Genomic DNA, 57671 nt, shown 5'->3' on the forward strand with positions numbered 1-57671 from the left:
TTTAGTGGGAGAGGCTGGCTGGCCGTGAGTGTGCGCCAATAAAGGAATGTCTTTCCATTCAGCAGCTAATTCCTGAAGTTTAACAATCAGCAATTGAATGTTTGGATAGTATTCTTCTTCAAGTGCCAGCTTAAATGTATAAGGGATTGCTGTATTATTGATATCCTGAGAAGTTAATCCGAAGTGGATAAATTCTTTAAAGTCTCCAAGGTCTAAATCATCAAATCTTTTTTTGATAAAATATTCAACAGCTTTAACGTCATGATTGGTAACTTTTTCTGTGTCTTTTACTTCCTGAGCATTTTCATCACTAAACTGTTCGGATATACTGCGGAGTTTGCTGTAATTTGTTTTATCAAACTGGCTTAATCCTGTTAAACCAGTTTCACATAAAGCGATGAAATATTCGATTTCAACGTATACTCTATATTTGATTAAAGCCGATTCCGAAAAATATTTAGCCAGGTTTTGTGTGGTGTTTCTATAACGACCATCAACTGGTGATATAGCTTGAAGAGGAGATAAATTCATGTATAGGGATATTTTTACAAATGCAAAGGTAGCATTTTACTCAAACCTATAGGCACAAAAAAAAGGCTTTGGAGAACCAAAGCCTTTCTGTAGATTTTATCTAGCTTATTTTTTAGCTTCAGCAGCTGGTTTAACTTCAGTAGTAGTAGTTTTAACCGCTGTATCTTTAACTGTTGAATCTTTAACAGTAGTATCAACGTCAGTAGTAACAACTGAAGAATCAGTTACTGTAGTGTCAGTTGCACCAGCTTTTTTTTCTGAGTTACATGCTGCTACTGATAAAGAGATTGCTAAAGCTAAAAAGCCGAATTTGAATAAGTTTTTCATTTGAATTCTATTTAAAATAATTAATTAATTTTACAGATTAATACCACAATGATCAAAAGGTAACCCACTATTTTAAAAAAAGATTTAAATAATTTTTTTGTCTAATATTGGGTTACCATTCACGTATAAATGTATTAATTGGTGAGTAACAAGTTAAGCGATTCAGTTCCAACAGATAGAGAGGTAGTTTTAGGGATACTAAATAACTCAGAAGATGCACTTAATAAGCTGTACGTCGGGTATTTTCCGATGATTTTGCAGTTTATTATAAATAATAATGGTGATGAGGATGATGCAAAAGATGTCTATCAGGAAGCGATTATTATTTTATATAATAAAATTAAGAGCGGAGATTTTGAGTTAAGCAGCAAACTTAAGACCTATATATATTCAGTTTGCAGACGTATTTGGTTAAAAAAGCTTGCGCAGCAAAGCAAAAAAACAAATAATGTTTCTGATTTTGAGGATGTAGTGTCAGTAGAGGTTGATTTAGAGTATCATGAGGAGAAAGATCTTCAGTTTGAAAAGATGGGTTCGGCGTTAGAGAACCTGGGGGAACCTTGTAAAACTATTATTCAGGATTTTTATATAAATAATCTCTCCATGCAGGATATCTGTGAGAAGTTTGGCTATACCAATACGGATAATGCCAAAACTCAGAAATATAAATGCCTGCAGAGATTAAAGAAATTATTTTTTCAATCTTAAGTACGGTATGAGGAACGACATAGAATTAGATGCTATCATTGAAGATTACCTCAGGGGTAAACTTACAGCTGCAGAAGCAGAAGCTTTTGATAAATTGCGCGCCAATGATCCTGTAATTGATCATAAAGTAGTTGCGCATAAGGTTTTTATGGACGCAATAAAGCAATATGGTAAAGTCCTTTCTTTGAAAGAGCAGATGGACAGGGCCCATGCCGGAATAAATGTAGCTGCACTGAGCGAGGAGCTGAGACCGCATCCTTCGTTTATTATCAATATGTGGCGCAAAAATAAGTCGGCGATGGCTATTGCTGCTTCATTCATCCTGCTTACTATATTCTCTATTTATTCTATACAGCATAATACCTTGCAAAATGGTACTTATGAGGTAATGCGCAGAGAGATTACCAATATCAAAAACAGTCAGAATAAACTGGTAAGAACTATCAATTCAAGTCCTAAGACTGACAAGGGACATGTTCGGTCAGCACAGTTTGGCGGAACGGGGTTTGCTTTAACTGCAAATGGATATTTATGTACAAATTATCATGTAGTAAGAGATGCAGATTCAGTTTATGTACAAAATAATAAAGGAGACTCTTATAAGGTTAAGGTTGTTTACCGTGATCCGCAGTATGATATTGCAATCCTGAAAATTATTGATGAGTCGTTTACACCGCTTTCAGCTATTCCTTATAAATTGAAGAAAAATAGTATTGGAATGGGTGAAAATGTATATACGTTAGGGTATCCAAAAGATGACGCTGTTTTGGGTGAAGGTTATATTAGTTCAAAAACAGGCCATGTCGGCGATACTACGCAATACCAGGTTTCTATTCCAATCAATCCTGGAAACAGTGGTGGTCCTTTACTGGATAACTATGGTAATATCATCGGTGTGATTACTGCTAAAGAGAATCAGGTTGATGGCGCAACGTTCGCCATTAAGTCTAAATATATTCTGGAAGCTTTAAACGCGATTCCTCAGGATTCATTAGGTAAGAAGGTTATCTTTGCTAAAAAGAATCCTTTACAGGGCTTAAACAGAACTAAACAAATAGATAAAATTGAAAACTATGTCTATATGATCAAAGTATATAATTAAGCGAAATGCTTTTTTAAAAAACCCCGAAACATAATGCTTGTTTCGGGGTTTTGTTTTTAAAGCCAATTTTATGGAATTTGGAAAAGTAAATTCAGATCAGGTAAAGGATATAGATTTTACGTTGCCTGAAGATGGAAGGCAGACTTCGAAAGTGTTAAATGATGCGCAAAGCGATCATAAGGCTGAAGTCTTTATAGGTTGTGCGAAGTGGGGCCGGAAGGAGTGGGTAGGATTAATCTATCCGCCTAAAACTAAGGAAGCGGATTTCCTGGATGAATATGTAAAACATTTTAATGCGATAGAATTAAATGCAGCTTACTATCAGATTCCTTCTATAGAGTCGGTGCGCAAATGGCGTAAAAAAGCTTCAGATAATGCACCTGTTGATTTTTTATTTTGCCCTAAATTTCCCAAAATTATCAGTCATGATCAAAGGTTGACAGGATCGGAGCAAGCTACTTCTGAATATTTGAAAGCAGTTGCCGAATTTGGAGATACATTAGGTGCTTGCTTTTTGCAATTAAGTGAAAGTTTTGGGGTGAAAAATTTACCGGTTCTATCAGATTATCTTAAATTTCTTCCTGCAAATCCAAAGGTATTTGTAGAACTAAGACATGCGCAGTGGTTTGCTGATCCGGTAGTGAGGCAACACGTTTTTGAACTCTTTACGGCCACAAAGAAGGGAGCTGTAATTACGGACGTAAGTGGAAGAAGAGATCTGGTACATATGGAGGTTACTATTCCTGAAGTATTTATCAGATTTATAGGCAATGGTATTGCGCATAAAAAGAGTGATTTTGCAAGGATTGAACAGTGGGGAGAAAGGCTCCGGTTATGGCAGAAGAAAGGGCTTCAAAAGATTTACTTTTTTCTGCATCAGCATGATGAACTGGACACCCCTGTTTTAGCTGCGCATACGATAAAGGTGTTTAATGAACAGCTGGGACTGAATATTCCGGCAATATCGCTCCAGCCTACATTGTTTGATTAGCATCATTAAATATGAATGTTGGATATTATTGATAATATTCTACTATATTAGTAGTGTTTGTAAACACATATAATTGTTCGATTTAAAATCAAAAAATAATAAGATTATGAGTATCAGAATAGGAGATACCGCTCCAAATTTTAAAGCTAAAACATCAATTGGTGATATCGATTTTTATGAGTTTCTTGGCGATAGCTGGGGAGTGATTTTTTCACACCCTGCTGATTATACTCCGGTATGCACAACTGAATTGGGCCGTACTGCTTCACTTAAGGGAGAATTTGAAAAAAGAGATGTGAAGGTGATTGCCTTAAGTGTAGATTCTGTAGAATCTCATAAAGGCTGGATACAGGATATTAATGAAACACAGGATACCAATGTTGAGTTTCCAATTATAGCAGATGAAGATAAGAAGGTTGCTGATCTTTATGATATGATTCACCCTAATGCTTCTGAGACTTTAACAGTGCGTTCTTTATTTGTAATTTCTCCTGATAAAAAAGTAAAGTTAATGCTGACTTATCCGGCTTCAACAGGCAGGAATTTTACGGAAGTATTGAGGGTCATTGATTCGCTGCAACTGACTGCTAAATATAGCGTGGCCACACCTGCCGACTGGAAGGATGGTGATGATGTGGTGGTGATGAATAGTATCAAAACAGAAGATATTCCTGCTAAATTTCCGAAAGGTCATCAGGTGATTAAACCTTATTTAAGAACTACTCCACAACCAAATAAATAATTTTTAAAACTTGTTGCTTTTCTTTAAGTTTGATATAATTGATAATTTAAAGAAATATTAATTTTTATACTTAAATACTATGAGTACGGGAAAAGTAAAATGGTTTAATACGCAGAAAGGCTACGGATTTTTAATTTACGAAGGAAACAAGGATATTTTTGTCCATTTCAAAGATGTTATTGGCGGTATTGAAAGTCTTCAGGAGAATGATAATGTAGAGTTTGATATCACTGAAGGAAAGAAGGGCTTACAAGCAATAAACGTGAAAAAAATATAGATTTAGTCTTGATGCTAAATTGCTGAAGCCTCCCGTAATTGGGAGGCTTTTGCACATTAATAATGCTGTATAATTGTGCTTTTGATAATAATTTTACCCTCAGTATTGCTTTGCGTAAAGATGATGAAGGCTGTGTCATCAGGTTTAATATGATATTTATCAACCAGGGTAGCCGCTTTGTCTGGATAGTTTCTGACAATTACATTTCCAACCAGGTTTTTTTCCTTCTTTATTTTTGCGGCAGACATTACCTCGTTGAGCCGAAATATTCTTCCTGGAAACTCTGGATGAATGACAGAAGAGGTATAGAGTTGAGTTTGATGATGAAATTTTTGCAACTGATATCTTTCTGCAATGAGGTTAAAAGCACCGCTTTTTAAAAGGGCTACATCTGGTTCATATAAGTATTGACCTGGAATAACCGAACCTGTAATAGTAGTGCTTCCTTCTTCACCGAGTATAAATCTGAACTGCTTTTGTGTCGCATTTAAGGTAGAACAAATGATGTTAGGGGAACCTTCAAAATCTCTTTCGATCACCCAGATCAATTCTTTGCATTCATTTTTAACACTGACAATATGTATTTCAGCTACGTGATCCAGTTCTTTTAATCCAGCGCTGAGATCTAGTAGCGGAGCAGTTTTAAGCAGTATCCGTTTTGCTTTTGACAATAACAGACTGAGATTTTCTACGATATCAGGAGTACAGTCTTTGAGCATAAAAACCTTTCCGGAAGTACTTCTTCTGGCTGGATCAATATAAACGCAATCGAATTTCTGATCGGTGTTTTTTAAGAATTCAAGACCATCTCCGGCAATGAATTGTACATTTTTCTGGTGTAATAAAACTCCGTTATAACTGGCAATTGCTGATAATTCTTCATTGATTTCACAATGTGTAACAGACTTTATTTTTTTGGAAAAGTAATAACTGTCTACACCGTAACCACCTGTCAGATCAATGATTGAACTTCCTGTGGCCAAACCAGCTTTATAAGCTGCGGTAATCTCTGAAGAACATTGTTCTACCGATAATAAGGGTGGGTAGTAAATGAAATCGGTATTAAACCATGTTGGCAATTTGCGGAATGACTTTTTTCTGGACGCGATCTGATTGGCCAGTTCTTTTCCCGTAACCTCTGGAAAAGGGCTTTTGGCCAGGGCAATTTTATGCACATCTGCGTTTAAATTGTCATGGATATAATCCTGAACAGTCTGTTCTGTAATCCGCTTATTCAAGAGTTGATTTATCTTTCATTACAATCTGGCAGGTATGACGACTTTTTACTTCCAGTAAAATATCTTTATTGATAGTCACTCTGTTAATGGTATCCTGGTTATAGTAACGGATGGTCACCAATTCCAGGCCTTCGTTGTATTTTACTTTATATAAGATTGATAAATCCTGAATCAGGTTATTTATCTTTTCTTCTTCATGGTCTACACTCACAGAAAAGCTCAATGCTGAATTCAGCATTGTATTTACTTTCACTTTGTGTTTATGAAACAGGCTGAAGATATCACTCAGGTTTTCTTCAATGATAAAGGAGAAATCCTTCGGTAATATCGAAATCAACACTTGGTTCACTTTGAAAATGAAGGAAGGTACTGGAAGTTCACTGTTAATACCATTAATTGCTGTCCCTTCACTCGTTGGATGAAGAAATGACTTCACATACAAAGGGATATTTTTATTTTGAAGGGGCTTGATCGTCTTGGGATGAATCACTGTTGCCCCGTAATAAGTAAGCTCGATAGCATCATGATAAGAAAGTTGTGGGATCCGCTCTGTTTCATCAAACCATTTGGGGTCTGCATTTAATACCCCTGGTACATCTTTCCAGATAGTCAGTGCCGTGGCATCCAGACAGGCACAGAAAATAGCAGCAGAATAATCTGAGCCTTCTCTACCTAGTGTGGTTGTAAAGTTTTCACTGGTACTGCCAATAAATCCCTGAGTGACTACAATGCTTTTCTTCAATAGTGGAACAAGGTTACGTTGGATTTCTGTTTCTGTTTTGTCCCAGTCTACTTGTCCTTCGCGGTAAGTATTGTCAGTTTTAATGAAGTTTCTGGCATCTGCCCAGACTGCAGAAATATTACTTTCATTGAGATAAGCGGCTACAATTTTAGTAGAAACTACTTCACCAATAGAAACAATCTGGTCATAAATATAATCTGGGGCATCACTTGCTTCCTCCTCTAAGAGCCATTCGATTTCTACGAAAGTATTAGCGATGTCATTAAATACAGGATGGTTATGGTTATCAAATAAATCATTTAAGATATTGAAATGATAAGCTTTGACTTCATCGAGTAAGTTGTGCGTGTTTTCTTGCCCGAGGCTATAAGCGTTAGAAAGCAATTCTAGTTTATTGGTCATTTTACCCATCGCAGAAACTACGATCAGTAAATTTTCTTTTTCAGCTTGCTGGATAATAGCAACAAGATTTTTTACTGCTTCTGCATTCACGACAGAAGCACCCCCGAATTTAAATACCTGCATTGTTTATTTGAATTTTTTTTTAAAGCTGGTCTTTATTAAAAGACGCATTTAACCATCCTGTCTCAATCTGAGCATTATATTTAGTATAGAAGTTGATGGCTGGTTCATTCCAGTCCAGCACTTGCCATGTCATTCCTTTATAATTTTTATCCCTGGCTTCTTTCATTACTCTTTCAAAAAGGATCTTTCCTAGCCCTTTTCCTCTCTGGCTTTCTGTAACAATAAAATCTTCCAGATATAAACGACAGCCTTTCCAGGTTGAGTATCGGGTGTAATAAAGTGCGAAACCCAGAATTCCTGTTGCATCTTCTGCTACAAAAGCTTTCCAGACAGATTGTGTTCCAAATCCGGCGTCTTCAAATTCTGCTAAGGTAACAGTCACTTCTTCCGGAGCTTTTTCATAGACTGCTAATTCATGGATCAGCTCCAATAAACGCGGGCAATCTTCTTTTACTGCGAACCTGAGTTGAATATCCATGCGTTTATGCTTTATAATGTTTGATTTTTCTTACACCAAAAATACTGCTTCCTATTCTTACCATTGTGCTGCCTTCTTCGATTGCTAATTTGTAATCGCCTGACATTCCCATAGATAATTCTTTAAATGAATCTTCTTTTCTGAAAAAGCTGGTTTTAATACCATCAAAAAGTACTTTTAGTTCCTGAAACTCATCTTTAGTTTGTTTTTCAGGTGCATTGTTCGTCGCAATACCCATCAGGCCGGTAATACGGATGTTTTTCATAGCAAGGTATTCTTCTGATCTTAAGAGTTCGATCGTTTCTGCATGATCCAGTCCAAATTTCGTATCCTCGTCAGCAATATAAACTTGAAGCAAACAGTCAATTATCCTGTCATTTTTTGCCGCTTGTTTGTTAATTTCTGCCAGTAGTTTTACACTGTCAACAGATTGGATCAATTTGATGAAAGGAGCGATGTATTTAACCTTATTAGTTTGGAGGTGCCCAATCAGATGCCATTCAATATCTTTTGGCAGCGCTTCTTGTTTTTCTACCAATTCCTGAACAATGTTTTCTCCAAAAATCCGCTGTCCTGCATGGTATGCTTCCAAAACTGCTGCTGCTTCATTGAATTTTGAGACGGCAATTAATTCGACATTTTCCCCTTCTAATTCCTTTTTATATTTTAATAAGTTATCTGCTATGCTCATTTATCAGTATTTTTGGTAAAATTAACAACCTTAGCTTAAATAGCTACGGAAAAAATAATGTTTTATAAACAATGAGAAATTTTTTGTGCATTTGCCTGCTGTTCATCGGTATAGGAGGATGTAAGCCGGGTATACCCTCAGATATTGTCCAGCCAGATAAAATGCAGGATGTTTTATTTGACATCCACATGGTGGACGGATATATTTCAACTATTGCCAACGCAGATTCAGCGAAAAGCACAAGTGCAGCTTATTATAAGGGTATTTATAAAAAGTTTGGGATTGATTCTGTGATGTATACTAAAAGTATGAATTACTATTATGATCATCCTGAGGTTTTGAATACCATGTATGACAAGATTACAGGAAAATTAAAGAAGGTTAAAGAGAAGGAAGATAAAATCAATGCGAAACGTTTAAAGAAAATTGCAGCTATCGAAAAGGCAAAAAAAGATAGCCTGGATAAAGCTGACCCTAAAAGGGTAATCAGAGCGGCAGCGGCTAAAAAAGATAGTCTTGCCAAGGCAGAAATACTGTTGAAAAAGACTAAAGCAGATGCTGCGAAAAAAATGAAGAAAGATAGCCTTGCCAGAGTAACTGAATTGAAGAAGGTGAAAAAGGAAGAGGCCAGGAAATTAAAAGTGCGCACAGATGAGGCAGCGGCCATGAAAAAGGAAAGTGGTGCCAGTGCGGCTAAAAAGAATAAATAGAAATGATATATCCCGATAATTGTTTAGATAGACTTGGCTTCAGTGAAGTCAGACAACTCATCCTAAAGCATTGCCTGAGTCCGATGGGACAATATATGGTCAGCAAAATGCAGGTGATGAATAAATTTGATCAGATTAATAAGTTTTTAAGACAGACTAAAGAATTTAAAAATATCCTGGAAAACCAGGAGCCGTTACAAATCAGTACTTTTTTTGATATTAAATCACTGGCCGAAAAGGTAAGGGTAGAGGGTAGTTACCTGATGGAGGAAGAATTATTCCAGATTTACCTCTCTTTACAGACTGTTTTTTCAGTATTGCGTTTTTTTGAGGAGAGAAAAGATGTTTATCCTAATCTGGAAGCGCTGTTTGAGCATTTGCCAGTGGAAAAAAACATCCTTCGGAAAATAGAAGCTGTGCTTGATCCTAAAGGTAAAATCAAACCTAACGCTTCTTCTAAATTGCAGGAAATCATTGGGGATATTGCTAAAGGCGAACAGGAAGTCCGTAAAAGGATGGATGTAATTTATAAGCAGGCAGTAGCCAGCAACTGGGTAGCAGACGGAAGTTTAACGATCCGTGACGGAAGAATGTGTATCCCTATCCTGGCGGAGAATAAGCGTAAGATGAAAGGTTTCATTCATGATGAATCTGCCAGCGGGCAGACAGTGTATATGGAGCCGGAAGTAGTATTTACGCTGAACAATAAAATAAGAGACCTCGAATTTGATAAGAGACGTGAGATTATCAGGATTTTAATTGCACTGACCGATGATTTAAGGCCGTTTACGCCATTACTGCTTTCTTACCATGGTTTCCTGACTAAACTGGATTTTGTAAGAGCTAAAGCTTTATTTGCTATTGAGGTAGAGGCCGATATGCCTGTGCTGGTGGCTGAACCAAGAATTAAACTGATCAATGCAAAGCATCCTCTGTTATACTTGTCATTTAAAGAAGACAAGAAAACAGTTGTGCCCCTTAATATTCATATGAATGAAAATTTAAGGATCGTATTGGTTTCAGGGCCAAATGCAGGAGGTAAATCTGTTTGCATGAAAACTGTGGGGCTTTTACAGCTGATGTTGCAATCGGGATTGCTGATTCCTGCACATGAATCAAGTGAGGTGGGTATATTTGATAATATCTTCGCCGATATTGGTGATGATCAGAGTATCGAAAGTGATTTAAGTACCTATAGTGCACATTTAACAAAAATGCGTTATTTCGTTGCACATGCTACACCTAAGTCATTGGTGATGATTGATGAGTTTGGTACCGGGACAGATCCTCAGTTTGGCGGGCCAATGGCCGAAGCTGTATTGGAAGTGCTGAATAATAAAAAGGTGAGAGGCGTAATGACCACCCACTATTCAAATCTTAAATTATTTGCTGGTAATACCCCGGGACTGGAAAATGCTTCTATGTTGTTTGATAACGATAAGATGAAGCCTTTGTATGTACTGGAAATAGGTAAGCCTGGAAGTTCTTATGCTTTTGAAATTGCGCAGAATATTGGCTTGCAAAAAGAAGTACTGGCTTTGGCCCGGGAAAAAACAGGAACCAATCAAAATAGAATTGACAGCTTACTGGTCGATCTGGAAAGAGAGAAAAAACAGATTTATGATACTAAAATCCAGTTGTCTCTGCAACAGAATAAAGTAAAGAACCTGGTCAAAGAAAACGAAGAATTACAGCAATTTTTAGAAGAAAACAGAAAAACGCTGATTAAAGAAGCTAAGCTTGAAGCGCAGACGATTATAAAAAATGCAAATAAGCTGGTAGAAAATACAATTGCTGGTATTAAGGAGAATCAGGCTGATAAAGTAGCAACTAAACAGCTAAGACAAGACTTACAGAAGAGTTTGGTTCAGCACCAGGTTAAAGAAGAAAAGAAGCCTGAGAAGGTAGTGATTTCAACGACTGCTATTGAAGTTGGTGATTGGGTACAGCTGAATAATACGGAAACAATGGGACAGGTAATGGAAATTAACCGTGGTAATTTAGTGCTGGCACTAGGTGATCTCCGTTCTGTTGTGAAGAAAGACAGGGTACAGAAAATCAGTAATAAGCAGGCAAAAAAGGTTGTACAAAGCAATTCTTTTTCTGGAAGAATGTCTGAGGCCATCGGTAATTTTACTGCTGAACTGGATCTTCGCGGCATGCGTGGGGAAAATGCGATCCAGGAAGTTGAAAAGTATCTGGATAAGTCAATTATGCTGGGCTTTCCTTTTATTAAGCTGATTCATGGTAAGGGGGATGGCATCCTTCGGAAATTAATCAGGGAATATCTGCGTAAGTATAGCCAGGTCAACAGGGTTGAAGATGAACATGCTGATAGGGGCGGGGATGGTATAACATATGTGTATTTCAATTAATTAAACATAATTCATCCTGGATTGTTTAATCAATAAAAACCATCCTGTTATGAAAACAATTTTTACTTCAATCTTTATCTTGTTTTTGCTATCAGCTTGTGAAAAAAGCAAAAACAATGATAGTCCGGAAACTTTACCGGATGCCGATATAAAAACAGAAGTACTCACTCAATCTTTAAGGTTCCCGTGGGAAATGATATATGGACCAGATAATTTTATCTGGTTCACCGAAAGGGCTGGAAAAATCAGCCGGTTAAATCCACTGAATGGTGTGATTACTTTAGTACACACCATTACTGAAGTAACGAGCGTTGGTGAAGGTGGGCTGCTGGGGATGGCATTGCATCCACAGTTCAGTACTAATCCCTACGTATATGTGGTTTATGACTATGGTTCTGGAAATAAAGGAAAAGTGGTCCGGTTTACTTTTAACAATGGCGTTTTGAGTGCTCCATTAGTTTTATTGGATCAGATCCCGGCTTCCTCCATTCATAATGGCTCAAGATTACTGATTACTCCGGATCTTAAATTATTGGTGACCACAGGCGATGCCAGTGCTGCTGCTCAGGCACAAAATACCAATAGCCTGTCCGGAAAAATTTTAAGGTTAAATCTGGATGGTTCTATTCCTTCAGATAATCCTTTACCAAATAATCCGGTATGGTCTTACGGGCACAGAAATCCGCAAGGATTGGTAATGGCAAACAACAGGCTATATTCTTCTGAGCATGGGCCTGATAATGATGATGAAATTAACTTGATTCAGAAAGGCAGAAATTATGGCTGGCCAAACGTGGAAGGATTATGTGATCAAGCAGAAGAAAAAACATTTTGTGCGCTTAATAACGTGGTAGAGCCGATGATGACCTGGACGCCTACCATTGCACCATCGGGTTTAACCTACTATAATTCGGACTATATTCCGCAATGGAAAAACTCTTTATTGGTTGTCGCGCTTAAAGGCTCAAGGCTGTTACAGCTAAAACTGGATGAAAGCGGGACAAAAATTACTTCTGCAAAGGATTTTCTGCAAAATCAGTTCGGCAGATTAAGAGCAATCTGTCAGTCGCCGGATGGCAAAGTTTATATCGGAACCAGCAATGGAACAAATGATCAGATTATAGAAATCTCTGCCCGTTAATTATTTGGTTACTTTACTAATCAGTCCATGAGATGCTAACTTTTGGGCAAATGTGTAGAGCCCAAACAGACAAATTGATGTAAACAGCAGTAGATTAAGAGATTTCATTCAGCATATTTTGTTGCTAAACAATTGTACGAAATTGTTTGGAAACAGATCCATGTAATAAAAAATATTAATATTTTGCCGGGGTGGTTTTTATCTATAATTTAGCAACCAAACCAAATATATGATCAATAAGAGAGTAGCGGATGCTGATGAAGCGATCCGCGATATTATAGACGGACAAACGATTATGCTTGGAGGTTTCGGACTGTGTGGTATTCCTGAGAAGTGTATCGCCGCATTGGTAAAGAAAGGCGTGAAAGAGCTTACTTGTATTTCTAACAATGCAGGTGTAGATGATTTCGGAATTGGCCTGTTACTGAAAACCCGCCAGGTAAAGAAAATGGTTTCTTCTTATGTAGGAGAAAACGCCGAATTTGAGCGACAATTGTTGAGTGGGGAATTAGAAGTTGAACTGATCCCTCAGGGAACTTTAGCGACCCGCTGTATGGCAGCTGGTTATGGCATGCCTGTAATTTATACCCCTGCTGGTGTAGGTACGGAGGTAGCCGAAGGGAAAGAAACCAGGAATTTTAATGGAAAGGATTATCTGATGGAATATGCATTCGAAGCTGATTTTGCAATTGTAAAAGCATGGAAAGGTGATACTGCAGGCAACCTTGTATTTCGCTCTACAAGCCGCAATTTTAATCCGGTTATGGCTATGGCAGGTAAAATCACAATTGCTGAAGTAGAAGAGCTGGTAGAGCCTGGTGAACTTGATCCGGACCATATCCATACTCCGGGTGTTTATGTACACCGTATTTTCCAGGGTTCAGCTTACGAGAAAAGAATAGAGCAGCGCACAGTAAGACCGCGTAATTAACCAATCAAATATTTATGTTAGATAAGAACGGAATTGCGAGACGTATCGCCAAAGAATTAAAAGACGGTTACTATGTGAATTTAGGAATTGGTATCCCTACACTGGTAGCAAATTATATCCCTGATGGAATCAATGTTGTACTGCAATCCGAAAATGGTTTGCTGGGTATGGGCCCTTTTCCTTTTGAAGGTGAGGAAGATGCTGATATGATCAATGCAGGAAAACAAACAATTACTACCTTACCTGGTTCTTCAATTTTCGATTCAGCGATGAGCTTCGGTATGATCAGAAGTCAGAAAATTGACCTGACCATATTAGGTGCAATGGAAGTTTCTGAAAACGGAGATATTGCCAACTGGAAAATTCCTGGAAAAATGGTGAAGGGAATGGGTGGGGCAATGGACTTAGTGGCTTCTGCAAAAAATATCATTGTAGCTATGCAGCATATCAATAAAGCAGGGGAAAGTAAATTATTGCCAAAATGCACTTTGCCATTAACTGGTATAAATTGTATCAGGAAAGTAGTTACAGAATTAGCGGTACTTGATATTTTACCGGAAGGTGGCTTCAGGTTAATTGAAAGAGCACCAGGTGTGAGTGTTGATTTTATTAAACAATCTACCTCAGGAAAGTTATTCGCTGAGGCAGATGTGAAAGAAATGGAGCTAAACTGATCGCTGTGAACTCAGTACAGTTTCTTTTAATTCGTCTGATATCTCTTTAGAAGTGGCGATAATATCTTCCGCCACATGTTTATTGTTAATAATAATTTTCTGACAAGATTCCTTATAAGGAAGCAGAAATTGTTTGTAAGCAGGCATAACGTGGTTAACCCATTGGTACATAATCATATCACGGGTATAACCACGTTCTATCTCATCTCTGGAGATTCTGCGGTTAAGTGTGATTTCTTCATCTGCATCCATGAAAATTTTCAGGTCGAATAACTGAGACAATTCAGGGTAATGAAATACAAATAAGCCCTCTACAATAATGATTGGTGCACTTGTTATATTCATTAAACGTGCGCTTTCCTCATTAATATTGAAAGTGTATTCTTTTCTTGAAATTGACTGACCGTCAATCAGCAATTTTAAGTCCTCCAATAATTTGGAGTCATCAATTCCCTCTGGCAAGTCAAAGTTAACCCATCCGTTATCATCTACCTTTTGTTCACCGATTGGTTTGTAATAATCATCTTGTGAGATTAAACATACTTCCTCTGTACTGAAATGGTGGAGAAAACACTTTAAAAAAAATGTTTTTCCTGAACCACTACCTCCAGCAACACCTATTATATAGGGTTTGTTATTGTTCATTCGCTTGTCCACTGTACGTTAAATTGCACAAAAACCTTTTATCCAATGCGCCCAATGCATCGGCTACCGCTTTTGTGACTACAATAATAACATCTTTTGTGGACTCATTCTCAGTAAATTTACCAACAACCTTCGCAAACGTAGATCTGTTGCTCATCGGATTAGTGATTTTCATGATAGTTCCGATAGGTGCAGTACGATGAAGTACCAGCATTTTTGAAGAGTCTAAATCTTTATCCATGATCCATACTCCAGCACCTTTTTCATCCATTTGACTCAGTCCATAACGGCTGGCTGGTAATCTTAATGAAGGGTTTTTAACAGAATCTATAGTGTCGGCATCTTTTGGGTCTGAGTCACTAGTACGCTCACTTTTAACCGGATACTGTCCGTTTATTAGTAATTTCTGACCAACATAAAGAGAGTTGGTTGTTAAATTGTTTTTAGCTTTTAATTGATCAAGTGTTAAATTGTATCTGGTGGCTATAGAGTACATGGTTTCATTAGAAGCCACTGTATGTTCTAAGAATTGGTTCTTGTCCGGAGTGCCTTGACGTACTGGCGTAACTGGTTCAGATTTAACAACAGGTGCTTCTGATTTTTTTACAATTTCAGGTTTTTTCTCCTGAACCGTAACTGGTGTTGGCTGAGGTGTTGGATGTGCAGGTGTAACCGGAGTAGTCACTACTGGTTTGGTCTGAACAGTTTGTGCCGGTGCTGTTTGTACCGGCGTTAAAGAAGTTGTTTCTGCACCGGCTTTCACAGGCATTTTTAAAATCTGACCAATTTTAAGATTAATGGTCTTCAGTTCATTGATTCTTTTAATGTCTGCTACTGTTGTACCATATTGTCTGGCCAGCATCATTAAATTTTCTTTAGGCTGGACCGCATGTTCGGTAAATTCTGAATTTCCAGTATCCTGAGTCGTTTCTGCTGGTTTATTTACTATTGCATTCTGTTTGGCAGGTTCAACATGTTTGGTCGTTACTGTTTTGGCCGCGGGAACTTGAGCAGGCCCTGAGAAAGGGACATTTGTTGGTACTTTGACTAAAACTCCAATAGAGAGGAATTTATTCTCATTATAAGCGATGATTTCCTTCGGGCTTACATTATATCTTCTCCCAAGGGAGTAATAAGTGTCTTTAGCGGCAACCTGGTGTAAAATAAGCTTTTTGCCATTCAGATTCTCAACACCTACGGAATCTCTTAGATTATTAGCCTTAACTGCTGATACGTTCAGGATAAGACCAAATAATAACGGTATATATAATTTTTGCATTAACGTTCTTGTGAATGATTAATTAGGCAATTATACGAATAATATATAAGAGCCTCAATTCTGAGTATTAAACGACAATTATATGTCTCTATTGTATCATATAGTTTTTTTTCAAAACCATTTAATGCCTGTAAATGTTATTCTATCATAGATTAACAATCCACAAATTAAATAAAAATACATTATGGACGCAAAAGAAATTAGTTTGAGTGAAAAACAAGTTAAGCCAGTAGTAGATCTACTGAATGATTATCTTGCAAACTATCATATTCATTATCAAAAGCTAAGAGGATGTCACTGGAATATCAAGGGTCAGAATTTTTTCACACTGCACCTTAAATTTGAAGAATTATATACGAATGCACAATTGACTATCGATGAAATTGCTGAACGTGTTTTAACTTTAGGAAAACCACCACACAGCCGTTTTGAAGATTATATTAAAGAATCGGAAATTAAAGAAATCAATACAATCGGCTTACAGGATTTAGCTATGGTTGATGCTGTATTGGAAGACATGGCACATTTAATTCAATTAGAACGTGATCTGTTAGAGGCTACTTCGGCAGCAGGTGATGATGGTACTAATGATATGGTTAACCGTTTCATGCAGTTCAAAGAGAAAAATACATGGATGTTACGTTCATTTGCTGGTAAAAAATAATAGGGCATATGCTCTTCGTTTAATAATTGAAAAACCATGCCCTGAGCATGGTTTTTCTCTTTTAATGACCTTTACAAACCAGAAATCTTAATACCTTTGATCCAGATGGGATATAAAAGCTTAGCCGAATGTGTGGCTGATTTAGAAAAACATGGTCATTTACTCCGTATCAAAGAAGAGGTAGATCCTTACTTGGAAATGGCAGCTATACACTTAAGAGTGTATGAACAAAAAGGCCCTGCATTATTTTTTGAGAATATTAAAGGAAGCCCATTTCCGGCAGTCTCTAATTTATTCGGAACCTTAGAGAGATCCAAGTTCATGTTTCGTGATAGCTTACCTCGTGTAAGCCAACTGGTAGACTTACGTTCTGATCCTATAAAGGCGCTTAAGAATCCTTTTAAATTTGCTGGTGCTGGTCTTACTGCTTTTTCAGCCCTGCCATTACAGCAGCGTTTATTTAAGACTGCATTTAAAAAAACAACAATTAGTCAGTTACCACAAATTGTGAACTGGCCGATGGATGGAGGGCCTTTTGTCACGATGCCGCAGGTTTACACGGAAGATGTAAATAAACCCGGGATATTCAATGCTAATCTGGGTATGTACCGGATTCAGCTTGCTGGGAATGATTATATAAAAGATAAAGAGATTGGGGTACATTATCAGATCCACAGAGGCATAGGAGTACATCAGTCGAAGGCTAATGCGAAAGGCGTACCGTTGAAAGTAAGTATTTTTGTAGGTGGGCCACCATCACACCCGCTTGCAGCAGTGATGCCATTACCGGAAGGTTTGTCGGAAATGACATTTGCAGGTGCATTGGGTAACCGTCGTTTCCGTTATTTTTATGACGAGGAAGGATTTTGCTTATCGGCCGATGCTGATTTTATCATCACCGGAACAGTTTATCCACAAGAAAATAAACCGGAAGGCCCGTTTGGTGACCATTTAGGTTATTATAGCCTCACTCATCCCTTCCCTTTAATGAAAGTACATAACGTATATCATAAGGAAGATGCGATCTGGTCATTTACAGTTGTTGGCCGCCCACCTCAGGAAGATACCAGTTTTGGTGCATTAATTCATGAAATCACAGGATCTGCCTTACCACAAGAAATACACGGGTTAAAAGAAGTCAATGCAGTAGATGCTGCAGGAGTACATCCGTTGCTATTTGCAATAGGCAGTGAAAGATATACTCCATTTCTTAAGGAGCGCAGACCGCAGGAAATATTAACAATTGCAAACCATATTCTGGGTAAAAATCAGCTGAGTTTAGCAAAGTATGTTTTTATAGCAGCGCGGGAAGATAATGAAGCTCTGGATACCCACGATATTGAAGTTTTCTTAACGCATATCTTATCACGTATAGATTTAAAGCGAGATCTTCATTTCCATACCGAAACAACAATTGATACGTTGGATTATAGTGGTGAAGGTTTGAATAGTGGTTCTAAAGTTGTATTAGCAGCTGCGGGGGATATCAAAAGAACATTGTCTAAAGAGCTGCCCAAGGGTTTTACATTACCAGTATCATTTGGTGCTTATCATTTTGTAATGCCTGGGATATTGGCTATTACCACTGAGCAATATACTACAGCAGAAGAGGCGGCTATTTTGATGGCCTCACTGAATCTTCAGTTAAAAGATCAGAACCTTGATGGGATTGCTTTAATTGTATTGTGTGATGATGCTGCGTTTACAGCGGAAACTATTAATAACTTTGTCTGGGTTACTTTTACCAGAAGCAATCCTGCTGTAGATATCCATGGAGTAGGAGAGTTTATCACTAACAAGCATTGGGGGTGTACAGGGCCTTTAATTATTGATGCAAGGAAAAAGCCACACCATGCGCCTGAACTGATTAAAGATGCTGAGATAGAAAAAAATATAGACAGGTTCAAAATCTGATTTACTATTGCATAAAAAAGCGCTTGCTGAATCTCAGCAAGCGCTTTTTTATGTTCGATACTTAAAATCTTACACCAACGGTCATGAAGATATTATTTCTTGCCACTTTAGTAGATGCCAAAGGTTGAGAGTTATCATCCAGATAGTAAGGATTAAAGAAGTTATTAGTTTCGATACGCTGATAAGCTAAATCAACATAATACTGATTGATGCGGTAACCGATACCACCAGAATAAGATTTAATAGCAGATAAATTACCTGGATCTTCTTTATAAGGTGTACCACTGTAACCATAACCAGCTCTTAAGCTGAACAGATCAATTTTATATTCTCCACCTACTCTGAAATTAACAGCACTTGTATAGTTGTTTTTGATGAAATTGTTATTGCTGATAATATCAGCAGGATAACCATCGCTTTCTGAAAGTTTAGTAGACTTATAATCTACATAATCAACATCTGCAGTTAACAATGCATTTTGACCAATAATAAAACTTGCACCAAATGAACCTTTATATGGAGTTCTTACATTATAGTTGAAGTTAGTATTCATATAATCACCCAATGGTAATTGAGTACCGCCAGAAAAACGGGTATCTAACGTCTCACTTGAATTTACTTCCATATGCATCCATGTCGGTGCCTGGAAAGTAGCTCCTAATCTTACAGCTTCAACAGGTTTGTAAATTAAACCTAATCTTCCTGTAATACCTGCTCCGCTTGTATTGCTGTTCACCATGTTAAGCAGGTTATACGTAGTTCCTGCATATGGATTTGGTTGGTTAAACTTGTCAGTAGCATCAGATGGATTATTAACAATAGTTCCTGTTTCTGAATATGCAGAACTTGTTTCATAACGTACGTTTACAAAACCAATGCTCGCACCCAGATAAAGATTGTTAGAGATATTCATTGCTCCGGAGAAATTCAGTTCAGACGTTGAACCACGGCGAACTTCATTCTGGCTTTGCGTATTATTAGTAGCTGATGTAGCTGGCACATACTGATTAGTAGTGCCAGGGACTTTGTCAATCAGGTAATTGTCAAATGCTGCTTTTTCAATACTTCCCTGGTTCAGGCTTCCCGGAGTATATCCGTTTGCACGCTGAGCCCAGTCTGTAGCGATAGAACTCTGTGTGTTTCTGCCTGAATAGTTATTTTCAATACTAAAATCGTTATTTCTATTGTAACCTATACCGAAAACTAAACTAACTACACCTTTGTTTAAGTTACTGCCTTTTGGTCTGACCACTGGATTGTACCATACAGCTGCTGCCTGGTTTAAATTAAACTTGTCTTTAGACGTATTTGTATTTTTACCCAGATAATTTGAATTCGCCTGTATGATATTGAATTCTGGTGTTACACTGAATTCTGAGCGGGTAAACATTCCTAAACCAGCAGGGTTACCACCAATAGAACTGATGTCTCCACCCAAACTTGTTTGCGCATTTCCTAAACCTTTGAAACGTGCTGAACTTCCGTAATCAGTTCGTGAGAACCTTAAAGCATCACCTGCATAGATGCTTTGGGCATAAGTATTACCTGTAGTGGCTACTATAGCCACTACTAAGATTTTTATGAATTTTTTCATTTAGATATTAAATACATATAAGTTTTAGTTTCTGCCACTGCGTCCGCCGCCGCCACCGCCTGATGATCTGCCGCCACCGCCGCCACCACCACCACCGTAGCTACCGCCTGATGATCTGCTTTGACTTGGCGAATAAGAAGATCTCTCACTGTTTCCTCTTTGCTGAGGAGCATAGCTTTGAGATGATCTGTCAGGTCTTGTAGAAGACTGGCCGTAAGATGATCTGTCACCGCTTCTGCTGTAACCACTGTTTCTGCCGTTTCCATAACCATCAGCTCTGCTATTTCCATAGTTTCTGTTTCCGTCAGGATTTGATCGGCTTACGCCAGAACCGTTGTAGTTGCCTCTGCTGCCATAGCTGGTCGCTCTTCCTGAATAGTTACCATTGCCGTTGCTTCTGGTATCTCTGCTGTAAGCTGGTCTGTAAATGCTGTTGGACCGGTAGTAACCACCGCCCCAGCCGCCACCCCAGCCTCCGCCGTAGTAACCGCCACCATAATAGCCACCACCATAGAAGCCTCCGCCCCATAGTCCGCCGTAACCGCCACCCCAGCCCCATGGAGAATAGAAAGGAGAGTAAAATCCACCGCCGTAGCCAAAGCCTAAACCCCATGAACTACCGTAGTAACCGTTACCGAATCCCATTCCAAAGCCTAATCCTGAGTAATAAGGAGAGTAACCGCCGCCATAAAATCCATCATAATAAAAAGGATCATAATAGCTTCTATAAGGGCTGCCATAATAAAATCTATTGATACGTGAAGAATAATCCATGTCAGCATATAAATCACTGCTGCCATAATAATCATCATTATCATTATAGCCGTCATTTACTGATTGCGACGAATACGTGCGCTCAGGTGCGGTATACTCTACCGCTTTCGCTGTTGAACCATAAACATCGTCACTATGACGAGTTTGCTGGGCCATTTGAGGAGCAGAGCAGGAGGACACGGCGAGAGCCGTAACAACCAGCATGCTGTAAAATAAATGGTTAGGTTTCATAATATGTGAGTTCTTTGTGTGTGTAAACAGTTTTTTTGTAGGCATAAATTTATAAATTTGTAGCCTAGCATGCAAGTTATTTAACACAATAAACGTTCCAAACAGTTATGAGCAAAGGTATTACAAGTAAAAACGAGGATTATTCCCAGTGGTATAACGACATTGTTATGAAAGCCGATCTGGCAGAACATTCAGCTGTAAAAGGATGTATGGTTATAAAGCCCTATGGCTATTCCATTTGGGAGAAAATGCAGGCTGTTTTAGACCAGAAATTTAAAGACACAGGGCACAGTAATGCCTATTTTCCTTTATTCATTCCTAAGTCATTTTTTTCTAAGGAAGCTGCACACGTAGAAGGTTTTGCGACAGAATGTGCAGTTGTGACACATTACCGTCTTAAAAATGATGGAGAAGGCAATATTATTGTTGATCCGGAAGCGAAATTAGAAGAAGAATTGATCGTAAGGCCAACTTCAGAAACCATTATATGGAATACTTTCAAAGGATGGGTGCAGTCTTATCGTGATTTACCTTTGCTGATTAATCAATGGGCAAACGTAGTAAGATGGGAAATGCGTACACGTCTTTTCCTGCGCACTACTGAATTTTTATGGCAGGAAGGCCACACAGCACATGCAACCTCTGAGGAAGCAGTAGCAGAAACAAAGCAAATGCTTGATGTATATGCTGAGTTTGCTGAAAAATGGATGGCTTTACCAGTAGTTAAAGGAGTGAAAACAGCTAATGAGCGTTTTGCAGGCGCATTGGATACTTATTGTATCGAAGCACTGATGCAGGATGGAAAAGCATTACAAGCAGGTACCTCTCACTTTTTAGGTCAGAATTTTGCAAAAGCATTTGATGTAAAGTTCACCAATAAAGAAGGTAAAATTGAACACGTATGGGCAAGCTCATGGGGTGTTTCTACGCGTATGATTGGTGCATTGATCATGGCACACAGTGATGATTTAGGGTTGGTTTTACCTCCTATGTTAGCACCTATACAAGTTGTTATTGTACCTATTTACAGAAATGACGATGACTTTAATAATATTACTGCTTATGTCAATGAATTAACGCCTAAACTTAAAAAATTAGGTGTCTCTGTGAAATATGACAACAGAGATTCTCAACGTCCTGGATTTAAATTTGCAGAATATGAATTAAAAGGAGTACCAGTACGTCTGGCTATTGGTGGCAGAGATCTTGAAAATGGTACTGTAGAACTGGCCAGAAGAGATACTGGTGAGAAGAAAACAGTAAGTCAGCAAGGGCTGGATATTTATATTGTTCAGTTATTGGATGAAATTCAGGAGAATATCTATAAAAAAGCTTTCGATTACAGGAAAGAACATATTACGATTGCGAACACTTATGATGAATTAAAAGACCTTTTAGACAACAAAGGTGGATTTATTTCTGCACATTGGGATGGTACGCCAGAAACAGAACAAAAAATAAAAGAAGAAACAAAGGCTACAATCAGATGTATACCGTTAGATAATAAGTTAGAAGACGGAATTTGTATTTATTCAGGTAAGCCATCTGTTCAACGCGTTTTATTCGCCCGTGCTTATTAAGCATAAGGCATCAAAAATTTAAAAAAGAGCAACATGAAATTTGCAACTAAAGCCATACATGCAGGTCAGGAACCTGATCCAACAACAGGAGCAGTAATGACTCCAATCTATCAAACCTCTACTTACTGGCAAAAATCGCCGGGTGAGCACCAGGGTTTTGAATATTCGAGAGGAACAAACCCTACCCGTCAGGCATTGGAAAATTGTCTTGCTGCACTTGAAAATGCGAAATATGGTATGGCATTCTCTTCAGGAATGGGGGCTACAGATACTGTTTTACGTCTATTGCAGCCAGGTGATGAAGTGATTACAGGTAATGACCTTTACGGAGGCTCATACCGTATCTTCACTAAAGTATATGCAAAATATGGCATTAAATTTCATTTTCTGGATTTGTCAAAACCAGAAAATATGCTGCCATATATCAATGATAAAACTAAGTTGGTATGGATTGAAACACCTACTAATCCAACAATGCAGATTATTGACATTGAAGGTGTAGCTAAAATCACGAAAGAAAAAGGATTGATCCTAACTGTAGATAACACTTTTGCTTCTCCATATTTACAAAACCCGATTGACCTGGGCGCTGATATTGTGATGCATTCCGTAACTAAATACATTGGTGGCCACTCTGATGTAGTGATGGGTGCTTTATTGTTGAATGATGATCAATTGTACAAAGACCTTTGGTTCATCTACAATGCTTGTGGGGCAACTCCAGGTCCGCAAGACGCTTTCCTTGTATTAAGAGGTATTAAAACGCTGCACCTGCGTATGAAAGCACATTGTGAAAATGGTGAGAAAGTTGCCCGTTTCCTTAAGACACATCCTAAGATTGATAAAATCTACTGGCCAGGTTTTGAAGATCACCCTAACCATGACATTGCGAAAAAGCAAATGCGTGGTTTCGGAGGAATGGTTTCTATCACCCTTAAAGGTGCCGATCTGGCAGAAACATTCAGAGTAGCTTCTTCTTTTAAAGTATTCACTTTAGCAGAATCATTAGGTGGAGTTGAATCATTGATTAATCACCCTACTACAATGACTCACGGTTCAATCCCTAAAGAGGAACGTGAAAAAGTAGGTGTAACAGATAACTTGTTACGTCTGAGTGTTGGAGTAGAAGATATCGATGATCTTTTAGCTGATTTAGCGCAGGCGCTGAGTTAATGAGATAGGTCTCTATCACCAATTCATAAATTATTACAAACATATAAAGCCAGTTTAAATCTTTTAAACTGGCTTTTATAAATAAATACCATTGGAATTTTTAGAACTAAAGGATTTTCTGGACATTAAAGTTGCCCAATATAACAGGTCCAACTTCATCACAAATGATCCAATCTGTATTCCACATCGCTTTTCTAAAAAACAAGATATTGAAATTGCCGCATTCTTTGCAGCAGTTTTGGCTTGGGGACAGCGTAAAACTATTATCAATAAATGTACTGACCTCTTTGACCGGATGGATAACGACCCTTACAACTTCATGCTGCACCACGGTGATGAAGACCTTCGTCGTCTATTAAACTTCAAACACAGGACATTTAACGATACAGATCTCCTATACTTCGTCTCCTTCTTTAAACATCATTACACGCTTTCGGACAGCCTGGAAACAGCCTTCCTGCCATCAAACTTCAGCCAACTTGAAAGTTTCACCGCTGAACATGCTTTAAACCATTTTCGTACCTACTTTTTCAGTCTCCCGGATTCCCCCAGGAGAACCGTTAAACACATCTCTTCACCCGCTCAAAAATCCACCTGCAAGAGATTAAATATGTTTCTGCGCTGGATGGTACGCAAAGACCAGGCAGGAGTAGATTTCGGCGTATGGACAACCATTTCCCCTGCAGACCTCATTTGTCCATGTGATGTACACGTAGACCGTGTTGCGCGTCGCCTTGATCTGATCACCCGTAAACAAACCGACTGGAGAACTGCTGTTGAGTTGACTACAGAACTTCGCAAATTCGATCCCTTAGATCCTGTGAAATATGATTTCGCACTATTTGGCCTTGGTATAGAAGAGAAATTTTAAAGTCAAAATGCTATCTTTAAATTGGTTAAGACACTAGGTATAAATTGAATTACGAATGGTAACTTTTGAAGCAGAAATAGAACGCTTCTCCAAAATGGGTGAGAAAACCGGATGGACATTCGTGACCATCCCAAAGGATATAGCCAATCAGATCAAACCTGATTGCCGGAAAAGCTTTCGTGTTAAAGGACTTCTCGACGAACTGCCTGTAACCGGTATGTCATTCATACCAATGGGGGAGGGAGACTTTATTCTTGCCCTGAATTCCACTATACGTAAACAATTAAAAAAAGAAGAAGGCGCAAAACTGCATTTGCAGCTCGAAGAAGACAAAACTTTCAAAATAGAAATGCCAGAAGACCTGGAACTCTGTCTGCTGGAAGAAAGACATTTTTTAGAGAACTTTCTTAGCCTTCCCAAGTCCCACCAGAATTATTATATCAACTGGCTTAATACAGCTAAAACCGAACCTACACGTATTAAACGGCTCACACAAATTGTCATCGCTATGGATAAGAAACAAAATTTCTCTGAAATGATGCGAAGCTATAAAAATGAAAAATAGATATGCAATAAGGAATCCAATTAGCTATGCAACAAGGAATCTAATTAGTTATCTAATAAGTAATCCAATTAGCTATCCAACAAGGAATCCAATAAAATCTGATTAGAAGGAAATGTAACCAGCATTTCCAATGTGGAAAAACCTTTAGAAATCAAAAAGAGGGTTATGTACCCTTCTGACAATGATTCCCACTTCAGGGAATTCCGTCAGAAGGGTGCATAACCCTCTTTTTGATCTATCTTTTATAACTTCTAAACCAACTCGTAACCTTCATCTGAATAACGCCAACAAAAGCCTCTCTGAAAATCCTTGTACTCATTTTTGAAGTCCCTTCCGTTCTATCCGTAAATATGATCGGTACCTCAACCACATTAAACCCATACTTAATCGCTGTAAACTTCATTTCAATCTGAAACGCATACCCAACAAACCTGATTTTATCAAAAGGAATTGTTTCTAAAACAACCCTTTTATAACACTTAAAACCAGCAGTAGCATCCTGAATATTAATCCTTGTAATCAACCTCACATACATCGAAGCAAAATACGACATCAATACCCTGCTCATTGGCCAGTTTACCACATTGACCCCTCTCACATAACGAGAACCAATGGCAACATCAGCCCCATTAACACAAGCTTCCCGCAACGCAAATAAATCATCAGGATTATGAGAAAAATCAGCATCCATTTCAAAAATATAATTGTAAGAACGCTGTAATGCCCACTTAAAACCATGGATATAAGCCGTTCCTAAACCCAGCTTGCCAGTCCTCTGCTCCATATGTAAACCAGGAAATTCCAACTGTAATTTCTTTACAATAGCTGCCGTTCCATCAGGCGACCCATCATCAATAATTAAAACCTCAAAAGGAAAACTCAGGTTAAAAACCTTACGGATAATCTTCTCAATATTTTCTTTTTCGTTATAGGTAGGGATAATGACTAAGCTGTCTGACACGTGTGTAGAATAAATGGTAATAAATTATTTGCGAAAATATTGATTAAAATTGAAATTAACCTAATTATCAAGTGATTTAACATACCTTAACAATAAATCTGCGGATAAAAAAAGGCTGTAGTTTCAAAAACTACAGCCCTCTAATTATAAATATTTACCTGCTAAGAGGTAGCATTCATTGTTTTCTGTAACCACTTAGTGATGAAAAACAAGATCACCGAAGCAATACCTGCCATCACTACAAATAACATAAAGAAATCATATAGATTTTTAATTGTATAGCCAAGGAAAGTAGGTTTCTCAGGATTAAGATTATAAACCTCTACTACAGAAGCAGTCTTGTCACTACCCTTGATAATATAAATTTCAGTTTGAGCAGCATTTGTACCCAATAAGAATTTACCCTCTTTTTCACCAGCAACAGCTAATTTTGCAATTTCTGTTTCATCCAATTTTCTAGGAGAGATCCTGTTGATTTTATTGGTATCAATAGTAACAGCTTGTTGCGCTGGAGTAATTGAAAGTGCCACTAATGAATCAGGGCTAAGCGAATGAGCGTTCTTTTTCACTGTACTTAGATCCCACTGCTGAATATTCTTTTTGCTGTTAGCAACTTGTTGCCAGTCAATAGCACTATTTGTCAATACCAAAGGACTAACCTTATACTCTGCTACTTTGGCTTCCTCTTCAGGATACTTAGAGCTTAATTTTCCTGCCAATACGTTTGCACCTGCATTTGCAAGGAACCATACCGCCATTAAAAGAGAAGATAGTTTTAAAGGAGAAAGCTTATTTACCAATGATAATCCGATGGGAGAAAGACATAGCTCACCCCAGGTGTGGAAAGCATACATACCAATCAGGTAAATCATACTCACTTTTATTCCTGCACCAACATCTTTAACACCAGTTGCAATAACCAGGTATCCCAATGCAAGCAGCATTAAACCTATAGCCATTTTAGTAGGGGCAGAAGGTTCTTTTCTACCCAGCTTAATCCATAACCACGCAAATACCGGAGCAAATACGACTACAAAAATAGAGTTTAAAGATTGGAACCAGCTGGAAGGAACTGTGAAGAAACCTAAATTTCTTTGTGTTTGCTCCTCCGCAAAAAACGTTAATGAAGCTCCTGCTTGTTCGAAAGCACTCCAGAAAAACAAGACAAAGAAAGCAACTATAAAAATTACTGATATTTTTTTCTTCTCAATCTTCGAAAGTGTTTTATCTGTAAAGATCATGACTGCAATACCAACTACTGCAATAATCAGCAGGTAGCTTAAATAACTTACAATTTTAGCATCAATATATAACATGCCTACACATAACGCAGAAAAAGCAAATAAACCAAGATAAACCAAAACCGGTGAAACTTTTTTGTCACCAGGATTAGCTGGCTTTAAGCCTAAAAGATCTCCATTTGGATCACGAACATACTTATCTCTGAAGTTGATAAAAACAATAACCCCAATAGCCATCGCGATTGCCGCAGCAAGGAAAGCCCATTTAAAATCTGCAGGATTACCAGTGTCACCAAAATATCCACAGATAAAGGGGCCCAGTGCACCACCAACATTGATTCCCATATAAAAGATCGTGTAAGCAGCATCAATACGGCGGTCACTCTTAGGATAAAGCTGACCTACCATTGAAGAGATGTTTGGTTTAAAGAAACCATTACCGGAAATCATAAAACCTAACCCTGTAAAGAACAAGAAGGTTGAAATATCAGGCATCGTATGGTAAAGGGAAGCACAGCCGAACATAATCAGCTCTCCCAATGCCATTAGTATACCCCCGGTTACAATAGATCGTCTGTTTCCCCAGTATCTGTCGGCGATAAAACCACCGATTAAAGGAGTCAGGTATACAAGACCTGTATAGCTTCCATATAAATTTGACGCAAATGCTTTGTCAAATAATAAGGCTTTGGTCATAAAAAGCACCAAAATAGCCCGCATACCGTAGTAATTGAAACGTTCCCACATCTCGGTAGCGAACAGTACATATAATCCTTTTGGATGGCCTTTTTGAGCGGAGTCTAATTGCTCTGGCTTAAGGATTTCAGATTGATCCATAAAAATTGTTTTATAGGTTAGTTAATTTTAAAAGTTCGCAAATTAATTCTAATTATTGGTTTTTCCCCGTAACTATTTTATTCCTTTTTCTTCCATAATACCATTCAGCCATTTCAAAAGAAAGAAAGCAATAACAGCAGAGAAAAGAAGCAGGCTAAAGTTTACCCAGAAGAAATTAGCTTTGTTTTCATAAGTATCCCAAAGCGTAGCTAGTACACCAGACAATTTATTTCCAATAGAGGTAGCCAGAAACCATCCGCCCATCATCAGCGAAGTAATCCTTACCGGACTCAACTTCGAAACCAGTGATAACCCCATTGGGCTTAAAAATAATTCACCGATAGTAATTACACCGTAACCGGCTACCAGCCATAAGACAGAAACTTTTTCTGCGCCATTACCACCAGAATAAACAGCACCGATCATTACCAGTACCGAGAGTGCTGAAATGAATAAGCCGAATGCAATTTTTGTAGCTGTACTTGGTTCTCTTTTTCTATTGCGTAGCCAGGTGAAGAGTGCGACTACTAATGGGGTCAGTAAAATGACCCAGGCCGGATTTATTGACTGGCTTAGATTGGTTGCCCAAAGCTCAACTTTTCCACCTTCTGCAGGAAGCTTATCAGCTGGAATGTTTTTAAAATAAGTTGGGTAATTGTATTCTTTTAATACGATTCCATCTTTCTTTTGAATGCGGAATGCGTTGTCATATAAAGGTATAGAGTCTTTCGAATAGGTGAAGTTTTGTGAGAAATTAAGTTTAGAGAAGGTCTTTTCGGCAACTGGGTTTTGTAAATGTCTGTCTGTATAGCGGTCAGCCCAGGTCGTTAATGCAGTACCATTCTGTTTGAACACCGCCCAAAACAGGATTACAACAGCAAATATTGTAAGTAACGCAGCAATTGGTCTTTTTTCGTCTTTATCAGCCTTGGCAAGTAAAGAGCCGTAAAAATAGATTACAGGCACACAAGCAAAGATAAATGCATCTGTAGAAGCAGAGCCAACCAGTGCGTGGCCTATTAATTTAGTTGGAAGTATCCAGCCAATTACTCCAGCAATAACAGATGGGACTAAAATTACCAATACTATTTTCAGGAAAGACATATCTCCTTCCTTTACGCCTTTTTTAACGTCAAAAGCCCTGTAATGCTTCATCCCGTAAATAAAAATAGCTACACCAATGAACATCCCAACTCCGGCTGCAATAAATGCATAACCCCAGCCCAGCATGATATATAATGCAGCACCAAAGAAATTACAGATAAAGGCACCGATATTAATACCCATATAAAAGATATTATAGCCCTCATCTTTTTTGTCTGAATATTCAGGCGTAGAGTAGATATTACCCAGCAGGGTAGATATATTTGGTTTGAAAAATCCATTTCCAATAATGACCAGCGTCATAGAAAGATATAGAATTGGTAAACTATGCACTGCCATCATACAATAACCAACACCCATTAACAGGCCGCCCAGGATGATTGATTTTGCGTAACCTAAATAACGGTCAGCAATTAATCCACCTAAAAATGGAGTAAGAAAAACAAGTGCTATAAAAGTACCATATAAGTCGGCAGATTCAGCTTCGGTCATCGAAAAACCGGCTTTAACATCTTTTAAATATAGGGTGAAGATTCCTATCATCAGGTAATATCCAAAACGTTCCCACATCTCAGACAGAAAAAGGAAAGTCAGCCCTTTCGGATGCTTTACTTTAATGGTTTCATTCATCAATTTCAAAAATTAGGTGTGTGTTAGCGAAGTGACGCATCGCGCAATATAAGGACATGACCCCGTAATCACAAATTTAAGGCCTATAGGGGGCGGTATTTTGCTTAAAAACTAGTTCTTTACAGTTGGTATTTCTTTAGGTTTAGGGTCTATATAAAAATCATCCTTCGCATCGGGATCATTTTTTAATTCAATATTTTCCATCAGTTTCAATTGATGGCCTGCCAGGCGATAACCGTCAAAACTAGAATCGGAAGCATAGTATTCAAAATTACCTTCCATATTAGGGTCAAAAGGAGCAAGGTGATCAAATACAATCATTTGTTCATTTTTGTCAAGCCTTAAGGTCATGGAATTCAGTTTATTGTATTCAAATACAATTCTGTTTTTTACTTCAGTATTTTTAGGTCCCTGAAAAATTGTCTTTCCAAATTTTAATTCATCATTTGCAAATGAAAGGACCTCAATGACCTTTTTAGAAGTTTTGCTGTTATTGCCTTTCCAGCCAAGTAACACATAAGAAGTATTTTGTCCGCTTACAATCAGCGGGACAATTTCATAATACCGTGCACCGTACCATTGTTTATTAGTTGTAATCAGATTCGTATCAGAAATATGTTCCGTATCATCAATCAGCGGATATAATTTCAGTTTTCCGTCTCTTGTAGCTAATTGAACAGTACCAAAAAAGCGGTAAGTACCTTCTACAGTAGGAACATACCAGGAGAAAATCCGGAAAGTATTATCCGGTGATTTTACAACAGAAATTGTTTGCAGAGAATCGAAACCGAAATCAAAAGAGGAAGGAGTCTTCAAAGCCGTTACCAACGTTTTGATGAATTTAGAATTCTGTTCAAAGCGGTCAGTATTAGTGGACGCTGTAAATAAGTTTCCAGTGATTTTTAACAAGGAATCCTGATACTTATTCAGCTCAGCGGTACCCGGAGTAAGCTGCGCAGAGACATTAGTCACCGCACAGCTCATCAGGAATAATATAATGAAGGGTTTGAAAACCTTAAACATCAATTTAGATTTTTTCAATAACCAATGCACTTGCGCCACCACCACCATTACAAATTCCGGCAACGCCTATTTTACCATTGTTCTGATTCAATACAGAAAGCAGGGTCACTACGATACGCGCACCTGAAGCACCCAGTGGATGTCCCATCGCAACTGCACCACCATTTACATTAACCTGAGAATCAATTAAACCCATTTCCTGGTTATTGGCTAAAGAAACTACAGAAAAAGCCTCGTTGATTTCAAAGAAATCTACATCAGTAATACTTTTTCCGGCTCTTTGCAGCGCTAGTGGAATAGCTTTTGACGGAGCAGTCGTGAACCATTCAGGTGCCTGCTGTGCATCAGCATAACTTAAAATACGGGCCATTGGTTTTAAACCAAGTTCTTTTGCTTTATCTGCACTCATTAAAACTAATGCTGCTGCACCGTCGTTCAATGCAGATGCATTTGCTGCAGTAATTGTTCCGTCTTTTTTAAATACTGGTTTTAAACCTGGTAATTTATCAAAGTTAACGGAGTAAATATCTTCATCCTTATCGACAACTGTTGTATTTCCTTTACGATCCACTACTTCAACAGGAATAATTTCCGCATTGAATTTACCATCATTGATAGAAGCCTGCGCTCTTTTATAAGAACTCACTGCATAATTATCTTGTGCCTCACGGCTAATATTATATGTTGATGCACATAATTCAGCAGCAGAACCCATATGATAGTCGTTATAAACATCCCATAAACCATCCTTAACCAGACCGTCAGTTAATTGCCCATGTCCCAATCTATAACCTGTTCTGGCTTTATCAAGATAATAAGGAACATTACTCATACTTTCCATTCCACCAGCAACAACAATATCATTTTGTCCTAAAGCAATGCTTTGCGCTGCAAGCATGATTGCTTTAGTGCCAGAAGCACATACTTTATTTATTGTGGTAGCCGGGACATCAGGTAAACCCGCAAATTTAGCCGCCTGAGTAGCAGGTGCCTGACCTACATTTGCAGATAAAACATTGCCCATGTATACTTCCTGTACATCTTCAGGTTTAATTCCAGCTTTTTCAACAGCAGCTTTAATGGCAAAACCTCCCAATTGGGTGGCTGTAAAACCTGACAGCGAACCGCCGAAACTTCCAATTGGTGTCCTTAGTGCTGATACGATAACTACTTCTCTCATTTGTCTCTATTAAATTTGGTTGTTGGCAAATCTAATAATTTTAAATTTGCTCAGGAAGCTCTTTTTTAAAACCTACAATAAAAATGACTTAAACATAGACTGTGCATATTCACCCCAATTCTTTAACGCATTGGTCATTTTAAGCTTCAAACCCTTGTTATCAGTTGCTTTACTTTGGCAGGAGTGATTAACTTATTGATGTCTACTGATCTGTATATTAAAGTTTTAGCAAACTATGTAACATTTTTATGAGGCAATGCCAATGCTAAGCTCATTGCTGGCAAACCCGTAACTGATTCAGTATCTCCGGAAACTGGAATCTAATCTGTGTTAAATAAGGTTAAAGTTTTTAAAAATTAAGCTTACCTATTTTTATGTTAACTATTTAAACGTTTAAGTTTTTAATAGGTTACTCCATGTTAAATATTTTGATATTAAAATATTGATATCAAAAAATTAATTGTAATGGAACTATTTCTAGATGAGTTCAGAAAGGTGAGCTGACTGGTTGAATATTTCCCTTTTTATTTCCGGATTGTGCTTGGCAGGTCTTCAGTAGAAAAAATTATAAGGCTTTTTTTGATCAAAAAACGTTTTTCCTAAGCTATATGTGTAGAATTACATTCAACAGTATTGTTGAATAGTAAAAAACTAATTAATATTGAATATTAATTAGTTAGCTGTATTTGATGGAGATATTAGACAATAGAGGAAAAATAATTGTAGAAAAAATGCCCTGGACTGAAGAAGAATTATTCAGTCGTGTCAAAGCAGGAAATAAAAATGCTTTTGAACAACTATATAGAGACCATAGTGTTGGCATTTATTACAATCTAAGAAGAATGACCAGGGATGACGAACTTGCTAAAGAAATTCTTCAGGATGTTTTTACAAAGGTTTGGGAAAAGAAAGCAATACTCAAGATTGATAAACCTTTTCAATATTATCTTTTCCGTATGGCCCAAAATTCGGTGACGAATTTCTACCGTAGCATCAAGCGGGATAAAAAAATGTTGGAAAACCTGCAGCATCTTGCTTCGGAAATTACGCATCAGCCAATTGAAAGTATAAAAACGGGAGTGGAGGAGGAGCTACTGCTTCAGGCAGTAGATTGTCTTTCTCCACGAAGGAAAAAGATATTTATTCTATGCAAGCTAGAGGGTAAGTCCTATGAAGAAGTCAGCAGAACTTTGGGAATAAGTGTTTCCACGGTAGGTGATCACATTGTTAAAGGAACGAAAACAATTAAACAGCGGTTAATTAAGCCAAATAGTCACTCTTCTTTTCGAACAATCCATGCTGATCGGTACTGGTCATATTTTCTGTGAAAATTATTTAAAAAAAAATGAAAATAGAGCAGATGAAAATGGATGGTTTTGCGTCTTTACTATATAAGATCACTAAAATAAAGGTATTGCTACCAACGCCCGTTGCTCTGGCAAGTTTAGGTTAATAATAGTTAATAAGCCAGTCGATGTTTGTGGATGCAACATCGACTGATTTTTTTAAGCTATCCTTGCAAATTCAATAGTATAGATCGTATGAGGTGAAGAATGCCATTTACCATCTTTATTAAATTGAATTCCTTCAGGTTCGGTAGTCCATATCATCTGGTCTCCGCTCACATTTAGCTTATAAACTTCAGTTTCCTTACCAAAAGATTGGATCAGATAAGATTCACTACCTTCTCTAAGTATCTCATACGTCGCTTTTGAAGGAAAGGTGTCATTTTCGTTAGCTTTGAAATTTACACCGTCTAAACCTATAATAATATCAAGTTCTGTATTGATCTGATCAGGGTGTATTGTATTCCCTTTCTTATCATTAAATACATATTTATCTGATATAGCTTTCCACTTTCCTATAATCTGCGTATTGATCTGTTCTTTATTGTCCATTTATAATTTATTAATCTTTTTATCATCAACCACCTGTGAATTGCAGATTGGGCGATTTTTGCTGCAAATATGCTACAAAAAAAGCAGTCGGTATCTTATTTATAAGATATCGGCTGCTTTTTAAAAATAAGTATTTGAATAAACTGGGCTATTACTGCTATTTTAATTCTACAGGATAAGTGTTTTTTCCATCATTCCAGCTGCCCGTTAAACTTCCGTCTTTCTGAATTTTCAGCTTGAAAGATTCCGGTTTCTTTGGAACATCATAATTCGGCGCTTCTTTCAATAAAAGTGAAGAATCTTGATTAATAGTACCTCTCAATTCAGTTTTTTTACCATATTTATCATAGAAATAAGAAGCTTGAAAAGAATCTTCCCCAATGTAGGTAACCAATAATGTGATTGGATAAAGCTGATTTATTTTGCCCTTAAATACACCTTTTCTTAAAACCTGACTTTGAGGAACTATGCGTTTTGATTCTGTAACAGCCAATAGATATTTACCATATTCATTTAAGTAAGGTTCCAGGAATTTATGAGTTAACAAGTTGCTATAAATATCTGTTTTACCCTCAAGCGCCTGAAAATAATGAGATCCAGAGCAAGATCTTCTGATTAAAAGCAGACCGTTCTTTTGAAATTTAAGATCATCAAGATTCAGGTTATCTTTATCTTGCTCCAAAAGGCATGAAGAGTACGTGGTAATCAAAGATTCATCTTTATTCGCTGAACTTTTTAAGCTTTTAAGATAACTGCTCAATCTTGTTTTACGACTTTTTATAATGAATTGGCGAATCGCCTCATAGCCTTCTTTTGTCACCAGATCGTTAAACTGTATAAGTCTGCCTGTTTGTGAATCAAAGTTGTTAATTGCAGAATGTGTATTGAGAGAAGCACTAGTATATTCACTATTGATTTCTACAGAAAACAGTTTAGGTGTATTCACGAGGACTTCATAGGTTAATATGGTTACACCTTGATTTGAGCCTTTCTTTGGTCTTACATTTTCAAAAATGCTGATTTTCTGTTTTCCGGGAAGAATATCCAATTCTTTACCCTGTAAAAATGTATTAATCAGGTTTTGTGCAGGAGTTTTTCCGGTTAGTACGGGGAAATCATATTCTCCAGATTGTTCGAATGTCTCTTTAATCGGACTAACTTTGAAATATTGTGCTTCTGCCTGTATTGAAAATGTTAAAAGTAATAGAGCAGTAAATGATTTAATAATGGCCATTCCGATTGATTTTTTTTTATATAATTGATCTTGCAGTTAAATATCTGTTTTTTATGCTAATGTCTTTCTCTTAAATGAATGTTTATTCCTTAATTAAGGTGTATTTTTCATTAATTAAATTATTTTTTTAATCTTTTTTGTGATGATATTATTTTTTCTTACAAATTCTGTGCTAGAATAAGACTTACTTTTTTTTCTTAATCAGGTAAATTCCTGTAGTATAATTCAGCTCAACATTTTTTTTGCTTTTATCAATAGAGAACTCGATCGTTTTTATCTCAAATGTAATTGTAAAATTTTTCGTGTTTTTAGTGAAGCTCAAGAATGCAGATGGCAAGATATACTGCGGAGGATTATCGCCATCCGGCTTTTGCAGATAAGGTTTTAGCTTTGACTCCTGTTTTATTAAATCACCTGTTAACTCATTGATGTTAAAAATAGCTATATCATCAGCTAATCTGATCTGTAATATACCGGGTTTTTTTACTGCTGTTTCAATTGAAATTTTATCAATTATATAATGACTATTTGCGTCGTTATAATTGATATTTGTCTGATCAATGATGAAGTCATATCCGTTAACTACTGTAATTCCCTGTTTAATATTATTTAAAATATAATGTTTCTGCTCATCCTGGTCCGCATGGTCAAAATAGAAGCGTTGTCCTGAAAATTTCTTCAGTCCGAAATAGCTGATTATCCATCTCATTTTTTGATCCTGTACCTCATATCTTGAAGTCCTGAGGTGGCCATAACTGTCTTTAGCTTTGCTTAAAGAATCGCTGACCGTTTTAAGATTTTGAGTTACATAGGGCTGGAGCACCTCAAAATTATTATGGCTAACAAGGTATTCTAAAGTAGCCACTGCTTTTTCACCATTTTCTTTAGAAATCTTATTGATTCTTACAAATTTTCCGTTTTCAAAGGCATGATTATCTTTGAAAATGCGGAGTAAAATAGTTTTTTGAGAATAAGTTGAAACAGAAAAAGCACTTTGGGGCCCATAGATAGACAACAAGGTAAGCAGACATAGTGAAATCGGTATTACTTTGATATTTTGCTTTTTTGATAACAAAAAGTAGAATGTAATAAATAACAGCCAACATGCTAACAACGTTAGAAAGTAACGTGGTTCTGTAAAGCCATAAAGAGATATTCTTGTGCCTAATGCTATAAATAACAAGAGCAGGAGTGGCAACATTAAAAAATAGAAAGTGCGGGCGAAAGTTTTAATCCATTTATTCTCTGCTTTTTCGCGTATAGGAAAAATGAGCAATAAAGAGAGTATTCCAAAAACAGCATAGCCTAATATTAAGTTAGAAACCAATCCTTTTGGTAATCTCCATTGTATGAGTATTTTGATTTCATAAGCTAACAGGATAACTACATATAGTGTTGCCAAGGGGATCAGGACATATTGAGTGAATATTTTTAGGCCTTTTGGATAGCTGAAATCCTGGTTTAGCTTGGAGAAATCATCAGGAACGCCAGAAAGAAAAAACACAGTATTGAATATTCCGGTAATACAAACCCAGAGGATATAAAAAGTATCATGTTTAAAGTCTACACCAAATAAGAGGTTCATCGCACCTATGGCAGCTGCGATACCTGCATATAACGCGGCGCTGTAAAGCATACTAGTTAAAAAATGCAGAAAAAGTGTTTTGTTAAATTGCCAGAAACCTTGTATTGCATCAAGTTTAGTGAAAGCAGCAAAGGCGACTAATAAATGTCCGGCAAGGGCCAGCAAGAAAAACCGGACTACATCAGCAGCATTTACAAGCGGATCAAATGCAAAAAATAACAGCGCAGTAAGCAATGCCGCAATCAGGTTATAAATAAATTTTTGCGGGGTTTTAATGGAACGGCTTTCACAAAATAGGGTAGTAGCCAGGCTGATCACCAATCCCAGCACTGCAGTCATCAATACTCTTTTGCACCAACTTTCTTTCAGATAATTCAGACTTTCCAGCTCTATATAGGCTATTGACGCTAAAGTTGCGATAAATGCAAAAAGCATTTCGAAAGGAAAACGCTTTAAAACGCGATATAGACTTTGCTGTAAGTTTTTAAGGGAAGGGAATGTCATCATTAGAAAGTTTAATCAAAGGTATAAGTCTTGATTTGATAATATCAGACAATTTACAGAATAACCCATGATTTATTTTGTAACTAAATAAGAATGTCTAAATTGGATTTATTGAATATAAAATGATCATTTATGGCTAAGACACACCAATATAAAACAAACCTCGTATGGGCAGGAAATAAAGGTTCAGGAACAATGGACTACAGATCTTATGATCGGAATTTTATTGTTTCAATTGATCAGAAGCCTGATATAAATGGATCTTCTGACTCTGCTTTTCTTGGTGATAAAACCAAGCATAATCCTGAGGATCTGCTGGTTTCATCTATCTCATCCTGTCATATGCTCTGGTATCTTCATCTGTGTTCACAAAATGATATTATTGTAATGGACTATAAAGATGAGGCGACAGGAACAATGACCGAAAATGCAGATGGGAGCGGGCAATTTTCAGAAGTTATTCTGCGGCCGGTAGTGCTCATTATTGATGAAGCAAAACATGAAAAGGCAATTAGTTTGCATGCAGAAGCACGTAAAATGTGTTTTATCGCCAATTCATGTAACTTTCCCATTAAGCATTTACCTCAATGCATTGTAGAACCTAAACGCTAATCCCTGATGAAATTAAAATTGATCCTTCTTGTGCTGTTCTCTGCAAACCAATTATATGCTCAGGACACAGTTACTATACGTAAAATCTACGATGAAGCCCTGGTGAATAGTAAATGCTATGAAAACCTCCGTTATCTCTGTAAAAATATTGGTCCGCGACTGAGCGGATCTGATAATGCTCAAAAAGCAGTTGTATGGAGTAAAAAACTAATGGAAAGTTACGGCTTTGACAAAGTATATCTACAAGAAGTTATGGTTCCGCATTGGGTAAGAGGAGCGAAGGAGACAGCTTTTATCATCGACGGTAAAAATCGCATCCCCGTGCCAATTGCTGCATTGGGTATGAGCATTGCTACGCCAAAAGACGGACTTACAGCCAATATTATTGAAGTGCAAAGCCTCAAAGAAGTTGAAGAGCTTGGTGAAAATAAGATAAAGGGTAAAATAGTTTTCTATAATCGTCCTTTTGACCCTAAATTTATCAGTACAGGTGAAGCCTATGGCAGATCAGGCGACCAACGTTTTATGGGGCCGGCAACCGCTGCTAAATATGGTGCTGTTGGTGTAATTGTTCGTTCGCTGACTGAAAGCCTTGATGATTATCCGCATACTGGTGCTACATTATATAATAAAGACGGTAAAAATATACCAGCTGCGGCTATATCAACCAAGGCGGCGAATAAATTGAGCGCTATGCTGAAAATGCGTAAGCTGCCCCTGGTTAAATTCTATTTTAAACAAGATTGTCAATTACTTCCTGATGTATTATCCTACAATGTGATTGGTGAATTGACAGGTACAGAACATCCCGGTAAGTTTATTACAGTTGGCGGGCATCTTGATTCATGGGATTTAGCCGAAGGTGCACATGATGACGGTACCGGTGTTTTACAATCAGCAGAAGTGCTGCGCATATTTAAAGCTTTGAATTACAAACCTAAAAATTCTGTACGTGCGGTCTTTTTTATGAATGAAGAAAACGGCCATAACGGAGGTACTAAATATGCTGAGCTGGCTGCCAAAAATAAAGAAGAACATATCGCAGCTATTGAAACAGATGAAGGTGGTTTTACTCCGCGTGGTTTCAGCTTTGAAGATGTATCAGCTGATTTTATCAAAAAGATTAACAAGCGATGGAAACCGATACTTGAACCTTACGAAACAGATCGTTTAACCATTGGACATTCAGGGACTGATATTGGCCCATTAAAGGAAAAAGTTCCCGGCGTTGTTCTGATTGGCTTCAGACCTGATTCTCAGCGCTATTTTGATATCCATCATTCTTCAAATGATGTTTTTGAAAATGTAAATAAACGTGAGCTTGAATTAGGTGCTGCAAGTATGGCTTCACTGATCTATTTGATAGATCAGCATGGACTGTAAAAAAGCGTTATACCTCTGGCTTGTTGTTTTTTTTACAAACCTGCCGGTAAAAACTAAAGCACAGTCATCTGCACAAAAAATGACTTTTTCACGCGCTGATACATTAAAAGGAAATCTTACTCCATTACGGAGTTGTTATGATCTTAATTTCTATCACCTGGATGTGAAGTTTAATATCGACAAGAGATTTATCAGTGGAAGCAATCTGTTTAGATTTACAGCAACACAGGATTTTACAAGGTTACAATTTGATCTTTTTGCTAATTTAAATATTGATAAAATCGTTTATCATAATCAGGTACTTCCGTATACACGTGAATTTAATGCAGTATTTATTTCTTTCCCGGAATTGATTAAAAAAGATAGTAAAGATGAGTTTACTGTATTCTATTCTGGTTATCCGAATGTAGCACTTAAAGCACCCAGAGAGAGCGGTGTTGTATTTGCTAAAGACTCACTGGGTTATCCACTGGTCGCAACGGCTTGTGAAAGCAAAGGGGCAAGTATCTGGTGGCCTAATAAAGATCATCTTTCTGATGAACCAGATAGTATGCTGATTAGTGTAAGCGTACCCAAAGATTTGAAAGAAGTATCTAACGGGCGTCTGAGAAAAGTTACTGACCTTAAGAATGGTTATAAAAGATTCGATTGGTTTGTAGGCAATTCCATTAATAACTACAATGTGGCGGTAAATATTGGGAATTACACGCATTTCAGTGATAGTTATACTGGTGAAAAGGGAAAGCTTACCCTGGATTACTGGGTATTGCCCTATAACCTGTCAAGAGCGAAAGTTGATTTTGCCAAGAATGTAAAACCCTTATTAAAAGCATATGAATATTGGTTTGGCCCTTATCCTTTTTATGAGGATGGGTATAAGCTGGTGGAAACACCCTATCCTGCTATGGAACATCAAAGTGCGATCAGTTATGGTGGTTATATGCGGGGCGGTCCGAAAAATGAATTGATAGGTGTACCGGGAGGGGAGAAATGGGATTTTGTGATTGTTCATGAAAGTGCACATGAATGGTTTGGTAATAATATTACGGCTAAAGATCTTGGCGACCTGTGGATACACGAAGCTTTTGGGAGCTATGCAGAATCTTTATTTATAGAAAAATTATATAATAAAAACGCAGGACAGAAATATCTATATGCTAACCGTGCAGGTATAGCTAACGACGGATTAATTGTTGCGCCCTATCATGTCAATCAAATGGGATCAGGAGATATGTATTCGAAAGGGGCCATGTTGTTGAATACAGTCAGGACGATTATTAATGATGATGAAAAGTGGCGGAGTATTTTGCGTGGATTAAACAAAGAATATTATCATCAGACAGTTACCTATAATCAGGTTGTTCATTACATTAGTATGAAATCCGGCCAAAACCTGGAGCCAGTATTTGATCAGTATCTCCGCTACAAAAGTTTGCCTGTTTTAGAGCTTGCAGTCAAAAATGGAAAACTTAATTGCAGATGGATTGCAGAAGCTGAAGGTTTTAACATGCCTATACGAGTTAAAATATCAGGTGGAGCGTATCACTTCATTTATCCCTCTGCTAAGTTTGCGCCAATAGATTTAGCGGGTATATCAGCAGAAAATATAGAAGTTGATACCTCCAATTATTATATAGGATTAATCAGACCTAAAATATAAGCTATTACAGCTGTTTCTTAATGGCAATAAGATCTTCATTGCCAAATTCTGCTTCTGCCTCCTGAAAAGTTTTACAAACTGTATTCCCTAGTGGAGAATCCAGACCTTCTGCCTTTGCCAGCCTCAGATCTTTAGTCAGGAGCTTTAAAGCAAAGGCAGGATTATAATTGTCATTAATGATCAGCTCGCCTTTTAACTTCATGAATATGCTACCTAGTGCTCCATTATTGATTATGGACATGATTTTTTCTGCTGAAATACCATGCTGCTCACCAAAATTAATAACCTCCGCAAGTCCTTGCGCTTCAATAGCTAAAAGTGTATTGATGCTTAGTTTAGCAAGATTTCCTGCACCAATTTCGCCAATAAGACTGGATGAGCTTCCTAAAATGCCGAACAGCGGTTTGATGTTTTCATAAACCGATTCTTCGCCACCTGCCATAACCACCAGTTTTGCTTCTTCAGCCTGCTTAACGCTGCCTGAAACAGGGGCGTCAAGATAAAATGCGCCTTTTTCTTTGCAAAGTGCAGCCATTTCACGATTGATTGCCGGAGAAACGGTACTCATATTTACAATAGTTTTACCAGTAAGTTCAGCAGACAGAATTCCTGTTTCCGATTTAAAAATATCATCAATGGCCAGGTCATCGGTCACCATTAAAAATAATACATCAACCGTATTGGTCAATGTTAATACTGATGGAGAAACCACTGCACCTTTGGTTGCCATAAGTTGTGTATCCTGCTCACTTCGGCCATAAACATAAACCTGATAACCTGCTTTTAATAACTGTCCTGACATAGGCTGCCCCATTTTTCCCAGGCCAATCCAGCCAATCTTTTTATTTTTCATTTCTCTACGTTTAAATTCTTCTTTTAATTGCTGTTAAGAAAAGCCGGTCAACCTGATCAAACTCTCGAATATTCAAAATTACATTTTCAGCACTTAAATTCAACTGTGTTCTATATGAATAAAGTATTTTCTTTAAGTCCTGACATCTATGGGAGAAATGAACAAAATGCAAAATTTTTCAGCAATGTTCGAAAAACATATAAATTATAGTTTCTTTGTCAGCAGACAAATACAACAGATTAATAATGGAAAATAAAAGAGATTATTTAATTTTTGAGGATGTTAGTTCTGATTCCTCATTAAATGAATTGTTCGATGCTTGTGTTGCCTCTATATTAGAAGGAAAGGCGCAGGTGTCCAATACCCGTGAAGAGCCTGAGTATCCATCTTATGAATGCTTTCTTGTGAACGGACGGGAAATTTTAGTAGATGCTCCATTGGAATATTATTTATTTAAACTTGATAATAGCGGTTTCGTATATGAAAAGGCAAGGGATTTTTCTGATACTATGCGGAAGCTCTGTGGATTGCAGTGGCATGTGGATAGAATCTTGTCAGACTGGGTGGATAAAAATGTCTGTGATCCATTTTTAGAACAGACTATCGATAACGATGGGTACGACCATTATAAGTTAAAACCCGGCAAATCTATTGGCCAGTTGCAGGAAGATTATTTGCGTTTTGCCTGCTATATTGGAGTGTGCTTTGTAAAATTCGGTGGAAGCGAAGGCCAGTACACAGCAAATAATATTTTTAAAATGGCCAAAGCAATTGGCAGTGACTTACCCTTGAAACTGAAGAAACAAGGCAGCGGAGACTTGCCCCTGGAGATAGCGCAATACAAAGACAGCATAGTTTCCTGCGATGCTAATGATGTTTTTGCGACTATAAAAATCACATTAAAAGAAGAGAAAGAAGAAGCCTATCTGCTGGTTTTGAATTTTCTTTGCCGTTTGTTAGCATTTGGTTTTCCCGGGTCTTACACCATAACTTTCAAAAGTCCGGAAAAGAATTGGCTTCCTATTAAGGGATTGCAGAAAAAAGGCGTTCATCAGTTGTTTGCGAATGCAGCAAGATGGCCAGCCCTGTATGGGAAAATTGAAGATTACGCAAGGCTGGCCATGAAGGAATTTGAATGGTACAATGATTTCGAAGCAGAGCACTGTGCTATGCCTGGTAGCTTTGCTGTATTTACATTAGGGCTTATGGACGAAAAATATCAAACACTTATCTGTGATTATTTGAATATATGCGATGAAGAACATCAAAGTATACAGGGCGAATTTGTATTAGCATATATTGAAAAATATGGTTTTACCGAAAAAGGTCTGGAGCTTTACGATTTATGTGAAAAGAATATACAACAACTGCCCAAAAAACTATCGGTTCAACACGCGAAGTTGAATTAGATGTGATGCTATCACCACATTAAACTTAATCTGAAAAGTATATATTAAATGGATAAGAACGAAACCACTGCGTTTAACAATGAAATCGGCCAGGATTCCCTTTGAAAATTTACAATTGAAAATTACCATAAATAGTTTCTTTTCCATAAATGTAAATCATTAACGTTAAAGCGCATCATCAGGAGTAGAGAATGTCCGTAATTGTCCGCAGCTGTCTGCAATTGTCCGTAGTTGTCCATGCCTTAGTCAAAGGAGAAATCCTAAGGTTTATGAATCTTCAGTTAGTTGTGCTTTTTGACACGCTAAACAGAAAGTCTTTGCTGTCACGGATGCTCTTATGCCTGTGGGATTTGCGCTGAAAGCTTTCAATTTGCATGGGAATGACTCGGCCGAAAGAAGGCCGGGCTGTTCGTAAATAAATTCAAAACAGCTAAATAATAAAGCTATATCGGCCGGGTACTGCCTGAGTACTGGTCGGGTACTCGTTAGGGTAAGAGCAGTGCTAAAGTAGCGCGAGAGCATGGCAAGTCCAAGTCAAAACAACTAGTTGAAATGACTTGGACTTGCCATAGTTAAAGCCTGTTCTCAACCTAGTGTCATCCCGACCACCACTCAGGCACAACCAAACCATAACTAGTTGAAGATTAATGAAATTATAATTTTCCCTTGGGCTAACCCATGGACAACTGCGGACAATTGCAGACAGCTGCGGACAATTACGGACATTTTTTACGCATCAGGATAATCTTTAACGCGAATAGCTTACATTGGTGGAAAGCAATTATTTATTATGGGAAGTTTAACGGGTAAATTTTCAAGGGGAATCCTGGACGATTTCATTTTTAAAGCAGCAGTTTGGCGTACAGGTTGTTTCAAAAGTTCTGTACCGGGCAAAAGGAAACAAACAATGGAAACCCAAAAGCATCAGAGAACTTTCGTAAAAGTAGCAAGCCTGGAAAAATCATGATCTTTCCTCTCCCTAAGAATTCCGCTGAAGCGTTGGCCGATTTCTTATCAAAGTAATCAGGAGCGTTTAATACTGATAGATTGAACTATAAAATCAGGGAGTAATTAGCTTATTAAAGAATCGTAACCATCTGCTTTGAACTCAAAAAATATCAAACCCAAAACTTGAAATTTAATCCCTAATCCACAAGTTTATGACTTGATCCATTTAAACTCGCGCGGCTTTAGAAAGTTTATGTATAAAAAAAGAGGCCAGAAGCCTCTTTTTTTGAATTTAAGTCGGGGTGGCAGGATTCGAACCTACGACCTCCTGCTCCCAAAGCAGGCGCGATACCGGGCTACGCTACACCCCGAACTTGATCAACATTCCAGTTATTAATAACCTTCGTTGTTGTTGGGATTGCAAAAGTACAATAATATATTTAGTAAGCAAACTTATTCTTGTTTTTTATCATTAAATAATTAATAAATATAAGCTATAGTCCTGTAATCAGTTGATTAATTGTTTTTTATAACTCATCAAAGAGAATTTCTTAAAGTTACTTTAAAAGGAATTTGAATGTGTTCAGAGGAATTACTAAGCAGTAATTCGGCAGCTTTTTCTCCCATCATCTTAAAATCCGTTGAGATTGTAGTGATTCCATCCAGGATAATTTTTTTAATAGGAGTTTCATTGTAAGATATTACGCCGATGTCTTTTCCTATCTTGTAATTCCCCTCAATGATCTTTTCAATCAAGATAACCAGATCATCCTCAATCAGATTGATATATACCGATCCATACTCCATTTCATGATTATCAAGATTATTCAGTATCTCATTGTCATAGTTATAGTGCTGACAGAAACGCAGAAAGCCAATTAATATTTTTTTTGAATAATAAGAATTCTGCGGAAAGATTATTTTTAGCTTATTATACTTTGATAATCTATCAATCAGCTTTTCCAGCGCAGAAAAGATATCTTCTTCAAAATTCTCATATACTGCTCCGAAATTGCCCGTTACACCTTCAGCAAGTTTATCCATCAGTATGAGTTTCTCTTTGGCAATCGTATCAATCAGTTTATAGCCCATTTCTCTGTTTTCATAAAAATGAGGGATAATCACACACTTGGCATAATGATCTGTCTTATCCAGCAATAACTTCTTAAACACATTAAAATCATTGTTATAGATATAGAAATCAATAGCAGCCTCATTTCCCAACGTTTCGGAAAAAGCATCATAAATGAGCTTTTTATGGATGCTCAGCTTATTGAAAAGCAATAATACTTTTACTGGTCTCTGGAACTGAGTATGGACAATAAAAAAGCCTTTTCCGGCGACAGACTGGACTAAACCCATTCTTTTGAGTTCATTATAAGCGCGCTCTACCGTACTTCTGGCAGTTTCCAGCGCATAGCTAAACTCATTGATGGAGGGGAGTACATCATTTTTTTTGATCTGCCCGGACTGAATCCCCTGCAGGATTGAATTGATCAGTTGCAGATACTTTGGGGTAATAGAATACGCATCAATCCTTGCAATTTTCAGGATGTTGTTCATGTTTAATGACAATTCTTTAGACTAATAAATTTACAGAATTAGCGTCCCGGCAAGAAATTTAGAAAAGAATTTTGCTTTCCAGAGATAGTTGGTTTTACTTGGTTACAAAACTTATTGTTGTCTAATCAAAATTATCAAATGATTATAATGTACTGATATACAGTATTTAGCCTGCTGCTGAAAGCCCTGTTGAAATCCAGTCCAGATTAATCCTTTAAGCAATCCCCACGTCTATAGTACAGGTTATGAAATTAATAGGTTAAAAACTAAAACACACAAAAATGAAAACATTTAGAAATCTAATGCTATTGGCAGTAGTAGCATCCTTATTAAGTTCCTGCATCGTTCAGGATCGTGGATACAGACATCACAGAGGTGGTTACGGTGGAGGTTACTGGCATCGCGGCTATTAATCTATAATTAGCAAAACATAAGGGTGATCAGCATCAAGACTAACATTTCAAACAGGAACTGGAAGTTGGATACTGGTCACCCTTTTTTAATAAATTTTTAATACTGCTGTAACCTTTTATCTGCTTAGTCATCTTAAAGACATAACCTTTAAAAGATGAGAAGACTAACCATTGGTATTTTGGCCTGCACAATCAGCCTCTTTACACTTTCCTCAGCAAACGCCCAAACTAACCCAGGTACCGGTAAACTTAGCGGTAAAGTTTTGGATGAAAAACATAGCAATCAATCCTACGTTTCAGTAAGTTTATTAGCAGCCAAAGACTCAACTCTGATTAAAGGCTCTATTACAGATGATAACGGAAGCTATCTTTTCGAGCGTTTACCAGAAGGACAATATCTTGTCGCTTTCAATATGATAGGTTATAACAGAGTTTTTAAAGGCCCGTATGCTATCAATACGGCACATAAAACTTACAACATTGATAATGTAGAGCTGGTTCCGGCTTCTAAACAGCTGAATAATGTTAATATCATTGCCCGCAAACCTCTTATAGAAAGGCAGATTGATAAAACAGTATTAAATGTAGAAAACAGTGTTTTGGCAGCAGGGAATACTGCGCTTGAAATCCTGGAAAAAGCACCAGGAGTAAGCGTTGACAAAGACGGCAACGTAAGTCTCAGAGGAAAAACAGGAGTAACAGTTATGCTCGATGGCAAACCAACTTATCTTTCCAGCGAACAATTGGCTAATCTTTTGCGCTCTACAGAAGGAAATGCAATACAATCTATAGAATTGATCACCAATCCATCAGCAAAATACGATGCTGCCGGAAACTCTGGAATTATTAATATCAAACTAAAAAAGAACAAAAATTATGGTACTAACGGCTCACTAACAGCAGGAGCAGGTTATGGTAGATATTATAAAGTAAACAGTGGATTATCGCTCAACCACAGAGAGAAAAAATTTAACGCATTTGGTGAATTTAATTATGGGAAGAATAAAAGATTCCATGACCTGGATATTGATCGTGTAAACAATACCGAAGCAGATCAAACCTTTTTCAGACAAAAAAGTACACAGATAGGGGAAAGACAGAATTATAACTATAAGGCTGGGCTGGATTATTTTATTAATGATAAAAATACTATTGGTGTAGTCGTAAACGGCTACAACGCTACCGGAAATAATAAGGATACGAGGGTAGTGACGCTGATTGGAAGTCAGCCCTTGAAAACAGATTCATCAGTTATCGCCCTTAATCCAAATCAGTATAAATATACAGGTATCACTTACAATTTGAACTATAAAGGTACGATTGATACTGCAGGGCAGGAAATTTCGGCCGATGCTGATTATTCCAGATATAACGGATTACAGAACTCCAATTACAATAATACTTATTTAAATGCTGACGGTCAGCCTTCTAAAGTACCATACATTTTTAGAAACAGGACACCATCATTGGTCAAAATATTAGTTGGAAAGGTAGATTATACCTTACCTATTAATAAAAAGATGAAACTGGAGACAGGGCTGAAAAGTAGTAAAGTCAGTACCGATAACGTCTCTTCTTTTGAAAACTTCCTGAATAATAGCTGGCAGAATGATCTTGCCCGAAGCGATCATTTCATCTATGATGAAAATATAAATGCAGGTTATGTAAACCTGAACCGTGAATTCAAAGGATTAACTGTACAATTAGGGTTGAGAGCGGAACAAACGAATTCTAAAGGTAATTCTGTTCCTAAACAACAAATTTCTGACCGCCATTATTTTGACTTGTTTCCTAGTGTTTTTGTAAACCGTGTACTTTCTAAAAATCATGAAGCTGGCTTTTCTTACAGCAGAAGAATTGACCGCCCTAATTACGAAGATTTAAATCCTTTTGTGTATTTCGTAGATTTATATACTTACAGCATGGGGAATCCATTTTTAAACCCTCAGTACACAAATTCGTTTGAGATTTCTTATTCTTATAAAAAAACGATAAATGCTACACTTGGCTACAGCCATACCAACAATGCAATTTCAAGAGTACTGGTTTCTGATACAGCGAAGAAAACATTGTTTATTTCTTCTCAGAATCTTGCGCAAAAGAAATCTTACAGCCTGAACATCAATTCACCTCTAACCTTGTTTAAGTGGTGGACAACAAACAATAACCTGACTATTTTTTATAACGAATTCAGTACACCTAATCTTTTGGGCGTGCCTTATAAAGGAGGCAAAACAGCTTTTAACTTTAACAGTAATCAGACTATCACTTTGAACAGTACCACGAATTTTGAACTATCAGGTTTTTACCGTTCAGCACAGATTGATGGAACATTGGCGGTGAAACCTATATATGGTATTGATTTAGGGATCAGTAAATCATTCATGGAGAAAAAACTAAGTCTGAAATTAGCTGCAAATGATGTCTTCAACTTACAGAAATTCAGAATTACCAGTGCGATCCCATCACAAAATTATAGCGTTAATGAAAAAAGTGAAACCAGGGTTTTCCGGCTAACTTGTAGCTATAGATTTGGCAGCACGTCCATTAAAGGAGCCCGTCAACGTTCTAAAGGATCATCTGAAGAAGAAGGCCGTGTTAAATCAGGAGGATAAGCCCAGCATTTTAATTGCAGGCTATAAAGGTAAACCGATTTCTGACTTAGCCTGCGAGATCACCAATGAACTATGTACATTACCAACATTTTCAAGTGGGGCAATCTTTTGACGAAGAAAAGCATTATAAGCATGCATATCAGGAATGATAATCTTGAGCATAAAATCATACTTGCCAGTGATATGATAACATTCCAGCACCTCAGGATAAGAAATGACAGTTTTCTGAAATGATGCCAAAGCATCCTCACTATGGCTGGTCAGTGCAATCTGAGGAAAAGCAACCAGAGAAGTTGTTATTTTTTCTCTGTCCAATATGGCGACATACTTCTTAATATAGCCCATTTCTTCCAGTCTTTTTCTCCGGTCAAAAATCGGAGAAATTGTTCTGTTCAGCTGATGTGCAAGCTCTTTATTGGTCAATCTTCCATTTTCCTGCAGAAGATTTAATATTCCCAAATCAGTAGGGTCTAAATGCGAATTCATAACTAGAATTATTGGCTTGGTGTAAACTTATTTGCAGGCGGATGATGACTCAAATATAGCGTATTTCATAATTGAGTAGGCGCTAACTCGTATAAAAAATGGGTTTATAAGGGATACGATGCTAAAAATTATCTATTACTAATAAATGATAAAACGATTTTATACTAGCGCACGACCCAAATATTAGCTGAATCGTGCGCAGTAATTTTATTTTATTAATTAAGGCTGGTTCCACCAAAGCGGTGTTAATAACCGGGTCTTTTCAGAGTTATCAGCTACATTCTTCGGATTTCTTGTCGCTTCATTAGTCTCATAAACCATAGCCTGTATCCATGGATCAGCATCATTTGATGAAAAAATAGTTGTATTGATATTTAGCGGTTTTTTAAGCCCGGGACCATAAATCTCTTTGCTATAATCCATTCTGCGCATGTCTACCCAAGTCTCATTATTTAAGCACTGCGTAATATATTTCTGGCGGAAAATGTGACTTAATCCTTGCGTCAGACTGGAAAAATGTGAAACAAGACCATCACCAAGCTGTGCCGTCCAGTAAGCATTTATTTCAGCAGCATTCACCCCTAATTTTCTCATATTGGCTTTTACCCCTAATTCATAGTCTGCTAAAGCACCCGCTGTATTACCAGAACGTAATTTGGCTTCAGCTTCGATTAATTTCACTTCCGAATAAGTAATGAAAGGGAACGGAGAAGTCTTATTGGTATAATATCCACTTTTGCTAAACGGACCATAATCAGCAATAGCTGTTTTGGTAGCATCACCATTAGACCCATCTGCTAATATGCCTTGCCCACCAGCAAGGGCGCCTCCAGACCTCAATCCTCTATACTTTCCATCAGCTGCTGCGGGAAGCATAATCTTTGTAATCCGCGGGTCCTGGTAAATGTTATTGGTTACAGGAAAGCTCGTTAACATATTGACGAAGAACTGGCTCCACGTAAAATACCTTGGATCAGTAGTACTGGTAAAACCACCCCAGCTTGACCATGGACTTTCATCAGTTTGCAGTCCGCCTTCTATATAGTCAAATTGTGCATCCATACCATCTGTATTAAAAGCATTTTCGCAGGCCTCTATAACCTTTGCCGGATTATAAAGTGCTGTCTTTTTTGTTAAATGATTCAGGTAACGTGCTTTCAACGCATAAGCAAAACGTTTCCATTTACTGACATCACCCTGATATAGGATATCCCCATTTTTAGAATTCAGTGCTGCCGTTTTATTTGTTCCATCAAAGGCGACAATTGCTTCATCCAATAAAGTCTGGATGCGTTGATAGGCAGTTTGTTGGTCATCAAAAGAAGGAACAAGATTGATACCTGAAACTCCATTGTAAAAATCATTCACTACAATGGAACCATATTGATCCGTCAACATGCCAATATTTAAAGCCAGCAATGTCTTACCTGCTCCTGTGAAGTGCGGATTTCCTTCAGTTTCACCCAGATTAATTAAATCGACACAGTTTGGCATCGTATAGACATAAGCATTCTGCCAGAAAAAATAGGAAGCTGTATAACGCCACTGCTCTGCGTTTCTGTTAGTTCCAGTATTTAATTGTGTGGTTCCATATTGCACTAACCCAGCAATTTCTCTGGAACCACGCCACATCGAAGCGCCATTGGTTGTTGTAATTGCACCAACTAAACGGTTTGCAGCCGAAACAGAAGTTGGATTGTTTGGGTCTGTATTCACATCCAGATATTTTTTGCAGGAGGTGGTAGTCATTGCTAAAGCACCAAGGCTTAAAACTGAAATAACTTTTATAGATAATGCTTTCATGATTGATAATATTAAAATGATAATCTTAAACCCAAATCAAATCCTCTGGTTGCCGGGATACCCAGGTTGTCAAAGCCAAATGACCCAGAGCCATTCACTCCGGCACCACTGCCAGACACTTCGGGATCCACACCAGAATATTTAGTGATCAGGATCAGATTCCGGCCAGTTAATGAAATCTGTAAATTAGATAGTCCAACACCCTTAATCCTTGTTTTCGGAAAACTATAACTTACAGTAGCATAGCGCAGGCGGTACCAGCTACCATCTTCCACAAAATCGTATCCTTGTTTGGCATATAACGTTTGATAATAATTCTGATCTAGTTTGATACTCTTAGTATTGGCTAATCCTGTAGACTCTATAATCCCATCAAAAACTTTAGTGGTTCTGTCCAGTGTTTTTTTACTGGTACCCGAGTAAACCATGGCATTTTCTGTGTTATTGAAAATATCACCACCACGTCTGATATCAATCATAAACGACAAAGACAGGCTTTTATAAGTGAAAGTATTGGTAATTCCAACTGTGAAATCTGGATTTCTATCACCAATCAGGCTCAGCGCAGGCGCTACCTGCGGAGCTCCATTGTTATCTAACAGCAGTTTCCCATCACTATTGGTTTTCCAGGTCGTACCATTGATCCCAAATAAAGAACCATCTAGAAACGCGGCGGCCTGTGCTACATTAGTGCCCCCGGCAGCTACCCACGCATCTGATAATTCTATTCTGTCTAATTCTCCTGGTAATGATTTTACTGTTGATTTATTCTTTGCAAAGTTCAGATCTACAGACCATCTGAAATTTTGATGGACAATAGGCTGGATATTTAATATAGCCTCAACACCCCGGCTATTGATAGAACCTCCATTCAGATAGGCCAGAAATGCACCAGACGAAGGAGTTGTACGCGTACCAAGAATCTGATTATCTGAAGTAGAATTATAGTAAGTAACATCCAAACCCAATCTGCTTTTGAAAAACCTGATGTCTGCTCCAATTTCAAACGAATTCGTGAATTCAGGTTGAAGCAGCGGATTTCCATAATAGCCACCTGAATTTATAATGAATCCCCTTGGATTAATCGTAGAGCTATTAGTGGTAGTACCTAATGTGGTAGCCAATACATATGGGGGGGCATCCTTACCAACCCTTGCCCACGAAGCTCTGAACTTTCCAAACGAAAAGACCTTATCATCCGATTTAAGACCCATTTCCTTTAATACTTCAGAAAATACAACAGAAGTACTTACTGCAGGATAAAAGAAGGAGCGTGCATCTTTTCTAACCGTAGATGACCAATCATTACGCCCGCGTAAATTCAGATAAACCAGATTTTTATAATCCAGGTTCAAATCTGCAAAAACGCCCATTATCCTTCTTCTGGTAACATTATTAATACTTGTCCTGGTATTTGGTAAAGTATTATTCAGCGAAGTGAATGTAGGGTCAATGAAGCCCAGACCCGTTGTCGTTACCCCTTCGTATGCCGTTGATTCAAGATTGTGGCCAAGCGTAAGGCTGGTGTTAAAATCATTCCAAAAAGTTTTTTTTCCAGTAACCAGCAAGGTAGAAGTCGTGATCTGATTGGTAGAAGCAACTTCAGAAATAGCTCCTTTTTCTTCACCAACAACTGTTGTTCCGGAGCCCCTGATACTCTTAAACTTTTCATTGTAGAAATCCGTTCCTAAACGGTAAGTTACATTCAGGAAAGAAAAAGGATCATATACGATGTTTCCATTGGCGATTATCCTGTTCACCTTGTCGGTAATGGGCTTATAATTGCGGCTCCAATACGGATTATCCAGACCAGTAAGTGTACGCTGGCTGCCATCTGGATTTAAATAAATACGCATGTTATCACTTGTTGGCCATAGGGCTGCACCCATTACACCGCTGCCACTGCCCTGCAAAACATATTTACGGTCAGATTCTACATAATTCAGCGTTCCGCCAACTTTTAGCTTATCCGAAATTTTGCTGTCTCCGCTTAACCGGAATGATTTACGCTTATAACTGGTGTTTTCTACAATTCCTTTCTGATCCAATAAACCCGCAGAAGCAAAAAAAGTAGTTTTTTCATTGCCGCCACTTGCTGAAACATCATGTGTTTGTGAAAATCCGGTTTTAAAGAAATCATCAAGATTATTATATACAGGTTCCCCCGGATTTAACAGTGAACCCCATGAACCAGTCGCTACTGCATTAGAAACACCCTGTTCCCCTTGTTTGTAAGTAGATTGAAGTTCTGGCAGCTTATTGACCCGGTCAAAAGAGAAATTATTTGAATACGTAATTTTACCGGCACCCAAAGCCCCTTTTTTAGTGGTAATTACAATTGCACCCGAAGCCGCACGTAAACCATATAATCCAGCAGCAGCAGGTCCTTTTAATACGGTGATGCTTTCTATGTCCTCGGGATTGATGTCAATAGCCCGGTTTGAGGCCGGGGCCGCACTTGCAACTAATCCACCCTGAGAAACAGGTGTACTATTGTCAATTGGGATACCATCTACTACAAAAAGCGGCTGGTTATTCCCACTTAACGAAGACCCACCACGAATATTAATGCTCGCCGAAGAACCTGGAGCACCACTTGAATTGTTGATTTGTACCCCAGCCACCTTTCCCTGCAATGCATTCACAATATTAGGCTGATTAGATTCTACGATCTCTTTTGCCTTTACATTTTGTGTGGCATAACCTAGTCCGCGTACCTGTTGCTTCACACCGAAAGCGGTTACAGCAACTTCAATCAAGCCTTTGGAATCTTGCTTCAGTATAATGTTGATCCTGGCTGTCGCTCCAACAACTTGTTCCTGGCTTATTGAACTAATAAAGGAGAATACCAGAATTTGTCCTGGCGTTGCCTTAATTGAATAATTTCCGTCTGTGTTTGTCATCACGCCCAAAGTCGTTCCTTTAATTTTGACGGTCACGCCAGGCAGTGGTAATCCATCTTCTGCTGAAGTTACTTTTCCTGACACTATTTTTTCCTGCCCCATTACCTGCATGGAAAAAAATAAGACAGTCACCAGGAATAAGGGTATAATTTTCTTCATTTCTTAATGATTTAGGTTAATTGTTAGGTTAATATATAATGGAAATAAGATAATAAATCCTGCTGATACTGCGTGATTTTATCTTTATATAAACCAGAAGACAAAATCATGATGCCAAAAAAAGCCGATTCAAAATGCGGCGATTATTTTTCAGGAAGAAATAAGAGAGTGATAACCTCTGAACCCCATAAGTTCGGGAGAATTGGCTGAGGACGTAAACGAAATAAAAGTGGGGAAGCAGAACGGACAATAATGACCATTCTGCAGGTCATTAATATTCTACAAATACCTCGTCTGGATAACACCACAACCAGCGTTCTCCAGGTTCAGCAGATGAAATTACCGGATGTTTACTTTCATGATAATGTTTGGTCATATGTTTTTGTGGGGAATCATCACAGCAAAGCGTTTGCCCGCAAGTTTGACAGACACGTAAATGCATCCACTCAGTATGATGCTTGATACACTCTTCACAAACATAATCTTTACTTAATTTGACGTCTTTAACCGCAGTAATATGGCTGCAAACTTCTTGTTCATCCATTTCCTTATTATTTATGTAATATAAAGTTAAAAAATATATCTGATCAGTTTGTTTGGATCCCTTTTGTCAAACCCTTATTTATAATACAATCTGACACTTTTAAATTGGCGGCCATTATCGTTTGAAAAATTGGTTCTGCTGTGTATAATTCTGTGATTATTGAGGACTAAAAAGTCTCCTTCATTCAGATAATACTGCTCTCCGATTTCATTAATTATATCTTCAAGCTTTTTGAGCACATCTTTAGCAATATGTAATAAGGTTGTTGTATTAATCGTTTCCCCATTATAGCGCAGCTGATACTCGTTGTCTTTTTTAGTTAACACCGCAGCTTTACCGGAGCTGAATTCGAATATTGGTGTACTTAAAATGTCTATATCAATTTCGGTTAATTTGGCCAGAATATTATCGACATTGCATAAAATTGCTGGCTTATTATCCTTATACGCTGAATTCAGACATAAATGTGCTATAACATCATGAAAATAATCCTCCTCACTGGATACCTCAAAATATTGCTCTGTAATTGGTGAACCGACTTCATTGCAAATTGATTTAAAAAGATCAAGGGGATTGGCAGAAGTATTTTTAACAATACATCCAAATTTGTCTTTGTGTAAATTTTCGGCTACTGATGTGGAAATGGAGGCGACGTAGTCATGTCGCAGTTCCTTATTCTGGAGATCAATGATATGCATAATTGTTAAATTTAATTGTTTAAATAGGTAGGTAGTTTTAGATTTTTTTCTGGTTTACATTTCTCTTTATTTGCTATTTATATTCTTAAAAGTTATTTGTTAATCATTAAATGCAAGATTAAATACTATTTCTTGATATTCCAAAGAATATTTCACCTATTAGTGAATAGTGCAACTTGCTTATACTGATACTTATCGAATGCTAAATTCTTAAATTTATTTGCACGAAAATCAAAATAATTCAGAATAGAGCAAATAGGAGTAAGAATCTATCAACAGCGGTGAGAATAGCCTATGAAAGATGCTGATGTTAAATGGAAAAGGAAATTTACTGAAGAATGGAGCGGGGGAGATTTTATAGCCTATTTTTTAGCCTTGGTATAGCTCCATTCAACAAGCTGGTGAAGGCTTTTGATAATTCTTTTTTGATCGGGCAGTTCATTAATGTCCAGGCCGCAAAATGTACTGCCATTTGACTTTGCGTGTAAAACCAGGTAATAAATCCCCCCAATTAAAAGGGCCTGGATAGCTCTTATATCTACATCGGTCCCTCCGAAATGCGGATCGGTAAGTTTAAAAAGTTCGTTGCCTAAAATCTCTCTGGCATCAGCTATTTCCCGCATCAGTGCGTTCTTCTCACTGATTTCCCAAAGAATAACTTTCTGCATTTCTTCAGCATCAAGGAAAAAGTTAAACTGGTCAACTAAGATCTGACTGGCAAGCTCCTGACCAAAATTGCCTTGATTGGCTTCAATTAACCCTTGTATACCTTCCGAAAAAGCACTCCAATAATCTTTCTGCCGTACATAGGTTTCTACAAGCTTGTCAACATTCTCGAAATACAGATAGATAAGTTTCTTGTCAGCTTTGGCTTTAGCGGCAATATTATTCACCCCCAAACCCTTATAACCTTCAGTCTTTATAATTTCACCAACGGCATTCAGTAATTTCAGTCTGGTTTTTTCTTTATTTCTTATCGGTCCTTCGGTAACTTTTCTGACCATCTTATACGCTTTGTCCTACAATATCAAGTTTTTGATTTACAAATTCAAACGCATTCAGGGCTTTATCTAATTGTTCCCTCGTATGGGTTGCCATTAAACTCATCCGTATCCGGGCATCTTTTTTTGCTACAGCAGGATACAATATTGGATTTGTATAGATACCAGCCTTCAGTAATAACTTGCCAGCATCACCGGTTTTATGAGGATCACCGATTTTAACAGGGACTATAGCAGATGCAGTTGTCCCCGTATCTATTCCTATATCCTGAAGCCCTTTCTTGAAATAATTGATATTTTCCCAGAGCTTTAATTGCCAATGCGGTTCTTCATCAATTAATTCAATCGCTTTAATGATACCTGCTGCTGCAGGTGTGCTCGTGGCTGAGAAAATCTGCTGCCTGGACTGAAATTTAAGAAAATTGATCAGGTCAGGATTTGCAATCACATAACCGCCGATATTTGCGAATGTCTTGCTGAAAGTTCCGGAAATAATATCGACCTCCTGTAATAAATCATGTTGCTCCAGGGCCCCCCTTCCGGTCGCACCCAGCACTCCGATCCCATGGGCATCGTCTACCATTACATAAGCACCATACTGCCTGGCCAATCCGATAATTTCCCTTAAAGGTGCAAGATCGCCATCCTGAGAATAAACACCATCAACAATTACCAATTTAGTTCTGTACTGAGATCTGGCAGCTTTTAAAATTCGTTCCAGAGACTCCATATGGTTATGAAGAAATGTTTTTGTATTCGTTAATATGCAACCCTCATAGATACTGGAATGCACAGCCATATCCACTATTGCCAAATCTTCTTTCTGTAACAGGCTCATTAAAGTAGCACTATTAGCCGTATAACCGGTGGTATAGATTACTGATGAATCTTTGCTCCGCTTAAAGAAAGCAGCAATTTTCTCTTCTAAAATCTCATGATAAGAAAAATGTC

Annotated in this window: 51 protein-coding genes, 1 tRNA gene and 1 pseudogene (2 of these 53 cut by a window edge); 24 read left to right on the plus strand and 29 right to left on the minus strand. The window is 37.7% G+C overall.

The annotated features are described in order from the left end of the window. Positions 1 to 531, minus strand: the 5' portion of a protein-coding gene (gene purB, locus AY601_RS01815) for an adenylosuccinate lyase (RefSeq protein ID WP_068395602.1). The gene continues 816 nt to the left of window position 1, outside the view; only the first 531 of its 1347 coding nucleotides appear in the window; it begins with the start codon at positions 529 to 531; its stop codon lies off the left edge, out of view. Positions 532 to 636: 105 nt separating this feature from the next. Then, entirely contained in the window at positions 637 to 858 is a 222-nt protein-coding gene (locus AY601_RS01820; protein WP_068395604.1) for a hypothetical protein, read from the minus strand. 141 nt (positions 859 to 999) lie between these two features. Here AY601_RS01820 and AY601_RS01825 point away from each other — a divergent pair, with 141 nt between their 5' ends. The 5 genes from AY601_RS01825 to AY601_RS01845 all read left to right on the plus strand — a co-directional run bounded on the left by AY601_RS01825 (position 1000) and on the right by AY601_RS01845 (position 4678). Then, positions 1000 to 1566: an RNA polymerase sigma factor gene (locus AY601_RS01825; protein WP_068395606.1), complete on the plus strand. Its 567-nt coding sequence runs from the start codon at positions 1000 to 1002 to the stop codon at positions 1564 to 1566. Between the two features lie 7 nt (positions 1567 to 1573). Next, entirely contained in the window at positions 1574 to 2668 is a 1095-nt protein-coding gene (locus AY601_RS01830; protein WP_068395608.1) for a S1C family serine protease, read from the plus strand. A 70-nt stretch (positions 2669 to 2738) separates the two neighbouring features. Continuing rightward, the gene (locus AY601_RS01835; RefSeq protein ID WP_068395610.1) at positions 2739 to 3659 is read left to right on the plus strand and encodes a DUF72 domain-containing protein; all 921 of its coding nucleotides are present in this window, start codon (positions 2739 to 2741) and stop codon (positions 3657 to 3659) included. 106 nt (positions 3660 to 3765) lie between these two features. Next, a complete protein-coding gene (locus AY601_RS01840; protein WP_068395612.1) occupies positions 3766 to 4401 on the plus strand; it encodes a peroxiredoxin in 636 nt (211 codons plus the stop codon). Positions 4402 to 4480: 79 nt separating this feature from the next. Further along, complete coding sequence (locus AY601_RS01845) at positions 4481 to 4678, plus strand: cold-shock protein (RefSeq protein ID WP_068395614.1); 198 nt, start codon at positions 4481 to 4483, stop codon at positions 4676 to 4678. Positions 4679 to 4734: 56 nt separating this feature from the next. Here the strand turns inward: AY601_RS01845 and AY601_RS01850 are convergent, their stop codons facing one another. Genes AY601_RS01850 through AY601_RS01865 form a run of 4 tightly spaced genes read right to left on the minus strand, consistent with a single transcriptional unit; the run spans position 4735 to position 8352 of the window. Beyond that, entirely contained in the window at positions 4735 to 5916 is a 1182-nt protein-coding gene (locus AY601_RS01850; protein WP_068395616.1) for a hypothetical protein, read from the minus strand. After that, positions 5909 to 7183 carry an aspartate kinase gene (locus AY601_RS01855; RefSeq protein ID WP_068395618.1) on the minus strand — a complete coding sequence of 425 codons (1275 nt, stop codon included), beginning with the start codon at positions 7181 to 7183 and terminating at the stop codon, positions 5909 to 5911. Before AY601_RS01855 ends, AY601_RS01850 begins: the two co-directional genes overlap by 8 nt. 19 nt (positions 7184 to 7202) lie before the next feature. Further along, positions 7203 to 7661, minus strand: a complete 459-nt coding sequence (locus AY601_RS01860) for a GNAT family N-acetyltransferase (RefSeq protein ID WP_068395619.1) — start codon at positions 7659 to 7661, stop codon at positions 7203 to 7205. 4 nt (positions 7662 to 7665) lie between these two features. Next, positions 7666 to 8352: a YggS family pyridoxal phosphate-dependent enzyme gene (locus AY601_RS01865; RefSeq protein WP_068395621.1), complete on the minus strand. Its 687-nt coding sequence runs from the start codon at positions 8350 to 8352 to the stop codon at positions 7666 to 7668. 71 nt (positions 8353 to 8423) lie between these two features. Here AY601_RS01865 and AY601_RS01870 point away from each other — a divergent pair, with 71 nt between their 5' ends. The 5 genes from AY601_RS01870 (at position 8424) to AY601_RS01890 (ending at position 14183) form a co-directional block, all read left to right on the plus strand. After that, positions 8424 to 9062 carry a DUF4296 domain-containing protein gene (locus AY601_RS01870; RefSeq protein ID WP_068395623.1) on the plus strand — a complete coding sequence of 213 codons (639 nt, stop codon included), beginning with the start codon at positions 8424 to 8426 and terminating at the stop codon, positions 9060 to 9062. 2 nt (positions 9063 to 9064) lie between these two features. Next, positions 9065 to 11437 (plus strand): endonuclease MutS2, encoded by a 2373-nt coding sequence (locus AY601_RS01875; protein WP_068395625.1) that lies wholly within the window; start codon positions 9065 to 9067, stop codon positions 11435 to 11437. 49 nt (positions 11438 to 11486) lie between these two features. Further along, positions 11487 to 12578, plus strand: coding sequence for a PQQ-dependent sugar dehydrogenase (locus tag AY601_RS01880; protein ID WP_068395626.1), 1092 nt, complete (start codon positions 11487 to 11489; stop codon positions 12576 to 12578). A 229-nt stretch (positions 12579 to 12807) separates the two neighbouring features. Continuing rightward, positions 12808 to 13509: a CoA transferase subunit A gene (locus tag AY601_RS01885; protein ID WP_068395628.1), complete on the plus strand. Its 702-nt coding sequence runs from the start codon at positions 12808 to 12810 to the stop codon at positions 13507 to 13509. Positions 13510 to 13523: 14 nt separating this feature from the next. Next, positions 13524 to 14183, plus strand: a complete 660-nt coding sequence (locus AY601_RS01890; protein ID WP_068395630.1) for a CoA transferase subunit B — start codon at positions 13524 to 13526, stop codon at positions 14181 to 14183. Here AY601_RS01890 and AY601_RS01895 read toward each other — a convergent pair. Together AY601_RS01895 and AY601_RS01900 are read right to left on the minus strand one after the other, a co-directional pair. Continuing rightward, positions 14175 to 14828 (minus strand): uridine kinase family protein, encoded by a 654-nt coding sequence (locus tag AY601_RS01895; protein WP_068395632.1) that lies wholly within the window; start codon positions 14826 to 14828, stop codon positions 14175 to 14177. The two genes, AY601_RS01890 and AY601_RS01895, sit on opposite strands and share 9 nt — an antisense overlap. Beyond that, a complete protein-coding gene (locus tag AY601_RS01900; protein WP_068395634.1) occupies positions 14818 to 16107 on the minus strand; it encodes a DPBB and LysM peptidoglycan-binding domain-containing protein in 1290 nt (429 codons plus the stop codon). The genes AY601_RS01895 and AY601_RS01900 overlap by 11 nt, the downstream gene beginning before the upstream one ends. A gap of 184 nt (positions 16108 to 16291) precedes the next feature. Here AY601_RS01900 and AY601_RS01905 point away from each other — a divergent pair, with 184 nt between their 5' ends. Then, entirely contained in the window at positions 16292 to 16771 is a 480-nt protein-coding gene (locus tag AY601_RS01905; RefSeq protein WP_068395636.1) for a Dps family protein, read from the plus strand. 105 nt (positions 16772 to 16876) lie between these two features. Continuing rightward, positions 16877 to 18685 carry a UbiD family decarboxylase gene (locus AY601_RS01910; protein ID WP_068395638.1) on the plus strand — a complete coding sequence of 603 codons (1809 nt, stop codon included), beginning with the start codon at positions 16877 to 16879 and terminating at the stop codon, positions 18683 to 18685. A gap of 61 nt (positions 18686 to 18746) precedes the next feature. On the opposite strand, the gene AY601_RS01915 is transcribed toward AY601_RS01910, so the two are convergent. Together AY601_RS01915 and AY601_RS01920 are read right to left on the minus strand one after the other, a co-directional pair. After that, on the minus strand, positions 18747 to 20279 hold the full coding sequence (locus tag AY601_RS01915; RefSeq protein WP_068395640.1) for an OmpP1/FadL family transporter: 1533 nt from the start codon (positions 20277 to 20279) through the stop codon (positions 18747 to 18749). A gap of 24 nt (positions 20280 to 20303) precedes the next feature. Next, positions 20304 to 21284, minus strand: a complete 981-nt coding sequence (locus tag AY601_RS01920) for a hypothetical protein (protein WP_068395642.1) — start codon at positions 21282 to 21284, stop codon at positions 20304 to 20306. A 107-nt stretch (positions 21285 to 21391) separates the two neighbouring features. Between AY601_RS01920 and proS the strand changes: the two genes are divergently transcribed. From proS to AY601_RS01940, 4 genes are all read left to right on the plus strand, one after another. Further along, positions 21392 to 22864, plus strand: a complete 1473-nt coding sequence (proS, locus tag AY601_RS01925; RefSeq protein ID WP_068395644.1) for a proline--tRNA ligase — start codon at positions 21392 to 21394, stop codon at positions 22862 to 22864. Positions 22865 to 22897: 33 nt separating this feature from the next. Continuing rightward, positions 22898 to 24037 (plus strand): cystathionine gamma-synthase, encoded by a 1140-nt coding sequence (locus AY601_RS01930; RefSeq protein WP_068395646.1) that lies wholly within the window; start codon positions 22898 to 22900, stop codon positions 24035 to 24037. 91 nt (positions 24038 to 24128) lie between these two features. Beyond that, positions 24129 to 24908, plus strand: coding sequence for a TIGR02757 family protein (locus AY601_RS01935; RefSeq protein ID WP_084359023.1), 780 nt, complete (start codon positions 24129 to 24131; stop codon positions 24906 to 24908). A gap of 55 nt (positions 24909 to 24963) precedes the next feature. Next, on the plus strand, positions 24964 to 25473 hold the full coding sequence (locus tag AY601_RS01940; RefSeq protein ID WP_068395650.1) for a YdeI/OmpD-associated family protein: 510 nt from the start codon (positions 24964 to 24966) through the stop codon (positions 25471 to 25473). Between the two features lie 235 nt (positions 25474 to 25708). Here AY601_RS01940 and AY601_RS01945 read toward each other — a convergent pair whose 3' ends face one another. The 5 genes from AY601_RS01945 to AY601_RS01965 form a co-directional block, all read right to left on the minus strand. After that, positions 25709 to 26434, minus strand: coding sequence for a polyprenol monophosphomannose synthase (locus AY601_RS01945; protein WP_068395652.1), 726 nt, complete (start codon positions 26432 to 26434; stop codon positions 25709 to 25711). Positions 26435 to 26595: 161 nt separating this feature from the next. Further along, positions 26596 to 28512: a peptide MFS transporter gene (locus tag AY601_RS01950; RefSeq protein WP_068395654.1), complete on the minus strand. Its 1917-nt coding sequence runs from the start codon at positions 28510 to 28512 to the stop codon at positions 26596 to 26598. Positions 28513 to 28584: 72 nt separating this feature from the next. Next, positions 28585 to 30246 (minus strand): peptide MFS transporter, encoded by a 1662-nt coding sequence (locus AY601_RS01955; protein WP_068395656.1) that lies wholly within the window; start codon positions 30244 to 30246, stop codon positions 28585 to 28587. Between the two features lie 111 nt (positions 30247 to 30357). Next, positions 30358 to 31269: a hypothetical protein gene (locus tag AY601_RS01960; RefSeq protein ID WP_068407035.1), complete on the minus strand. Its 912-nt coding sequence runs from the start codon at positions 31267 to 31269 to the stop codon at positions 30358 to 30360. Positions 31270 to 31273: 4 nt separating this feature from the next. Continuing rightward, a complete protein-coding gene (locus tag AY601_RS01965) occupies positions 31274 to 32449 on the minus strand; it encodes an acetyl-CoA C-acyltransferase (protein WP_068395658.1) in 1176 nt (391 codons plus the stop codon). Between the two features lie 689 nt (positions 32450 to 33138). Between AY601_RS01965 and AY601_RS01970 the strand changes: the two genes are divergently transcribed. Continuing rightward, positions 33139 to 33777, plus strand: coding sequence for an RNA polymerase sigma factor (locus AY601_RS01970; protein WP_068395660.1), 639 nt, complete (start codon positions 33139 to 33141; stop codon positions 33775 to 33777). 177 nt (positions 33778 to 33954) lie between these two features. Here AY601_RS01970 and AY601_RS01975 read toward each other — a convergent pair whose 3' ends face one another. The 3 genes from AY601_RS01975 to AY601_RS01985 all read right to left on the minus strand — a co-directional run bounded on the left by AY601_RS01975 (position 33955) and on the right by AY601_RS01985 (position 37673). Beyond that, a complete protein-coding gene (locus AY601_RS01975) occupies positions 33955 to 34347 on the minus strand; it encodes a hypothetical protein (RefSeq protein ID WP_068395662.1) in 393 nt (130 codons plus the stop codon). A gap of 157 nt (positions 34348 to 34504) precedes the next feature. Beyond that, positions 34505 to 35581 (minus strand): hypothetical protein, encoded by a 1077-nt coding sequence (locus AY601_RS01980; RefSeq protein WP_068395664.1) that lies wholly within the window; start codon positions 35579 to 35581, stop codon positions 34505 to 34507. A 184-nt stretch (positions 35582 to 35765) separates the two neighbouring features. Beyond that, complete coding sequence (locus AY601_RS01985; protein WP_084359025.1) at positions 35766 to 37673, minus strand: DUF4153 domain-containing protein; 1908 nt, start codon at positions 37671 to 37673, stop codon at positions 35766 to 35768. A gap of 129 nt (positions 37674 to 37802) precedes the next feature. Between AY601_RS01985 and AY601_RS01990 the strand changes: the two genes are divergently transcribed. From AY601_RS01990 to AY601_RS02000, 3 genes are read left to right on the plus strand one after another with little or no spacing between them, the layout of a single operon-like run. Continuing rightward, the gene (locus tag AY601_RS01990) at positions 37803 to 38282 is read left to right on the plus strand and encodes an OsmC family protein (protein ID WP_068395668.1); all 480 of its coding nucleotides are present in this window, start codon (positions 37803 to 37805) and stop codon (positions 38280 to 38282) included. 6 nt (positions 38283 to 38288) lie between these two features. Further along, a complete protein-coding gene (locus AY601_RS01995; RefSeq protein WP_157287638.1) occupies positions 38289 to 39665 on the plus strand; it encodes a M20/M25/M40 family metallo-hydrolase in 1377 nt (458 codons plus the stop codon). Continuing rightward, entirely contained in the window at positions 39655 to 41325 is a 1671-nt protein-coding gene (locus AY601_RS02000; protein WP_068395672.1) for a M1 family metallopeptidase, read from the plus strand. The genes AY601_RS01995 and AY601_RS02000 overlap by 11 nt, the downstream gene beginning before the upstream one ends. Positions 41326 to 41329: 4 nt before the next feature. Here the strand turns inward: AY601_RS02000 and AY601_RS26175 are convergent, their stop codons facing one another. Next, positions 41330 to 41734 carry an NAD-binding protein gene (locus AY601_RS26175; RefSeq protein ID WP_257722243.1) on the minus strand — a complete coding sequence of 135 codons (405 nt, stop codon included), beginning with the start codon at positions 41732 to 41734 and terminating at the stop codon, positions 41330 to 41332. Next, a pseudogene (locus AY601_RS26180) lies at positions 41711 to 42190 on the minus strand (NAD(P)-dependent oxidoreductase); the annotation flags it as partial. The gene AY601_RS26175 and the pseudogene AY601_RS26180, both read right to left, overlap by 24 nt. Before the next feature lie 233 nt (positions 42191 to 42423). Between AY601_RS26180 and AY601_RS02010 the strand changes: the two are divergent. Next, positions 42424 to 43587: a DUF6138 family protein gene (locus tag AY601_RS02010; RefSeq protein WP_068395677.1), complete on the plus strand. Its 1164-nt coding sequence runs from the start codon at positions 42424 to 42426 to the stop codon at positions 43585 to 43587. Between the two features lie 790 nt (positions 43588 to 44377). Next, complete coding sequence (locus tag AY601_RS25490; RefSeq protein ID WP_157287640.1) at positions 44378 to 44554, plus strand: hypothetical protein; 177 nt, start codon at positions 44378 to 44380, stop codon at positions 44552 to 44554. A 278-nt stretch (positions 44555 to 44832) separates the two neighbouring features. Here the strand turns inward: AY601_RS25490 and AY601_RS02015 are convergent. After that, positions 44833 to 44906: transfer RNA gene (locus AY601_RS02015), tRNA-Pro, on the minus strand. Between the two features lie 166 nt (positions 44907 to 45072). Continuing rightward, complete coding sequence (locus tag AY601_RS02020; protein ID WP_068395679.1) at positions 45073 to 46098, minus strand: GntR family transcriptional regulator; 1026 nt, start codon at positions 46096 to 46098, stop codon at positions 45073 to 45075. Positions 46099 to 46379: 281 nt separating this feature from the next. Here AY601_RS02020 and AY601_RS26185 point away from each other — a divergent pair, with 281 nt between their 5' ends. Further along, entirely contained in the window at positions 46380 to 46511 is a 132-nt protein-coding gene (locus tag AY601_RS26185) for a hypothetical protein (RefSeq protein ID WP_257722235.1), read from the plus strand. A 155-nt stretch (positions 46512 to 46666) separates the two neighbouring features. Further along, on the plus strand, positions 46667 to 49126 hold the full coding sequence (locus tag AY601_RS02025; RefSeq protein WP_068395681.1) for an outer membrane beta-barrel family protein: 2460 nt from the start codon (positions 46667 to 46669) through the stop codon (positions 49124 to 49126). Positions 49127 to 49147: 21 nt separating this feature from the next. On the opposite strand, the gene AY601_RS02030 is transcribed toward AY601_RS02025, so the two are convergent. The 7 genes from AY601_RS02030 to AY601_RS02060 all read right to left on the minus strand — a co-directional run. After that, positions 49148 to 49612 carry an Lrp/AsnC family transcriptional regulator gene (locus AY601_RS02030; protein ID WP_068395683.1) on the minus strand — a complete coding sequence of 155 codons (465 nt, stop codon included), beginning with the start codon at positions 49610 to 49612 and terminating at the stop codon, positions 49148 to 49150. Positions 49613 to 49831: 219 nt separating this feature from the next. After that, positions 49832 to 51415 carry a SusD/RagB family nutrient-binding outer membrane lipoprotein gene (locus AY601_RS02035; protein WP_068395686.1) on the minus strand — a complete coding sequence of 528 codons (1584 nt, stop codon included), beginning with the start codon at positions 51413 to 51415 and terminating at the stop codon, positions 49832 to 49834. 11 nt (positions 51416 to 51426) lie between these two features. Further along, on the minus strand, positions 51427 to 54477 hold the full coding sequence (locus AY601_RS02040; RefSeq protein ID WP_068395690.1) for a SusC/RagA family TonB-linked outer membrane protein: 3051 nt from the start codon (positions 54475 to 54477) through the stop codon (positions 51427 to 51429). Between the two features lie 271 nt (positions 54478 to 54748). Next, positions 54749 to 55021, minus strand: a complete 273-nt coding sequence (locus AY601_RS02045; RefSeq protein WP_068395693.1) for a UBP-type zinc finger domain-containing protein — start codon at positions 55019 to 55021, stop codon at positions 54749 to 54751. Between the two features lie 74 nt (positions 55022 to 55095). Further along, entirely contained in the window at positions 55096 to 55719 is a 624-nt protein-coding gene (locus AY601_RS02050) for a TauD/TfdA family dioxygenase (protein ID WP_068395698.1), read from the minus strand. Between the two features lie 362 nt (positions 55720 to 56081). Further along, a complete protein-coding gene (locus AY601_RS02055; RefSeq protein WP_068395699.1) occupies positions 56082 to 56723 on the minus strand; it encodes a TetR/AcrR family transcriptional regulator in 642 nt (213 codons plus the stop codon). Position 56724: 1 nt separating this feature from the next. After that, positions 56725 to 57671: the 3' portion of an aminotransferase class I/II-fold pyridoxal phosphate-dependent enzyme gene (locus AY601_RS02060; RefSeq protein ID WP_232324680.1), read on the minus strand. Its footprint extends 316 nt past the window's final position; only the last 947 of its 1263 coding nucleotides appear in the window; the start codon falls outside the window, past its right edge; it ends in the stop codon at positions 56725 to 56727.

The sequence above is a fragment of the Pedobacter cryoconitis genome (assembly GCF_001590605.1).
Classification (GTDB): domain Bacteria; phylum Bacteroidota; class Bacteroidia; order Sphingobacteriales; family Sphingobacteriaceae; genus Pedobacter; species Pedobacter cryoconitis_A.

Coding starts and splice junctions, on each gene's coding strand:
- AY601_RS01820 (WP_068395604.1), bottom strand. CDS start 858: ATGAAAAACTTATTCAAATTCGGCTTTTTAGCTTTAGCAATCTCTTTA.
- AY601_RS01830 (WP_068395608.1), top strand. CDS start 1,574: ATGAGGAACGACATAGAATTAGATGCTATCATTGAAGATTACCTCAGG.
- AY601_RS01835 (WP_068395610.1), top strand. CDS start 2,739: ATGGAATTTGGAAAAGTAAATTCAGATCAGGTAAAGGATATAGATTTT.
- AY601_RS01840 (WP_068395612.1), top strand. CDS start 3,766: ATGAGTATCAGAATAGGAGATACCGCTCCAAATTTTAAAGCTAAAACA.
- AY601_RS01845 (WP_068395614.1), top strand. CDS start 4,481: ATGAGTACGGGAAAAGTAAAATGGTTTAATACGCAGAAAGGCTACGGA.
- AY601_RS01855 (WP_068395618.1), bottom strand. CDS start 7,183: ATGCAGGTATTTAAATTCGGGGGTGCTTCTGTCGTGAATGCAGAAGCA.
- AY601_RS01860 (WP_068395619.1), bottom strand. CDS start 7,661: ATGGATATTCAACTCAGGTTCGCAGTAAAAGAAGATTGCCCGCGTTTA.
- AY601_RS01865 (WP_068395621.1), bottom strand. CDS start 8,352: ATGAGCATAGCAGATAACTTATTAAAATATAAAAAGGAATTAGAAGGG.
- AY601_RS01870 (WP_068395623.1), top strand. CDS start 8,424: ATGAGAAATTTTTTGTGCATTTGCCTGCTGTTCATCGGTATAGGAGGA.
- AY601_RS01875 (WP_068395625.1), top strand. CDS start 9,065: ATGATATATCCCGATAATTGTTTAGATAGACTTGGCTTCAGTGAAGTC.
- AY601_RS01880 (WP_068395626.1), top strand. CDS start 11,487: ATGAAAACAATTTTTACTTCAATCTTTATCTTGTTTTTGCTATCAGCT.
- AY601_RS01885 (WP_068395628.1), top strand. CDS start 12,808: ATGATCAATAAGAGAGTAGCGGATGCTGATGAAGCGATCCGCGATATT.
- AY601_RS01890 (WP_068395630.1), top strand. CDS start 13,524: ATGTTAGATAAGAACGGAATTGCGAGACGTATCGCCAAAGAATTAAAA.
- AY601_RS01895 (WP_068395632.1), bottom strand. CDS start 14,828: ATGAACAATAACAAACCCTATATAATAGGTGTTGCTGGAGGTAGTGGT.
- AY601_RS01900 (WP_068395634.1), bottom strand. CDS start 16,107: ATGCAAAAATTATATATACCGTTATTATTTGGTCTTATCCTGAACGTA.
- AY601_RS01905 (WP_068395636.1), top strand. CDS start 16,292: ATGGACGCAAAAGAAATTAGTTTGAGTGAAAAACAAGTTAAGCCAGTA.
- AY601_RS01910 (WP_068395638.1), top strand. CDS start 16,877: ATGGGATATAAAAGCTTAGCCGAATGTGTGGCTGATTTAGAAAAACAT.
- AY601_RS01915 (WP_068395640.1), bottom strand. CDS start 20,279: ATGAAAAAATTCATAAAAATCTTAGTAGTGGCTATAGTAGCCACTACA.
- AY601_RS01920 (WP_068395642.1), bottom strand. CDS start 21,284: ATGAAACCTAACCATTTATTTTACAGCATGCTGGTTGTTACGGCTCTC.
- proS (WP_068395644.1), top strand. CDS start 21,392: ATGAGCAAAGGTATTACAAGTAAAAACGAGGATTATTCCCAGTGGTAT.
- AY601_RS01930 (WP_068395646.1), top strand. CDS start 22,898: ATGAAATTTGCAACTAAAGCCATACATGCAGGTCAGGAACCTGATCCA.
- AY601_RS01940 (WP_068395650.1), top strand. CDS start 24,964: ATGGTAACTTTTGAAGCAGAAATAGAACGCTTCTCCAAAATGGGTGAG.
- AY601_RS01950 (WP_068395654.1), bottom strand. CDS start 28,512: ATGGATCAATCTGAAATCCTTAAGCCAGAGCAATTAGACTCCGCTCAA.
- AY601_RS01955 (WP_068395656.1), bottom strand. CDS start 30,246: ATGAATGAAACCATTAAAGTAAAGCATCCGAAAGGGCTGACTTTCCTT.
- AY601_RS01960 (WP_068407035.1), bottom strand. CDS start 31,269: ATGTTTAAGGTTTTCAAACCCTTCATTATATTATTCCTGATGAGCTGT.
- AY601_RS01965 (WP_068395658.1), bottom strand. CDS start 32,449: ATGAGAGAAGTAGTTATCGTATCAGCACTAAGGACACCAATTGGAAGT.
- AY601_RS01970 (WP_068395660.1), top strand. CDS start 33,139: ATGGAGATATTAGACAATAGAGGAAAAATAATTGTAGAAAAAATGCCC.
- AY601_RS01975 (WP_068395662.1), bottom strand. CDS start 34,347: ATGGACAATAAAGAACAGATCAATACGCAGATTATAGGAAAGTGGAAA.
- AY601_RS01980 (WP_068395664.1), bottom strand. CDS start 35,581: ATGGCCATTATTAAATCATTTACTGCTCTATTACTTTTAACATTTTCA.
- AY601_RS01985 (WP_084359025.1), bottom strand. CDS start 37,673: ATGATGACATTCCCTTCCCTTAAAAACTTACAGCAAAGTCTATATCGC.
- AY601_RS01990 (WP_068395668.1), top strand. CDS start 37,803: ATGGCTAAGACACACCAATATAAAACAAACCTCGTATGGGCAGGAAAT.
- AY601_RS01995 (WP_157287638.1), top strand. CDS start 38,289: ATGAAATTAAAATTGATCCTTCTTGTGCTGTTCTCTGCAAACCAATTA.
- AY601_RS02000 (WP_068395672.1), top strand. CDS start 39,655: ATGGACTGTAAAAAAGCGTTATACCTCTGGCTTGTTGTTTTTTTTACA.
- AY601_RS02010 (WP_068395677.1), top strand. CDS start 42,424: ATGGAAAATAAAAGAGATTATTTAATTTTTGAGGATGTTAGTTCTGAT.
- AY601_RS25490 (WP_157287640.1), top strand. CDS start 44,378: ATGGGAAGTTTAACGGGTAAATTTTCAAGGGGAATCCTGGACGATTTC.
- AY601_RS02020 (WP_068395679.1), bottom strand. CDS start 46,098: ATGAACAACATCCTGAAAATTGCAAGGATTGATGCGTATTCTATTACC.
- AY601_RS26185 (WP_257722235.1), top strand. CDS start 46,380: ATGAAAACATTTAGAAATCTAATGCTATTGGCAGTAGTAGCATCCTTA.
- AY601_RS02025 (WP_068395681.1), top strand. CDS start 46,667: ATGAGAAGACTAACCATTGGTATTTTGGCCTGCACAATCAGCCTCTTT.
- AY601_RS02030 (WP_068395683.1), bottom strand. CDS start 49,612: ATGAATTCGCATTTAGACCCTACTGATTTGGGAATATTAAATCTTCTG.
- AY601_RS02035 (WP_068395686.1), bottom strand. CDS start 51,415: ATGAAAGCATTATCTATAAAAGTTATTTCAGTTTTAAGCCTTGGTGCT.
- AY601_RS02040 (WP_068395690.1), bottom strand. CDS start 54,477: ATGAAGAAAATTATACCCTTATTCCTGGTGACTGTCTTATTTTTTTCC.
- AY601_RS02045 (WP_068395693.1), bottom strand. CDS start 55,021: ATGGATGAACAAGAAGTTTGCAGCCATATTACTGCGGTTAAAGACGTC.
- AY601_RS02050 (WP_068395698.1), bottom strand. CDS start 55,719: ATGCATATCATTGATCTCCAGAATAAGGAACTGCGACATGACTACGTC.
- AY601_RS02055 (WP_068395699.1), bottom strand. CDS start 56,723: ATGGTCAGAAAAGTTACCGAAGGACCGATAAGAAATAAAGAAAAAACC.